The organism is Agrobacterium sp. 22-221-1, assembly GCF_053522445.1.
The window spans coordinates 271,327-327,684 of sequence record NZ_JBNWCL010000005.1; the positions used below are offsets into that span (position 1 = coordinate 271,327).

A 56,358-nucleotide genomic window follows, 5' to 3' on the forward strand; every position below is an offset into this window, starting at 1 on the left:
TGCTGCGCGTCGTGGTGCCTGATATTGCGGCCTATGACGCCTTCTACAAGCGCATGATCGCCAAGATCGAAATTCGCGACGTGTCCTCCGCCTTCGCGATGGAGCAGATCAAATATACGACCGAGCTGCCGCTCGATTACATGCTGCTGGACAATCCGAAATCCGGCGAGGAGTGATCCGCCGCCGGTCAGTTTTTCGACCAATGCCCTTTCCGGTTGCCGGGGAGGGCATTTTCATTTGCGGGTTGTTTTTCCCGTCGATCTGGCCCGTCAGGGGCTGATCCAGCCGGAAGGTCCATCCGGTAGCCCCCGCCGGGGCGCGACAATTCTATTCCGCCCATCGTGGCAAATTCGCACATTCAATTCTCCCGGCGCTGTCTCCGCGCAAACTGCGATTTTGATAAAATCTCTCGAATATCTACGCTTTTACTGTCGAAGGATGGAATAGCGAGGGATATCCATATGCTTACACGACGCGGAACATTGGGACTGATTGCAGGTGCGACCGGGGCGGTGTTTCTGCCGCATATCCGGCGGGCGAGTGCCGCAACCACCACATTGCGGATTGGCTGGCAGAAGAATGGCGTGATAGCGCTCGCGAAAAGCCAGGGCGCGCTCGAAGCGTTGCTGAAGGATCGCGGCATCGAGGTCAAATGGTCGGAATTTTCCTCCGGGCCGCCGCTTCTCGAAGCGTTGGGTGCCGGCGCGCTGGATATCGGCCCGACCGGCGATGTGCCGCCGCTTTTCGCGCAGGCCGCCGGTGGCAATCTGCGTTATGTGGGTACTTACAAAGCGGCGGCCGGCGGATCGGCCATCCTCGTGCAGAAGGATTCGCCGCTGAAGACGCTGGAAGACCTGAAAGGCAGGAAGGTCGCCTTCAAGCGCGGCTCCAGCGCGCATAATGTCACCGTCAAGGCGTTGCGAAAGGCAGGGTTGACGTTGAATGACATTACGCCGGTCGATCTTGCCCCACCGGATGCGGCCGCCGCCTTCCGCAGCGGCAGCATCGATGCCTGGTCGATCTGGGATCCTTATTTCGCCGTGGCGGAAAAGGAGCCGACGACGCGGGTTCTCTCGACCGCCGAAGGCATCGTCGATCCGTGGAGCTATTTCCTTGCCAATGGCGATTTCGTGGAGACCAATCCCGATCTCGTGCCGCTGATCCTCAAGGAGCTGGCGAATGTGGGTGCGAAAGCGCAGGCCAATATCGATGCAACGGCAAAGTCGCTGGCGTCGATCACCGGCGTTCCCGAAGATGTCACCAAGGTCTCGCTGACGCGCCCGGGCGCCGATCTCGGGCGGGTTTCGCTGGTTCCGGATGAGGCCATCGCCTATCAGCAGGCGCTTGCGGATGAGTTCTACGATCTGAAGATCGTGCCGAAGAAACTCAACGTGGCGGATATCGTCTGGCGGCCGAAGGCGAGCTGAGCGGGTCGGAAAAGGTGAGTCTCTTCAACCCGCTGGCGGGTGTTGCTGAGAGGTTGATTCAGCAATGTTCCTTAAACGTAGGGCGAGCATGTCCCGCTTGTTTCTTCTCCCCGGCGGGGAGAAGAAATCTGCCGCAATGTTAGGGCATCAGCCCTTGAGCTTGGCGATCACCAGATGGCCGGGCGTCGGATTGCCGTCCTGCATGCGCACGTTGATGTCGGTCACCTCAAGAACCTCGAAACCGGTCGCCGCCAGTCTTTCGCGGACATAGGTTTCCGCATGGGCGAAACGCTGGTGCGGGCCGACCATATAGGGGCGTCCGGCCAGGGTCGCTTCGGGCAGGGTTTCCGACGAGAAGATCAGCAGGCCGCCGGCATTGAGGTTTTCGGCGGCGCCGAAAAACAGCGGTTCCAGCGCGCCGAGATAGGGCAGCACATCGGTGGCGGTGATGATGTCAAAAGGTTCGTCGTCATTATCCTCGAGAAAATCCTCGGCTTCGGCGACGTAGAGCGTCTCGTAGAGATACTTCTCATGGGCGATTTCGACCATGTTTTCGGAAATATCGATGCCGGTGATATCGTCGGCCATGTCGCGCAGCGCTTCGCCGGTGAGACCGGTGCCGCAGCCGAGATCGAGCAGGCGCTTGAAGGGGCCGAGGTTCAGCGTCTGCAGCCGCTGGCGCACCATCATCGGTACGGCGTAACCGAGCTGTTCGACAAGAATATCTTCGAAAGCTTCGGCATGCTGGTCGAACAGGGTTTCGACATAGGCGTCGGGCGCCTTCGGCGGGGTTTCGCCCCGGCCCATGGCGGCGATGCGCACGGCCGCTCCGCCGTGATCGTCGGGATCGATGGCCAGAACCTCTTCATAGGCCTTCACCGCCGCGTCCACGTCGCCGGCTTTTTCAAGCGCGAGCGCGCGGTTATAGGCCTCGGCAAGCGCCTCTTCGTCGATTTTCTGGTTCTTCGTCATCGTGCCTTATCCGTCAGCATCTTCAGTTGAGGTTTGCTGTAAGCCGCATCGGGGACGGGCGCAATGTTTATGTGGCGCGACGGCTCAGTGGATGATGAACTCCCCCTTGAGCGCGCGCCATTCCTGCGCCGAGATTACCTGCCGGTGCACGTAGCGGACGGAGTGCAAAGGACCGTCGAGCTTTTCCTTCCAGAATTTGAGGAAGCCATGCATCTCAGGGAAGTCCGGGGCAAGATCGTAGTCCTGCCAGACATAGGTCTGGAGAACCAGCGGATGATCCGGCAGGCGATAAAATATCTGGGCGGTGGTGAGGCCGTAGCCTCTCAGCATCATTTCCATGTCCTTGTTCATGACGGCGGTTCCCGTTTCCATGATTGCCGATCACAGCGTTACCGCTGTATCGAATATGGGAACACGTCATGGTTAATCCAAGCTTGCCAAAGACATGGGTTGTCACAAAATATTTATATTTTTCAAAATGTTGGCAGCCTTCATTGATGAGTGCTGCCAACGTTGCGACTAGCGCTTGAGATGCCGGGTCAGGCGGGCTTCCAGCCATGCCCAGACATGCCGCAGCGTTTCGACGATCGTCAGGTAGAAGATCGCGGCCCAGAGATAGGCCTGATAGTCGAAGGTGCGGGAAAAGGCGTAGCGGGTCTGGCCCATCAGGTCGAAGACCGTGACGATGGAGACCACCGCCGAACCCTTGATCATCAGGATGATTTCGTTGCCATAGGGACGCAGCGCCACGATCAGCGCCTGGGGCAGGATGATCTTGCGGAAAGTGACGAGTTTCGACAGGCCGAGCGAGGCGGCGCCCTCATGCTGGCCGCGCGGCACGCTGCGGATCGCGCCGCGCAGGATTTCGGCCTGATAGGCGGCGGTGTTGAGGGTGAGCGACAACAGGCCGCAATACCAGGCCTCGCGGAAGAACCACCACAGGCCGACGGTTTCCAGCCCCTGGCGGAAACTGCCGAGGCCGTAATAGATCAGGAAAAGCTGCGCCAAAAGCGGCGTGCTGCGGAAGACGTAGACATAGGCATAGGCCAGCGCGCCGATGATGCGGTTTTCCGACATGCGGCCGAAGGCGATCGGCACGGAAAGAATGGCGCCGAGAATGATCGAGCTGCCGACGAGGGTGATGGTTGTGATGAGACCGTCGATATAGCGCGGCCCGTAACGCTGGAATTTGTCCCAGTCCCAGCCCTCGATCATGGCGAAGATCAGCCCGGCGGCGAGCAGCAGCCAGAGCGTGATGACGGCGATGCCGACGATGCGCGAAATATTGAGCGGCTTGTCCGCAACGGCCGGGGCGGGGCGGGGTGGAATGAGTTCCTGAATATGGCTCATCGGCTTACCTCCGACTTGCGCGACCAGCGATCGATGAAGCCGATGCCGATGGAGGAAAGCAGCGCGAGGATGAGGTAGAGCAGGCAGGCGATGCCATAGAAGAAGAAGGCTTCCTTGCTGACGCGGGCGGCGATGCCGGTCTGGCGAACGATATCGGCAAGGCCGATGATCGAGACGTAGGACGTGTCTTTGAGCAGGATGACCCAGAGATTGGTCATGCCGGGAAGGGCGATCCTGACCAGTTGCGGAATGATGATGAGTACCATGGTGCGGCCCCGCGAAAGCCCCAGTGCCGCACCCGCTTCATATTGCCCCTTCGGTATGGCCTTGAAGGCGGAGAGCAGCACTTCGGACGCATAAGACGAAAACACCACGGACAGCGCCACCATGCCCGCCACGAAGGCGTTGATCTCGACCGGACCGGTGATGCCGACATAACCGGCCACCGATTGCAGCAGCATCTGAATGCCGTAATAGACGATGAAGAGCGTCAGGAGTTCCGGCAGGCCGCGGAAGATGGTGGTGTAGATGCCGGTCGCCAGCCGCAGCGATTTTTCTTCCGATTGTGCGGCGAGCGCGATGAGAAAACCGATCAGCAGCCCGACGGGCAGGGTGGCGAGCGCCAGCGAGATGGTGACCTTGACGCCGAAGGCGATTTCATCGCCCCAGCCCGCATCGCCGCAGGCGACCAGGGTGCCGTTTCCGAAAAGCGAGAAGAGACCGACCGGCCCGCAGAAGGGATCGAGAAGTGTCGAGACATAGGTCCAGAACGCACCTATGGCGGAAAATGCTCCGCTCATGCCAATTTTCCCCTGCGGTCTTAAGCCGCCGTGATTGTTATCGTGACGTTTTCAAACAAAAATGGCGGAAGGGCAAGCCTTCCGCCACGAGATTTCAACAGATGGAACGGGCTTACTCGCCGTAAACGTCGAAATCGAAGTATTTTTTGTTGATCTCCTGATACTTGCCGCTGGCGCGAATGCCGGCGATGGCGGCGGTGAACTTGTCGGCAAGCGCCGTGTCACCCTTGCGGACGGCAACGCCCGCGCCATTGCCGTTGATCTCGACATCGACCGGAAGCGGCGTCAGGATCTTGCAGCAGGCGCCCGCATCCGTCTTCAGCCATTCCGACAGAACGACGATATCGTCGATGACGGCGTCGATACGGCCATTGGCGATGTCGAGCTTATATTCGTCGGCGGTCGGATACATCTTCACGTCGGCATCGGGGAAATGCTTTTCGGCATAGTTGGAGTGGGTGGTGGAACCCTGCGCGCCGAGCGACTTGCCTTTCAGATCGTCGACGGACTTGATCGGCGAATCCTTCGGCACGGCGATGGCCGGCGGGGTGTTGTAATATTTCTTGGAGAAGTCGACCTTCTCGAGACGCTCGGGCGTGATCGACATGGACGCGATGATGGCGTCGAACTTCTTGGCCTGAAGGGCGGGAATGATGCCGTCCCAGTCATTGGTGACGAAGGTGCACTCGGCCTTCATTTGTTCGCACAGCGCCTTGGCGATGTCGATGTCGAAGCCGGTCAGCGTGCCGTCGGCTTCGAGATTGTTGAAGGGCGGATAGGCGCCTTCGGTGCCGATGACGATCTTGTCCTGCGCGAGGGCTGCGCCGGAAAACAGCGAGATGGCGGCAATCGATACGGCTGCGAGCAGACGGGTGGAAATAGGCATTTCGATCCTCTCTTTTGGTCGTTCATCCGCGGTCTGTTGTTGTTGTCAGTGCGGACGCCATGGGCGCAGGGCGCAGCGGATGATGCCGCCTGTAGCCTTCAGCGCGGATGCGATTATTCATCCGGTTGGTCAAAAAATGCAACTGCAATATTAGTGACCGCGATTGTGCCGCAGAGCTTCCACGAAAACGCCTTGATCTGTTCATTTCCGGTACAGAAGGCTTTGTCCATCATGGGAACCGAAGTGTGTGCGAGGCGTTGACCAGCGCCTGCACGCGCAGCCGGAATCAAGATGTCGCAAGACTGGCGACCAATAATGGCAGATGAGGAAACACCGATGCTGAAGAAGAACACATTGCTGACGGGGGTGGTTTTCCCCCTCATGTCGCTGGCGATTGCGGTCGAGCCGGCCGCGGCCGGTTTTGCCGGTGCTGCGCGGGCGCAGACGCCCGTGTCGCAGGCGCTTCCCGGCGATGCTGCGACCGGCCGGATGATTCTGGCGCAGGCGCAGCCGGAAGAACCGAACCCGGAAGAGGAACTGCGCAAGCGTCGCAAGCAGGCCGAAGAGGCGCAGCCGCAGGCCGAGCCGCAACGACAGGAGCGTGCGCCGGAGCCGCAGCGTGAACCGGAGCCCAAGCGCGAAGCCGCGCCTGCCGAACCGCGCCCTGAGCCGCAGCGGGAACCGCAGCCCGAACCCCAGCGGGAACCGCAGCAGCGTGAGGCCCGCCCGGAGCCCGCGCCGGCCGAGCAGCCGCAGGAGCGTCCCCGCAAACCCGAACGCGCACAGGAGCCGCAGGGCGAGGGCGAACAGCGCCCCGCACGCCAGCGCGAGGCCGCGCCCGAAGCCGCGCCCGAAGCCGCACCGGCCGAAGAGCAGCCGAAGGAACGTCCGCGCAAGCCGGAACGGGCCGAGCAGCCCGCAGGTGAGGGCGAGCAGCGTCCCGAGCGTCCCCGCAAGGAGCGCGCGAAGGAACCTGCTGCCGAACAGGAGCCCGCAGCACGCCCTGAAAATGCCGGCGAGCCGGCCAAGCCCCGCGAACCGGCACCCGCCAAAAAGCCACCGGTAGAGGAAAAGGCCCCGGAACAGAAAGCCGAGCCGGCCGAAAAAGCCGTTCCGGAGAAAAAGCCGGCCGCCCCCGAGCCCGCCGCGAAGGAAGCACCGGTTCCGACCGAAGCGCCGACGCCCGCGCGTCCGCCGGCACCTGAAGCCCAGCCCGACCCCGCACCGGGCCGTCAGCCTTCGGAACAGCCGCCGGTAGAGGGTCAGGGCAGAACCGAACCCGCAGCCCCGCTGCCAGGCGCGCCGACGCCGCCGCCGAGCGGTACGACAACCGGACAGGCGCCGGCCGGCGAACCCGTTCCCAATCAGGTTGCTGTTCCGCAGACGGAAGCGCCGCCGATGACGAAGGAAGAGCTGGACAAGGCCAAGGCAATCGCCAAGGACCCGTCCAAGACCGCCGATACCGTCATTCTGCCGGTCGACAAGGGTGCCGCCGTTCTCGACAGTGACAAGGAAGTGGAACGTTCCGGCAACCGCCAGACCCGCGAGGAGCGCCGTCGTGAACGCGAACAGGCCGGTGACGTAAAGGTTCCGACCTCCGACGCCGAGGCGCAGCGCGCCGGCGCCGCCGAAGGCAAAGCCCCGCCGCCGCCCGTCAAGATGGAAGCCATCACCTCGCAGCAGGGCGAGCGTGTCGACCGCCGCCCGCAATATGAGCGGCCGGAAGGCGTGCGCGAATGGCAGCCGCGCGAAGGCCGCCCGCGTGACCGCGACCGCGATGCGCCGATCATCCTGCAATTCGGCGACCGTGTCGTGGTGCGCGGCGACGACAACCAGCGCTTCATTCGCGATGGCGGCGAGCCCTATTACGAGCGTCTGCCCGGCGGCCGTGTCCGCGAAACCGTGGAGCGTCGTGACGGAACGCAGGTGGTGACGATCCGCAACCGATATGGCGACGTGATCCAGCGCTCGCGCATCGACGATCGCGGCCGCGAATATGTGCTGTTCTATGCACCGGAGCTGATGGAAGATCCCGACCGCGATTACGTCTATCGCGATCCGGGCCTCGACCTGCCGCCGATGCGCCTGCGCATTCCCGTGACGGACTACATCATCGACACCTCGAGCGATCCGGACCGCGATTATTACCGCTTCCTGGAACAGCCGCCGGTCGAGCCGGTGGAGCGTGTCTATTCGCTGGACGAAGTGCGTTATTCGGCCCGTATCCGCGACAAGGTGCGCCGTATCGACCTCGATACCATCACTTTTGCCACCGGCAGCGCCGAAATCCCGATGACGCAGGCCCGTTCGCTGCGCAAGGTGGCGGATGCGATCAACAAGGCGCTGGACAAGAACCCGGGTGAAACCTTCCTGATCGAAGGCCATACCGACGCCGTCGGCTCGGATGAAAGCAACCTCGTGCTTTCCGACGAACGCGCCGCTTCCGTCGCCAACGTCTTGACCGATGTTTACGGCATTCCGCCGGAAAACCTCGCGACGCAAGGTTATGGTGAGCGTTACCTGAAGGTCCAGACGCTCGGCCCGGAACAGCAGAACCGCCGCGTCACCATCCGCCGCGTGACGCCGCTGGTGAAGCCGGTCGCCCAGAAGTGACTAGGTTCTGATGAAAAACAAAGGCCCGGAAAGCGCAGGCTCTCCGGGCCTTTTTGTTGCTTACGATGTCCCCAGCGCCGAGGCGTTTGGCAAAGCTTGATCATCCGCAATCCGTCACCCCGGACCAGATCCGGGGTCCAGCGTGATCAAGTCCTTGATCACGAAAGACTCTTTCACGGCGCAGACACGCCGTGGCTGGATGCCGGATCTAGTCCGGCATGACGGAGGAGAGGTTTTCGACCCCTGCCATCACCCGCAAACTTGAGGATGATCCCAAACCCGGCGGTTAGTTCAGCGCCACCGCGATTTCCGCAGCCAGCTGCGCATTGTTGCGCACCAGCGCGATATTGGTTTCCAGGCTGCGGCCATCCGTCAGGCGGAAGATGTCGCCAAGCAGGTAGGGGGTGACTTCCTTGCCGGTGATATCGTCGCGTTCGGCGTGGGAGATGGCGCGGTTGATGTAGATTTCCATCTCCTCGCGCGGAATTTCGTCCTCTTCCGGCACGGGATTGGCCACCAGCATACCGCCCTCGATACCCAACTGTTCGCGGGTTGTCTGGAAATTGGCGATTGCCGCCGGGCTGTTGAGCGAGAGCGGGCTTGGCAGGCCGGAGGAGCGCGACCAGAAAGCCGGGAATTCTTCCGAGCCGAAAGTGACGACCGGTACGCCATTGGTTTCGAGAACCTCAAGCGTCTTCGGAATATCGAGAATGGCCTTGGCGCCGGCGCAGACGACGATCACGCCGGTTTTCGCAAGCTCGGTCAGATCGGCGGAGATGTCGAAGGTCTCTTCCGCGCCCTTGTGCACGCCGCCGATGCCGCCGGTGGCGAAAACGCGGATGCCGGCGCGGGCGGCAGCGATCATGGTGGCGGCCACCGTGGTGGCGCCGGTGCGGCGCTCGGCGATCGCGAAGGCGATATCGGCGCGCGAGACCTTCATGGCGTCGGTGGTCTGGGCCAGCGCCTCGAGCTGGTCTTTCTCAAGACCGATATGCAGGGTGCCGTGAATGACCGCGATGGTGGCCGGAACCGCACCCTGATCGCGGATGATCTGTTCGACGCTTTCCGCCATCTCGATATTGCCGGGATAGGGCATGCCGTGGGTGATGATGGTCGATTCAAGCGCCACGATCGGCGCACCGCGCTGCTTGGCGGCGGCGACTTCCTGAGAATAGACGATGGGCAGGAGCGGGGAGATAGGGCGGGTCATTTCATCTGTTCCAGTTTTTAAAAGCGGGTTCATGCCAGCATTTCAGCCCGGGGAACAAGCCCCAACATGGCTTCGACACTGTCTTTTGATAGGTCCTGGGAGGTGGCGAAGGGCGATTGCACGGTGATGGCGGCTGCCGCCGCGCCTTGCCTCAACGCTTCCGCAATCGTCTTTCCCTCGGCGATGGCGGCGAGATAACCCGACGCCATGGCGTCGCCCGCGCCGGTCACGTCCTTCACCTCGCGGATGAGGGGCGGATGGAGGATCGCCGTTTCCGTCCTGCTGAAGGCCACCACCTCGCTTGCGCCGCGGGTAACGACGCCGCCGGCAAGCCCGGCCTTGCGTAGGATGTCGGGCCAGTCGCGGACATTGGCCGCCGTCTCGCCGGTCAGCGCGCGGGCTTCCGCCTCGTTCATGAAGAGGATGTCGATATCGCCGAGCGCCGCTTTCAGCTTCACCGCCTTGGCGGGGGATATGGCGATGGCCGCCAGCGGCTTTTCGCAGGCGCGGGCGACGAGGCCGAGCGCCGTCAGCGTGTCTTCCGGCAGATTGGCGTCGCAGAGCAGGATATCGCTCGCCGTGATCGCCTCGCGCACGGCGCGTATCTTGAGGCGGCGCGGGGTGAAGAGCTTGTAGAGGTCCATATCGGCAAGCGCGATGACGAGATTGCCGTCACGCTCCAGAATGGCGGTGTAGCTTGGCGTGCGGCGATCCAGGAAGGTGAAGGGCGTGTCTTCCACACCCGCCTGCCGTGCGGCCTCCGCCACCGCCTCACCGGTGACGTCGCCGCCGCGCGGGGCGATGATGCGGACCTGAAAACCGAGGCGGGAAAGATTGCGCGCGGCGTTGAAACCGCCGCCGCCGGCCTCTTCCATCCAGGAGCCGGGGTTGCTCGCGCCGGGCGCCGTCTCAGTCTCGATCATGCCGCGCCTGTCGATATGCGCGCCGCCCAGAACGAGTATTTTCTTCACGCTTGCGTTTCCCTCTTTGGCGGATGGAAAGACCGGACGATTCGGCCTAAACTGACGTCTTCCTGACCTCGCATCCGGTTTGCGGCCATAGGCCGGGCACGGAAAAACGAAAGCAGAACAAACGACTTATCGCTATTTGTTTTCAATATGCTGGCTCAGCCTTGCGAAATGAGAACAAATAGAGTACATACCGTTTCCATACTGCTTCATTGCCTGTGCGGCTTCAATAACCTAAAGGTGGTTCGGATGGCACAAAATTCTTTGCGTCTCGTAGAGGATAAATCGGTGGATAAAAGCAAGGCACTGGAAGCGGCGCTCTCCCAGATCGAACGGTCGTTCGGCAAGGGATCGATCATGAAGCTCGGTTCCAATGAAAATGTGGTTGAAGTGGAGACCGTTTCGACGGGTTCGCTCAGCCTGGATATCGCGCTCGGCATCGGCGGTCTGCCGAAGGGGCGCATCATTGAAATTTATGGCCCGGAAAGCTCGGGCAAGACGACGCTGGCATTGCAGACCATTGCCGAAGCCCAGAAGAAGGGCGGCATCTGCGCCTTCGTGGACGCCGAACATGCGCTCGATCCGGTCTATGCCCGCAAGCTCGGTGTGGATTTGCAGGGCCTTCTGATCTCGCAGCCCGATACGGGTGAACAGGCGCTGGAAATTACCGATACGCTGGTGCGTTCCGGCGCGGTTGACGTGCTGGTCGTCGACTCCGTTGCGGCGCTGACGCCGCGGGCGGAAATCGAAGGCGAAATGGGCGATAGCCTGCCGGGTCTTCAAGCGCGTTTGATGAGCCAGGCACTGCGCAAGCTGACCGCGTCGATCTCCAAGTCCAAGTGCATGGTGATCTTCATCAACCAGATCCGCATGAAGATCGGCGTCATGTTCGGTTCGCCGGAAACGACGACGGGCGGTAACGCGCTGAAGTTCTATGCGTCCGTTCGTCTCGACATCCGCCGTATCGGCGCCGTCAAGGAGCGCGAAGAGGTTGTCGGCAACCAGACGCGCGTCAAGGTCGTCAAGAACAAGATGGCGCCGCCCTTCAAGCAGGTGGAATTCGACATCATGTATGGTGAAGGCGTTTCCAAGACCGGTGAGCTTGTCGATCTCGGCGTGAAGGCCGGCATCGTCGAGAAGTCCGGTGCATGGTTCTCCTATAACAGCCAGCGTCTGGGGCAGGGGCGTGAAAACGCCAAGATATTCCTGCGTGACAATCCGGAAACGGCCAATGAGATCGAACTGGCGCTGCGCCAGAATGCGGGCCTGATCGCTGACCGCTTCCTGCAGAATGGCGGGCCGGACGCCGGCGAAGGCGACGACGGCTCCGACGAAGGCTGACACCTTCCGTGAAGGCTCGGGCATTGCCGCCCGCAGACTTTGCCGAACTGGTATAGATCAAAAAGGGTCGTGCGATTTTTCTTCGCGTGGCCCTTTTTATTTGCCTATATGTCTTGCTTCGCCTCCATGGCTGGACAGGGCAGGATGCGAACGATAAAAGCCAGTGATTTTGCAATAAAGCCATCGTTCCCGATGGCAATGATGGACTCCAGCTGTGAGCGGTGTGTGGGCATGAGCGGTGTGAATGAAATTCGGTCGACCTTTCTCGACTACTTCAAGAAGAACGGACACGAGATCGTGCCCTCCAGCCCGCTGGTGCCGCGCAACGATCCGACACTGATGTTCACCAATGCCGGCATGGTGCAGTTCAAGAACGTCTTCACCGGTCTTGAAAGCCGTCCCTATTCCACGGCCGCTTCGGCGCAGAAATGCGTGCGTGCCGGCGGCAAGCATAACGACCTCGACAATGTCGGTTATACCGCCCGTCACCACACGTTTTTCGAAATGCTCGGCAATTTCTCCTTCGGCGATTACTTCAAGGAAGAAGCGATCACCCATGCCTGGAACCTGATCACCAAGGAATTCGGCATCGACCGCAACCGTCTGCTGGTCACCGTCTACCACACCGACGACGAGGCCTTTAACCTTTGGAAGAAGATCGCCGGTTTCTCCGACGACCGTATCATCCGCATTCCGACCAGCGACAATTTCTGGGCGATGGGCGATACCGGCCCCTGCGGCCCCTGTTCTGAAATCTTCTACGATCATGGCGATCATATCTGGGGCGGCCCGCCCGGCTCGCCGGAAGAAGATGGCGACCGTTTCATCGAAATCTGGAACCTCGTCTTCATGCAATATGAGCAGCTGACGAAGGAAGAGCGCATCGACCTGCCGCGTCCGTCAATCGATACCGGCATGGGCCTTGAGCGTATTTCGGCGCTGCTGCAGGGCAAGCATGACAATTACGATACGGACCTGTTCCGCGCGTTGATTGCCGCTTCCGTGGAAGCGACCGGCGTTCCGGCCGAAGGTGAAAAGCGCGCCAGCCACCGCGTCATCGCCGACCATCTGCGCTCGTCCGCCTTCCTGATCGCCGATGGCGTCCTGCCGTCGAACGAAGGTCGCGGTTATGTCCTGCGCCGCATCATGCGCCGCGCCATGCGCCATGCCGAACTTCTCGGCGCGCGCGAGCCGCTGATCTACAAGCTGCTGCCGGCGCTGGTGCAGCAGATGGGCCGCGCCTATCCGGAGCTGGTGCGCGCCGAGGCGCTGATTTCCGAGACGCTGAAGCTTGAGGAAACCCGTTTCCGCAAGACGCTGGAACGCGGCCTGTCGCTGCTCTCCGACGCCACCTCGACGCTGCACAAGGGCGACATGCTGGATGGCGAAACCGCCTTCAAGCTTTACGACACCTATGGTTTCCCGCTGGACCTGACGCAGGATGCGCTGCGCGCCCGCGAAATCGGCGTCGATATTTCCGGCTTCACCGATGCGATGGAGCGCCAGAAGGCGGAAGCCCGCTCGCACTGGGCCGGTTCCGGCGACAAGGCGACCGAGACCGTCTGGTTCGAGCTCAAGGAAAAGCTCGGCGCGAGCGAATTCCTCGGTTACGACACCGAAACCGCCGAAGGCGTCATCCAGGCGATCGTCAAGGACGGCAAGGCCGTGGATAGCGCTGCCGATGGCGAGACGGTGCAGGTCGTCGTCAACCAGACGCCGTTTTATGGCGAGTCCGGCGGCCAGATGGGCGATACCGGCGTGATCTCCGGCGACAATGGCGCCTTTGCCGTTTCCGATACCCAGAAGAAGGGCGAAGGCCTCTTCGTGCATTTGGGCACGGTCTCCAAGGGCGGCCTCAAGGTGGGCGATGCCGTGCAGCTGACGGTCGATCATGACCGCCGCTCGCGCCTGCGCGCCAACCATTCCGCCACCCACCTGTTGCACGAGGCGCTGCGCGAAGTGCTCGGCACCCATGTTGCCCAGAAGGGTTCGCTGGTTGCGCCTGAGCGCCTGCGTTTCGACGTTTCGCATCCGAAGCCGATGTCGGCCGAGGAGCTGAAGGTCGTCGAAGAAATGGCGAACGAAATCGTGCTGCAGAACTCGCCGGTCGTGACGCGCCTGATGAGCGTCGACGACGCCATTGCCGAGGGCGCCATGGCGCTGTTCGGTGAAAAATACGGCGACGAAGTTCGCGTCGTCTCCATGGGCACCGGCCTGCATGGCGCAAAAGCCAACCGTCCCTATTCCGTCGAGCTTTGCGGTGGCACGCATGTGGCGGCCACCGGCCAGATCGGCCTCATCCGCATTCTCGGCGAAAGCGCCGTCGGTGCGGGCGTGCGCCGTCTCGAAGCCGTGACCGGGCAGGGGGCGCTTGCCTATCTGGCCGAACAGGATGAGCGGGTGAAGGCGCTTGCTTCTTCGCTGAAGGTTCAGCCGGGCGATGTACTGTCGCGTGTCGAAGGTCTGCTCGATGAGCGCAAGAAGCTGGAGCGCGAGCTTGCCGATGCCCGCCGGAAGCTTGCCATGGGCGGCGGTTCGGCGGATGCCGGCGCAAGCGATGTCAAGCAGGTTGCTGGCGTCAACTTCCTGGCAAAATCCATGTCCGGTATCGATGCCAAGGACCTCAAGGGTCTTGCCGATGAGGCCAAGGCCAATCTCGGCTCGGGCGTCGTGCTGCTGATCGCCGTTTCCGAAGACGGCAAGGCAAGCGCTGTCGCTGCCGTGACCGAAGATCTGACGGCCCGTTTCAGCGCTGTCGATATCGTCCGCACTGCTTCCGCCGCACTTGGCGGCAAGGGCGGCGGCGGCCGACCGGATATGGCGCAGGCCGGCGGCCCGGATGGCGCCAGGGCGCAGGATGCCATCGAAGCGGTGGCGGCGGCGTTGGCTGCCTGATCGGCGTGAATTGAAGAGGGTGGGGTTTTACCCCGCCTTTTTTGTTTCCGCCTTCAAAGGCAAGATGGTTGCGTGCCGAGGACGCGACGGGGGAAGCGATGCGCTTTGTAAATCCTATTCCTTTCGTGCGCGATGTCGGCCGTTCGAAGGCGTTTTATCGTGACAGGCTCGGCCTGAAGATTGTCGAGGATTTCGGAAACTTTGTCCTCTTTGAAAGCGGTTTTGCAATCCACGAGGGGCGGTCGCTCGCGGAGACGGTCTGGGGCACATCGTCGAGCGCGGAAGAACCCTATGGCAGACGGAATATGCTGCTTTATTTCGAACATGCGGATGTCGATGCGGCTTTTCGAAATATCGCGCCGCATGTGGAGCTTATCCATCCTCTCAAGCGACAGGCCTGGGGACAGAGGGTTTTTCGTTTTTACGATCCGGACGGGCACGCGATAGAGGTCGGGGAGCCGCTCGGCCAGTCCGGTACATAACCCGCCGCGATGATCGATCGGATATTCGATTTTCGGGCGGGCTATTGTTTATCGGTAGCGGCGTGGCTGACCGGTCTTATCCGGTTGCCTGCAAGTCCTTCGCCGCTTCCTCGTCGAGCTGGGCGGCCCGCTTGTAGGCCGGGCGGTCGGTGAGGTGCGCCATGTAGTCGAGAAAGGCCGGGCGTTTTTCGATGGTGCCGAAATGCAGGCCCCAGCCGATATGGGCGCCGACATAGACATCCGCCGCCGTGAAGAGATCGCCGGCGATGAAGCGATTTTCGCTGACGGCCCGCTCAAGCGTATTCATCACATCCGCATAGCTGCCGCAGCCGGCCATGCGCAGCTTCTCCTTGGGCACTTCGAAACCCATCGCCTTCATGCTCGCCGCCATTTCCAGCGGGCCTGCGGCGAAGAACATCCAGCGATAATAAAGCCCGCGCGCCTTGGGTGTGGGCGCAAGGTTCGCGCCGGGAAAGGCATCGGCGAGATAGGCGCAGATCGCCGCCGCCTCGGTGACGATGGTATCGCCGTGTTTGATGGCGGGCACCTTCGCCATCGGATTTATCAGCCGGTAGGCGGGCGATTTCATCGAGGTCTCGAAGCCCAGTATTTCCGTTCGGTATGGAACGCCCACTTCCTCAAGCATCCATCGCGCGATGCGTCCGCGCGACATGGGGTTGGTGTAGAAGATCAATTCACTCATGCTTTTGCCTCCCCAAGCAAAATCGTCGAAGCATCATGGGAAAACCGATGCGGATTTCGCGCCTGCGCTTCGCATTTTTAAAGTTCGCAACATCCTTCGCGTGTTTCCTAAGATCGCGCCGATGCTCCGATGAACGTTTGACTGTGCCGGGCAAGTTATGTGCAAGTAGATGCTGTTTAAGCTTTGTCTTATTGTTGTACTGGCCGCAGCACGCGGAATCGAAGTCTGCGCCTAGTACAACGGCTAATCAAGATACTGTGAACAAAAAAGAAAACCCGGCATCGCGCCGGGTCCGGGTTCGCTCCTATCGCCGCCCGTCAGCCATCAATCGCATTGGCGGCCGGTGCTTTGGAAAGAGAAGCTATTGCAGTTTAGTGGGTTGGTTTTCTTCCCGCATGCCTCGTTGCCGCGAGCAGCGCCAGAAAAAATGCGACCGTGGTGAGCACGGTGCGGAGAAGGTTGGAAAGTGCCCAGCGGTCCAGCAGTTCCTGCCAGTCGGTCGGCACGTCGGCGGTAACAGTCTTGAAAAACTCGTTGATCGGAACATTGACCATTCGCGTCTGAATGACGACGACGGTGTAGATGATCAAGGCCAATAACCATAGCAGCCTGTTGTTGCGATCAACGACCACGGCGGCGAGAAGGGCCGCCAGCGGTGCAAAGAAGGCGGTGAAGAAGACGCCGTTGCGGACGCTGATATTGATGCCGTTGAATGCCGGAATGAAGATATCGGCCTCCAGTTGCTGGAAAGCCATCATCACGGGGTTGCTGAAGGCGAAAAAGAATCCGGCCATCACGCCAAGGCTCAGCGGAGCAACGATGCGCAAGACCGATATTGCCGGTTCTCTTGCGATGGCGAGCGCGGGGAAATGCCTTGTTCTGATCTCGTGCAGAAATGAGCTGGACATCAAAACCTCCGTCAAATAACCGTACATATGCGTACGGAATATCCGTACGCATATGTACGGTTACTGTCAAGGAAGTGCGGATGCGAAATGAAAGCAGGGAATTGCGCCGGCGCGAGATTGTCGAACATGCCTTCGCCATGCTTGCCAGGGATGGATATGCCGCCTTTTCCATGCAGGCGCTGGCGAAGGTGAGCAGGTCCTCCAAGGAAACGCTCTATGGCTGGTTCGGCGGCAAGGCCGGGCTTTACGAAGCCATGGTCGAAGAAAATGCCGCAAGGCTGGTATTGCCGTCGGCGGAAGCGGCCGATGGCGTGAGGGAGCTTTCCCGTTTCGGGGCTGAACTATTGTCGATGCTTCTCGGGGAGCGGGCGGTGCTGCTCAATCGGGTTGCGGCGGCGGAAGCCGGCGGTGACGCCACGCTTGGAGCATTTCTGGCGGAAAAGGGTCGTGACCACGTCATGCCGAAGCTTGCGGCGTATTTTCAGGCGCTGGCAAAACAGGGCGTCACGGATATTGCGGCAGCGGAAGAGCCTGCGGAAATCTGGCTGTCGCTTCTGGCAGGGGATTTGCAAATAAGGCGTGCGACGGGAGCGATTGGCCTTCCGACGCAAGAGGAGATAGACGCTCGCTCGGCCCGCGCCGCTCAACTGACGTTTCAGCTCTACGGTACAAATAAAAAACCCGGCGCTGAGGCCGGGTTTTGAAGTCGCTGGGAAGGCTGGCTTAAGCCGCCATTGCCTTCTTGAGGTTTTCGTCGATCTTGTCGAGGAAGGCGGTGGTGGAGAGCCAGGGCTGGTCCGGTCCGATGAGGAGCGCCAGATCCTTGGTCATGTAGCCGCTTTCGACGGTGTCGACGCAGACGGTTTCGAGCGTTGCCGCAAACTTTGCCAGTTCCGCATTGTCGTCCAGCTTGGCGCGGTGGGCGAGGCCACGGGTCCAGGCGAAGATCGAGGCGATCGAGTTGGTCGAGGTTTCCTGACCCTTCTGGTGCTGGCGGTAGTGGCGCGTGACCGTACCGTGTGCGGCTTCGGCTTCGACCGTGCGGCCATCGGGAGACAGGAGAACGGAGGTCATCAGGCCGAGCGAGCCGAACCCTTGAGCAACCGTGTCGGACTGCACGTCGCCGTCGTAGTTCTTGCAGGCCCAGATGTAGCCGCCGGACCACTTCAGCGCGGAAGCGACCATGTCGTCGATCAGGCGGTGCTCATAGGTGATGCCGATTTCGTCGAACTGCTTCTTGAATTCGTTCTGGTAGACTTCTTCGAAGATATCCTTGAAGCGGCCGTCATAGGCCTTGAGGATGGTGTTCTTCGTGGAGAGGTAAACCGGCCACTTGCGCATCAGGCCATAGTTCATGGAGGCGCGGGCGAATTCGCGGATGGATTCGTCGAGGTTGTACATGGCAAGCGCCACGCCGGCGCTCGGGGCGTCGAAGACGTCCTTTTCGATGACCTGGCCGTCTTCACCGACGAACTTGATGGTCAGCTTGCCCTTGCCGGGGAACTTGAAATCGGTTGCCTTGTACTGGTCGCCGAAAGCGTGACGGCCGACGACGATCGGCTTGGTCCAGCCGGGAACGAGGCGCGGAACGTTCTTGCAGATGATCGGCTCGCGGAAGATGACGCCGCCCAGAATGTTGCGGATCGTGCCGTTCGGGCTCTTCCACATCTGCTTCAGGCCGAATTCCTCGACGCGGGCTTCATCCGGGGTGATGGTCGCGCACTTGATGCCTACGCCATGCTTCTTGATGGCGTGCGCCGCATCGACCGTGACCTGGTCGTTGGTGGCGTCGCGGTTTTCAACCGAGAGGTCGTAATATTCGATGTCGAGATCGAGGTATGGCAGGATCAGCTTGTCCTTGATGAGCTGCCAGATGATACGGGTCATTTCGTCGCCGTCGAGATCGACGACCGGATTGGCTACCTTGATCTTTGCCATGAATTCCTCACCTTCGAAGCTGTGGCGCCGGATGGCGCCGGTATCCGGAAAAATATCCGGTGCGGCTATAGCATCGCGCGCGCCTGAGGCAAAGCCATGGGGGGCGCTTTTTTGGCGCAGCGCAATAACGCTTTGCGCATTGCCAAACCATAATGCCGGAATACAGTCAGGCGAATCGCTTCGCCCGCCTGTCGGGCCTATCCCGGGATCACATCATGCGGAATATTCTGCTTCTGACTGCCGCCGTCCTCTTTTCGCATAGCGCGCTCGCCGCCGGGCCTGCCGATCCCGTTCAGAAGGTGATGGATATCACCGTCAAGAACTGGTCGGGCGAGGCGGAAAACTGGAAATACGTTTTCGACGAGGACATGCTGACCAGCCTGTTCAGCAAGGATTTCGTCGCGCAATATCGCGAAGCCTCCAAGAAGCCGGCTTACGAGGCCGAAAGCGGCGAAACCGGCGATCCCTTCGGTTACGATGTCGTGACGAACTCGCAGGATGGCTGCCCGCTGGCCGATGTTTCCGTGACGCCGGGCGCGGTGAAGGACGGCGTGACGGATGTGACGGCGAAATTCAAGCTCTGGGCCTGCATGGACGAGGCGGAGATGAAGGTGACGGTTGACGAAGTGCATTTCGACGTCGTCGAGGAAGACGGCCGCCCGGTCATCAGCGATATTCACCGGGTCGGCGATGAGGGCAGGGATTCGTTGCGTGAAGAAATGGCGACGATCATCAAGGGAGAGCAATAAGGGGCGTCTTGCCAGCGGGGTGGAGCCAGGCTTTCTCCGCGCCGGCTTTGATTTTGGCGCCGATCTGTGCCAGTGAAGCGCGCTTTAGCGCGTCGGGCTGAAAATCGATGCGACGCTTCAACACACGGACAAAAGACGATGGCAGGCACAAACAGCGATCTCGAACTTGTGGCGGAAGGCCCGGCGATCATTCTCGTCGAACCGCAGCTCGGCGAAAATATCGGCATGGTGGCGCGGGCCATGGCCAATTTCGGCCTGGCCGAATTGCGTCTGGTCAATCCGCGTGACGGCTGGCCGAGCGAGAAGGCGCGCGCCGCGGCCTCCAAGGCCGATCACGTCATTGACGCCACGAAGGTATTCGAGACGCTGGAAGAGGCGATCAAGGACCTTAATTTCGTTTATGCCACGACCGCGCGCGAGCGTTACGGTTTCAAGCCGGTGCGTGCGCCCGTCACCGCCGCCGATACGCTCAGGGCAAAATTCAAGGCTGGCGAAAAGACCGGTATCCTCTTCGGCCGCGAGCGCTGGGGGCTGACCAATGAGGAAGTGGCGCTGGCCGACGAGATCGTGACATTTCCGGTCAATCCCGCTTTTGCCTCGCTCAATATCGCACAGGCCGTGCTTCTGATGTCCTATGAATGGATGAAATCCGGCATGGACGATCTGGGAGAGACGCTTTTCCAGTCCGTCGAGCAGCGTCCTTCGACCAAGGAACAGGTTTTCGGCCTGTTCGAACATATCGAGGAAGCGCTGGATGCGCGGGGTTATTTTCATCCCGCTGAAAAAAAGCCGAAAATGGTCGACAATCTGCGCGCCGTGCTGTCGCGACGCGGGTTTTCCGAGCAGGAAATCAGCGTTTTCCGTGGCGTGATCAATTCGCTCGACCGCTTTCCACGGCAGTGGCCGAAGCAGGCGGGAAGGGCAGCGGGGCCGTCGGCCGAGGGAGCAGGGGAGAATGCTGAAGACGAGTGAGGCCGCGGCCGATGTTCTGAAACCGGTGCTGGTGTTCGATTCCGGCATTGGCGGGCTGACCGTGCTGCGCGAGGCGCGGGTGCTGATGCCCGAGCGCGGCTTCATCTATGTCGCCGACGATGCGGGTTTTCCCTATGGCGGCTGGGAGGAGGAAGCGCTGAAGGCGCGCATTCTCTCGCTCTTCGACAAGCTGCTGGACGACTATAGCCCGGAAGTCTGCATCATCGCCTGCAACACCGCCTTCACGCTCGCTGGCGCAGATCTTCGCGCCCGATTTCCGGATATGACCTTCGTTGGCACTGTGCCCGCCATCAAGCCGGCGGCGGAGCGCACCCGCTCGGGCCTCGTTTCCGTGCTGGCGACACCGGGCACCGTCAAGCGCGCCTATACGCGCGATCTCATCCAGTCCTTCGCCAGCCAATGTCATGTCCGCCTCGTCGGTTCGGAAAACCTGGCGCGCATGGCGGAAAGCTGGATCAGGGGCGAGCCGGTTTCGGATGAGGCTGTGCTTGCCGAAATCGAACCCTGTTTCATCGACAGCGAGGGAAAACGCACGGATATCGTCGTTCTTGCCTGCACCCATTACCCCTTCATGGCAAATCTGTTTCGCAGGCTGGCGCCATGGCCGGTGGATTGGCTCGACCCCGCCGAGGCGATTGCGCGGCGCGCGCGCCACCTCGTGCCGCTGCCGCAGGATGCGGAGCATCCGGATGGTTTCGATTTTGCCGTCTTCACCTCCGGCAAGCCGGATTTCGCCACCCGGCGGCTGATGCAGGGTTTCGGTCTCAGCGTTTCGGCGGCCTGAGCGCCTGTTGTATTTTTGCATCTGTTTTATCCGTCTTTTGCAATTCGAGATTGCGACCACTTGTCGCGCCGGATTTCTTGTGTAAGATGCATCTTGTCTGTAACCGCTATAAATGGAGGCGTGGAATGACCAATGACATCAATATGCGCCTTAACGGCATGTCAGGCCTTTCCGGCATGATTATCGGCGGTTATGTGACCCGAGGCATCTCCCTCCGATAAGGCTTATGGCCTGATTTCCTTGCCGTTTGGCATTTTCACTTCGTCCGACATGTGACTTGCGCGTTTGCGTGGCATGAGTGCTGCGCGCACCGTTTCGGCATGTCGTTTTCCATCGATAAAGGACCTGGCCGCTTTGCCGCGCCGGGATGGATTTCCCATGCAGAAAAATCAACCATTGGTAGCATATCCGCTGCCGGATGCGGTCGATCGCTTGTTCGTCACATTCGGTGTCTGGAAAACCCTGAAGGCGGTTCTCGTTGCCGCGGTGGTGCCGCGTGCACCGCCGACTGATCCTGCCGATCTGCCAGAGCGCCTTCTGGTCGATATCGGCCTTGAGCCGTCGCGGGTGAAGCGGCGGCGGGATTGGGAGGTTCCTTACTGGGCGCCCCGGTTTTGATTGGCAAAGGCCTCTCCGGCAAAGAAATGTCGGGGAGGCTTCGTCGTCGAGTTACGCCCGTTGACAAACCACGAAATGCAGGCGGCCGCGGCGCGATCTGCGAAAAATCCGGCTTGATGCGGAGCGTTTTCCGTGGCTTGCTCGAGACTAGGCACAAAGGAGACCTATCATGCCGCTGGAGAACTGGCTGGCCTTCGTGGCCGCATCCGCCATCATGCTCGCCATTCCGGGACCGACGATCCTGCTGGTGATTTCTTATGCGCTGGGCCATGGCCGCAAGGCCAGCACGGCGACGGTGACGGGTGTGGCGCTTGGTGATTTTACCGCAATGACCGCTTCCATGCTCGGTCTCGGCGCGCTGCTTGCCACATCGGCGGCGCTTTTCACTGGGCTTAAATGGATCGGTGCGGCTTACCTCATCTATCTCGGCATCAAGCTGTGGCGTTCGCCGGTCGGCGGCGAGGGTGCGGAAGGAACGGGCGTGACCGGCCGCGAAAGGCCGCTCAAAATCTTCCTGCATGCCTATATCGTCACCGCGCTGAACCCGAAGAGCATCGTGTTCTTCGTGGCCTTCCTGCCGCAGTTTCTGGTGCCGACATTGCCCTTCTGGCCGCAGGTGCTGATTTTTGAAGTCACATTCCTGGTGCTTGCCACGGTGAATGCGGCGCTTTATGGACTTCTGGCAAGTGCCGCCCGCAATACGATCCGCAAGCCGAAGGTTCAGCGCATCGTCAACCGCACGGGCGGCGGTCTCCTGATCGGCGCCGGTCTCGTTGCCTTCGGCTGGAAGAGGGCGGTTTCGGCGTAAAGCCCCTCAAACATCAGAGGTGTCGGTCGCCTGAAATTCGGACATAACAAAATGGCATTGCCGCATATTCTTCTCGCCCTGATCACCGTGTTTTTGTGGGGCTTCAACTTCGTTGCCATCAAGATCGGGGTCGCGGACATGCCGCCCCTGTTTCTGACGGCGCTGCGTTATCTCTGTGCGGCCCTGCCTCTGGTATTCTTCCTGCCGAAACCGAATGTGCCGTGGCGGCACATGATCGTTTACGGCATGGCCATGGGTTTCGTGCAGTTCGGCCTGCTTTATCCGGCCATCAAGCTCGGTCTGCCCGCCGGGCTTGCGTCGCTGGTCATGCAGTCTCAGGCCTTTTTCACGCTGGCGCTTGCCGTGCTGTTTCTCGGCGAGCGGCCTTTGCCTTCGCAGGTCGTCGGCGCGATCATCGCTTTCAGCGGGCTTGCGGTGATCGGCGTGGAGCGCATGACGGCTGCGGCTCTCGTGCCGCTTCTGATGGGCATCGGTTCGGCGATTGCCTGGGCTTGCGGCAATATCGTCAACAGGCGTATCGGCCAGGTGAACGCCGTTTCCTTTGTTGCCTGGACTAGCTTGGTGCCGGTCCTGCCGCTGGCGGCGCTTTCGCTGGTGGTGGAAGGGCCGGGTGCGATTGCCGATGGCCTTGCCAACGCAACGGCAATGACGGCTTTCGTGGTGGTCTATATGGCCTATGGCGCTACCATTGTGGGCGCGGGCATCTGGAGTTATTTGCTTCTGCGTTATCCGGCGGGAACCGTTGCGCCCTTTTCGCTGCTGGTGCCGGTGGTCGGTTTCGTCAGCGCCTATTTCGCTTTTGCGGAGCACATCACCGTCTTCGAGGTGGTGGGCGCGGCGCTGGTCATTCTGGGGTTGATGCTCAACGTCTTCGGGCGGCGTATCGCCTTTTCCTGGTTTCGGGGTCGGCCCGCATAGGCGGAATATTGAATTGCCTGTGCATTATCGGGATGCGGCAGACGCAACCGGCGATTTTTTGGTAAAGAGCATGTTCGGCCGCCGCCACGGGAATCGGCCGGATGACATGCAGCACGAGGAATGGAACATTGCAGGTCGGCATCGACATGGGAACCCTATCGGGCGGGCAGCAGGCCAAGCTCGATATCGAGGAATTGCTTGCGACGCGTTTGCTGGTGCAGGGCAATTCCGGTTCCGGCAAGTCGCATCTGCTGCGCCGGCTGCTGGAGCAATCGGCGCAATGGGTGCAGCAGGTCATCATCGATCCCGAGGGTGATTTCGTCACGCTTTCCGACAAGTTCGGTCATGTGGTGGTGGATGGCGAGCGTACCGAAGCGGAGCTTGCCGGCATTGCCAACCGTATTCGCCAGCACCGCGTCTCCTGCGTGCTGACGCTGGAAGGCCTCGATATCGAACAGCAGATGCGGGCCGCCGCCGCGTTCCTCAACGGCATGTTCGATGCGGATCGTGAATTCTGGTATCCGGTGCTTGTCGTGGTGGATGAGGCGCAGATGTTTGCGCCCTCCGTCGGCGGCGAGGTGACCGAGGATGCCCGCAAGGCCTCGCTCGGCGCCATGACCAATCTGATGTGCCGTGGGCGTAAGCGCGGGCTGGCCGGCGTCATCGCCACGCAACGTCTTGCGAAGCTTGCCAAGAATGTCGCGGCGGAAGCCTCGAACTTCCTGATGGGCCGCACCTTCCTCGATATCGACATGGCGCGCGCGGCCGACCTGCTCGGCATGGACCGGCGGCAGGCGGAAATGTTCCGCGATTTGCAGCGCGGCAATTTCGTGGCGCTCGGCCCGGCGCTGTCGCGCCGGCCGCTGCCCATCGTCATCGGCCCGGTGGAAACCTCGGCGCGTTCCTCTTCGCCGAAGCTGATGCCGCTGCCGGATGCCCTGCCAGATGTCGAAGACCTGATTTTCACGCCGGATCCGGAAGAGTTTACCCGGCCTGCCGTGCGCCGCACACCGCCAGCACCACGCCCGACCACGGATATTCTGGCCGAACTCTCCCGTTCCACGCCTGCTGCCGTCGGTCCTTCACCCGAGCAGCCGCGAAGCGGCCAGGCGGAGATGACGCCGGAGGAGCGTGAGGAGAAAATCGCTACGGTTCTCGTCGAAATTCTCGACGATCCGCAATCGGCCTATCGGACCGATGCCGTGCTTTATCAGGATTTTCTGGTGCGCGCTCGCATGCGCCGTATTCCCGGCACGCCGATGACGCTGCCGGAATTCCGCCGACAGGTGGCGATTGCCCGCTCCGGCGTGGATGCGGCGATGGCGGCCAGCGAAGGCTGGGAAAAGGCGCTGGAACTGTCGACGTCGGTTTCCGATGACCTTCAGGGCGTTTTCCTGCTGCTGGTCAAGGCCGCTCTTGGGGAGGAGCCTTGTCCGTCGGATGCCCGCATCGCCCGCGCCTACGGCACCCATTCCGCCCGCCGCGCCCGGCGGCTCCTCGGTTATTTCGAGGAGAAGGAGCTTGTGGTGGTGCATGCCGATTTCTCCGGCAAGCGCATCGTGGCTTTCCCTGATCTCGACGCGAAAACCGCACCCGGCGATGCGGATGCGGCGGAGGATGATACAAGGCTGGCGGCCGAATGAGGTTGGCAGGCTGCTTGTTTGACATACCTCCCGTCATGCCGGACTTGATCCGGCATCCAGCCACGGCGCGTCTGCGCCGTGAGACGAGTCTATTGCGATCAAGGACTTGATCGCACTGGACCCCGGATCGGGTCCGGGGTGACGGTGTGTATATTATGTTGCGGTGGCAACCTCATTCGTCAGCGGAATTCTGAGAGAGGCTGAGGAGGCGTTTCCGCCTCCTCGATAAAGGCCTTATTCGATGGCCTTTGCTTCCTTGCGCGTCGCGATCAGCGAACCGATGATGCCGGTTGCGAGGATGGCGACGGTGACGCCGAGAGAGACGGCGGGCGGGATCTTGGCGATGCCGAGCATGTCGGCGACGAAAATCTTCGAACCGACGAAGACCAGAACCGCAGCCAGCGCATATTTCAGATAAGCGAAGCGGTGGATCAGGGCGGCGAGCGCAAAGTAAAGGGCGCGCAGGCCGAGGATCGCGAAGATGTTCGAGGTGTAGACGATAAACGGATCGGTGGTGATCGCGAAGATTGCCGGGATCGAATCGACTGCGAAGATCAGGTCGGCGATTTCGACCATGATGAGCGCCAGGAAGAGCGGCGTCACGAAGGTCTTGAGTTTGCCGGTGGTCTCATCGGTTTCCTTGACGAAGAATTTCTCGCCATGCAGCCTGTTTGTCACCGGAAGGTGACTGCGCAGGAACTTCAGGATGCGGTTATTGCCGATATCCGATTCATCATGGTCGGACGAGAACAGCATCTTGAGGCCGGTGAAGACGAGGAAGGCCGCGAAGAGATAAAGCACCCAGTGGAAGTTTTCGACGATGGCCGCGCCACCGGCGATCATGATGCCGCGCAGGACGATGACGCCGAGGATACCCCAGAGCAGCACGCGGTGCTGATATTGGCGGGGAATGGCGAAATAGGAGAAGATCATGGCGATGATGAAGATATTATCCATCGCCAGGCTTTTTTCGACCACGAAGCCGGTGACATATTCCATCGCCGACTGTTCGCCGGACTGGTACCAGATCCAGCCGCCGAAGGCCAAGCCGATGGCGATATAAAAGCCCGACATCAGCAGGCTTTCACGAACGCCGATTTCCTTGGAGTTCTTGTGCAGCACGCCGAGATCGAGCGCGAGCAGGCCGAGGACGAGAGAAATGAAGACAGCCCACATCCATGTGGGGGTGCCGAGAAAATCCGTCAGGAGAAATTCCATCAGTCAACCTTTAGCCGGACGAGGTTGGCTTTGCGGATGGGGAACGTGCGTGAAGAATATACGTGGGCCCCAACCTAAAGAAACTCGACATCACGTGTTGTCCGGTAACACGCCAGAGGGGCCCGAGTTCTGATCACGATGGAGAGATGGGTGGGCGCTCAGGCTTTTCAAGGGCAGGATCGAGAAAAAAAGCGGCAGGCGTTGTTTGACAAATTTGTAAAACGTGTTTAGAAGCCGCCCCAACGCCGGGCAGTGATGTCCGGTGTGTTTTGTTGACTGCCTTGCAGTGTAATAGCTGACGTTCGGCGGTCAATATCACCGACATGTCCCGTGGTTTCTCCATTTGCATGTGAGAAGCCTGTCAGAGGCCCTGAAACGGGCTTCAGAGGAGGGCGTGTTTCCTTGAACCGGTTTGGTAACAAACCGGCATAACCTTTTGAGAAGGAAATACGATGAGCAAGCGCGAATCGGCTAAGTATAAAATTGACCGCCGCATGGGCGAAAACATCTGGGGCCGTCCGAAGTCCCCGGTTAACCGCCGCGAATACGGCCCGGGCCAGCACGGCCAGCGCCGCAAGGGCAAGATGAGCGACTTCGGCACGCAGCTGCGCGCCAAGCAGAAGCTCAAGGGCTACTACGGCGAACTGCGTGAAAAGCAGTTCCGCGCCACCTTCGACGAAGCAAACCGTCGCAAGGGTGACACCTCCGAAAACCTGATCGGCCTGCTCGAGTCGCGTCTGGACGCCATCGTCTACCGCGCCAAGTTCGTTCCGACCGTTTTCGCATCGCGCCAGTTCATCAACCATGGCCACGTCACGGTTAACGGCGTTCGCGTCAACATCGGTTCTTACCGCTGCAAGCCGGGCGACGTTATCGAAGTTCGCCAGAAGTCCAAGCAGCTCGTAACCGTTCTGGAAGCCGTTCAGCTCGCTGAGCGCGACGTTCCGGACTACATCGAAGTTGACCACAACAAGATGGTTGCGACCTACGCCCGCGTTCCGGCTCTCTCCGACGTTCCGTACCCGGTCGTCATGGAACCGCATCTGGTCGTCGAATTCTACTCGCGTTAATCGACGCGTTTCAGTATTCAGGAAGCCGCCCTTCGGGGCGGCTTTTTTGTTTGCGGGGAAGGCTTTGCATGCAGGACATTCAGGCGATCGTCGATTCCATTTACGACAGCATGGCGCCGAGGCTCGGCGAGGGGAAGGTCGCGGATTACATTCCCGAACTTGCCAAGGTCGATCCCAACCAGTTCGGCATCGCCATCACCACTGTCGATGGAACCACCTATACGGCCGGCAATGCGCTCACGCCGTTTTCGATCCAGAGCATCTCCAAGGTCTTCATGCTGACGCTGGCGCTCGGCAAGGCCGGCGAAACGGTGTGGAACCGGGTAGGGCGCGAGCCTTCAGGCTCTTCCTTCAACTCCATCGTCCAGCTGGAGCATGAGCACGGAATCCCGCGCAATCCCTTCGTCAATGCCGGCGCCATCGTGGTCACCGATATCGTTCTTTCCGGCCACCAGCCGCGTGAGGCAATCGGTGAACTTCTGCGCTTCGTGCGTTACCTCGCCGATGACGATACGATCAGCATTGATGACACGGTGGCGAAATCCGAGCAGGCGACGGGGTTCCGCAATTTCGCGCTTGCCAATTTCATGCGCTCCTTCGGTAATCTGCACCATCCCGTGGAATATACGCTCGGCGTTTATTTCCACCAGTGCGCGCTTTCCATGACCTGCGCGCAGCTTTCCCGCGCTGGCCTTTTCCTCGCCAATCGCGGCCGTAACCCGCTGACGGGGCATACGGTTGTGTCGGACCGACGGGCGCGGCGTATCAATGCGCTGATGCTGACCTGCGGCCATTATGACGGATCGGGCGATTTCGCCTATCATGTCGGTCTGCCGGGCAAGAGCGGCGTTGGCGGCGGCATCATGGCGGTGGCGCCGGGTAACGCGTCGATTGCGGTCTGGTCGCCGGGGCTCAACAAGGTCGGCAACTCGGCGCTCGGGTCACAGGCGCTGGAAATGCTGGCGACGAAAACCGGCTGGTCGGTATTCGGGGCTTGATATTGCCGGCGGATGGGGGCATTGCCTGCACTAAGAACGGCAGTGGTGCCGGAGCGAGCGGATGATGAACATTCTCACCAAGATCGATGACTTTGTAGATCAGGCTGGGGCCGACCAGATCGGGGCGGATCAGGACGCGTCCGAGGAAAACGGCAGCTCGCATCCCCTGTTCGACAATGCGCCGCGGTCGGTGTCGTTCAACAAGCTGCGCAAACGGCTGCTGCGCAATGTGCGCCAGGCCTTTGAAGATTTCGGCATGCTGAATGGCCAGAAGCGCTGGCTGGTTGGCCTTTCCGGCGGCAAGGACAGTTACGGTCTTCTGGCGCTGCTGCTCGATCTGAAGTGGCGCGGCCTTTTGCCGGTCGAACTTGTTGCCTGCAATCTGGATCAGGGCCAGCCGAATTTTCCCAAACACGTGCTGCCGGAGTATCTGGCGAAGATCGGTGTGCCCCATCGCATCGAATATCGCGATACCTATTCCGTGGTGAAGGAAAAGGTGCCCTCCGGCGGCACTTACTGTTCGCTCTGTTCGCGGCTTCGGCGCGGCAATCTCTACCGCATCGCCCGGGAGGAGGGCTGTGACGCGCTGCTGCTCGGCCACCACCGCGAGGATATTCTTGAGACCTTCTTCATGAACTTCTTCCACGGCGGCCGGCTGGCCGGTATGCCGGCGAAGCTTTTGAACGATGAGGGCGACCTGATGGTGATGCGCCCGCTTGCCTATTGCGCCGAAGAGGATATGGCGAAATTTGCGGCGGCGATGGAATTCCCGATCATTCCCTGCGACCTCTGCGGCTCGCAGGACGGGCTTCAGCGCAATGCCATGAAGGAGATGCTGGCCGACATCGAACGGCGTATGCCGGGCCGCAAGGACGTGATGCTGAGGGCGCTTGCCCATGTCAATCCGTCGCATCTGCTCGATCCGAAGCTTTTTGATTTTTCGGCGCTTTCTGTCACCGGGGCGTCACCTGAAGAGCGTAGGGAGGCCAATTCCCCCTTATGAAGAAGTGCCCCGCCCGATGACCCTTTCCGACAAAGATATCGACTTCCTCGTTTCCACCGTTGCCGCTGCCGGCGCGAATGAAATTCTTCCCCGCTTCCGAAACCTGAGCGCCGGTGCGATCTCCGAAAAGACCTCGGCCGTCGATCTGGTCACCGAGGCCGATGTTCTGGCGGAAAAGGCGATCACCGCTGCTCTCCTTCAGCGATTTCCGAAGGCCCATATCGTCGGCGAAGAGGCCTATGAGGCGGACCAATCCGTCATTCCCGCACTTGCCGATGCGCCGCTTGCTTTCGTGATCGACCCCATCGACGGCACTTTCAATTATGCTTCCGGTTTTCCCGCTTTCGGCACGCTGCTTGCGGTCACCGTCAGGGGCGAGACGGTGGCGGGCATCATCCACGATCCGGTGATGGGCGATACCATCGTTGCCCTGAAAGGCGAGGGCGCGTTTCTCAACCGCAGGAACGGTTCGCAGGCGAAGCTCAGGGTTGCCGATCCCGCGCCATTGTCCGATATGGTCGGCATCTTTTCCTGGGGCCACAGCCATCAGGATCGTCGGCCGGTGATTGCCGCCAATATGGCCAAGATCAAGATGGCGCTGTCGCTCAATTGCTCGGCACATGAATATTGGCTCGCCTCGGCCGGCAAGCTGCATTTCATCGGCCATGAAAAGCTGATGCCGTGGGATCATCTCGCCGGCGTGCTCATTCATCAGGAGGCGGGCGGTTACACGGCTCGTTTCGACAATACGCCCTATCGGCCGGGGCAGACGGAGGGCGGCATCCTGTCCGCTCCCGACAAGGAAAGCTGGAAGATGCTGCGACGGGAAATCGTCGCCTTATAACATCGCGCTCAAATAGAAGGATATCGCCCATGGCTCTCGAACTCGACATCGCCTCTCTTGCCAATGCGCTTCAGGAGGCGGCGGCAGTGGAAATCCTGCCGCGGTTCCGCAATCTGGGCGAAGGCGATGTGCGGATCAAGAGCGAGGCGATCGATCTCGTCACCGAGGCTGACGAGGCCGCTGAGCGGTTGATCCGCGCCCGCGTGCAGGAAATCATGCCGCAGGCGCTGTTCATCGGCGAAGAGGCGGTGGCGGCGGATGCCTCGCTGCTTGGCAAGCTTGCCGATGCCGATCTCGCCGTGGTGGTCGATCCCATCGACGGCACCTATAATTTCGCTTCCGGCCTGCCGCTTTTCGGCGTGATGATGAGCGTCATCTCCAAGGGCGAGACCGTTGCCGGCCTGATCTTCGATCCGATGGGCAATGACTGGGCGATTGCCGAAAAGGGTTCCGGCGCGTGGCTTTGCAGCGCCGACGGTTCGCAGACCGAGATGTCGGTCGTGCCGGCCCCGGAATTGTCGCAGATGGTCGGTATCGCCAATACCGGCTATTTCGACGTGGAGACACGGCGCAAGATCCTGACGAACCTCGCCGATGTGCGGCTCTTCACCAGCTATCGCTGCGCGGCGCATGAATACCGCCTGTTCTGCGGCGGCCACATGCATTTCCTGATGTATAACAAGCTGATGCCCTGGGACCATCTGGCCGGCACGCTGCTTTCGCAAGAGGCGGGCGCCTATGCGGCGCGTCTCGACGGCTCGCCCTATCTGCCGAGCCATTTGGATGGCGGGCTGCTGCTCGCGCCGGATCAGGAGACGTGGGAACTGCTGCGGGAGAAGATTTTTACGGTTTGAGGTGCGCTCACGCGAATTTCAGCTTCTTGCCTTCACAAGCCTGCCTGCCACGTCCTCAAATCTCTCCTTCGTCATGCTCGGGCCTGTCCCGAGCATCTGCAACATCCCGATTTTGTTGACGTGATTAGATCCTTGGGACAAGCCCAAGGATGACGTTGAGTGTGAAAGCAGACTTGTCATAACATTAAGGGCGCGGAACAGAATTCCGCGCCCTTTTATTTTTCTATCGCCCTTCAGCGGGTCGGCTTGTTATGTGCCTGAAACAGCACGCCCTTTTCACCGATCAGCACGAAGATGAGGCCGACGATGGAGACGGCGAAGAAGCCCGCCACCATGGGCAGCGCCGTTCCGTCGAAAGACTGGCCGATGGCCGCGCCGATCAGCGAGCCGCCGACGGTTCCCATGAAGCCCATGACGGAGGATGCGGTGCCGGCGACGTGGCCGAGCGGCTCCATGGCGAGCGAGTTGAAGTTCGAACCGATCCAGCCGAACTGGAACATGGCGAGCGCAAAGAACACGATGAAGATGGCGAAGGGCATCGGTTCCGGCCCCAGCACCTGCACCAGCAGCCAGACGAAGGTGATGGCGATGAAGCCGAGCAGTGAGCCGTGTGACAGCTTGCGCATGCCGAACCGGCCGACCAGCCTTGCATTGACGAAGGACGAGAAGGCCATGAACAGCGCCACGCCCGCAAAGGCCGCCGCAAACCATGCGCCGAGCCCGTAAATGCCCTTATAGACCTGTTCGACCGAGTTGATGAAGCCGAACAGCGCCCCGAAGATGAAGGTGCTGGAGAGCGTATAGCAGAGCGCGATACGGTTGGTGAGCACGATCTTGAAACCGCCGAGGATGGAGCTTACGGTCAAGGGGCGGACATCGTCCGGATGCAGGGTTTCCGGCAGGCGGAAATACATCCAGGCCGTCACCACGGCGGCAATGGCGGCCATGAAAGCGAAGATCAGGTGCCAGTCACCGAAAAACAGCACGATCTGGCCGGTGCCGGGCGCAATGACCGGTACGACCATGAAGACCATCATGATCAGCGACATGACTTCCGCCATCTGCCGTCCACCATAGATGTCACGCACGATGGAGACCGTGATGACACGCGTTGCCGCCGAACCGATGCCCTGAATGAAGCGCAGCATCAGCAGCCCTGAGAAGGACGGTACGAAGACCACGGCGATGGCTGAAACGATGTAGATGGCAAGCCCGACGAACATCGGCTTGCGGCGTCCGAAACGGTCCGAAATCGGTCCGTACAGAAGCTGGGCGATGCCGAAGCCGAGAAGATAGGCGGAAATCACATATTGGCGGTGGTTTTCGTTCTCGACGCCGAGCGAGGCACCGATTTCCTGAAGACCGGGCAGCATGATGTCGATGGCGAGCGCGTTCAGCGCCATCAGCATCGCGGCAAGCGCGATGAATTCCGTGCGCCCCATCGAGCCTGCGCGCGAAGCGGTGGATTGTGAAAGATTTGTCACAGGATTGCCCCAAAAAGAACGGCAAAGGCGTTGCATGAAGCAACGCCTGGCATAAATTTCTGACAATCAGGGTGGGCCGGATGAACCGGCCGAAATCAGGCCGCGCCGCGGACGCTGATACCCTGTTCTTGGAAGTGGTTTTGAAGTTCGCCGGACTGGAACATCTCTCTTACGATGTCACAGCCGCCGACGAATTCGCCCTTGACGTAGAGCTGCGGGATGGTCGGCCAGTTGGAGTAGTCCTTGATGCCCTGGCGGATATCTGCATCGGCAAGCACGTTGATGCCCTTGTAGTCGACGCCGAGATAATCGAGGATCTGTACCACCTGGCCGGAAAAACCGCACTGCGGAAATTGCGGGGTGCCCTTCATGAAAAGAACGATGTCGTTGCTCTTCACTTCGCTGTCGATCATGTCGTGAATGCCGCTCATAGGCCTATTCCTTTCACATGCGGTTCAAGGCCGCTGCTTTCTGTTTGTTCCTAGATAACATGTCGTGGCGCGATTTCCACCCGGAAAGCGTAAAAAACTGCGGGTGTGGCATCGCTGATTGCGGGTCGAAACTCCGGCTACCAGCGCGTCGTTCTCTTCGGGTAAGAAAAGTCGAGAACTATTTTTCCTATCCGCTCCCACCGTCTGAAGACTGATTGTATCAATACACCTGTTTCGCCTTCCCAAATATCGAATTCGCGAGTGTTATCGAACGTTATGGCTCGCATGCCGCTCGGCAACGAGCAATCGTCCTCACAGTCAATCTCCATTTCGCTATAGAAACTGTTCACTTCAATATCGAGAATTAACTTTGGACTTTTCTGGTCTACCAGGCGGCAGGTGTTGCCGGTTTTGCAGAAGGCTGTGCCGGATATCCGATCAGCACCATCAAGCTCCACGACGAAGCCGATCTTGATCTCTTTTCTGCTCTTAACCTCTGCGGCACCTTGTAACGGCCCCGAAATCGCCAGTAGTAAAAAGGCGGGAAGCAGGGGGAGGCGATACATCATCGATATCGTTGTCTGCTGCGGGCGGCGGCTGTGCGCCTTTTGCTCACCTGCTTCTTGGCTGGCTTGGGTTTGACGGCGGCGTTGAGTGCGGCTTCGAGGACGGATCCGACAATGCCGCCGGCAAGCGAGCCGGTGCTTTTCGTCCGGCGCGCGCGGCGGGTCTTGCGGATACCGGTCTTGGTGAGGATTTCAGACAGTGCGCCCTTGACGACGCCGTTGAGTACTTGATCGACGATGCCAGACAAATTTCCCTCACCGATAAATAAATCACATTTCCGTCGCGATTTTTACTATACGTGCATCGCCCGCTGTATCAAGCGATCCTTTCGGGTGTCTCTAGCGCGGTTTTGCTTTTCTCCGAAACGCAAAAGCGCACTATCTCTTTGTTTTTACGCATTGTCCTGACGTAAAAGCGATTGCGCTTTTACTGGAAATGCTCCGGCCGAAGGTTCATGCATGCCAGCCGTCAAGTCACGACTTGTTCTTTATTTCCCCGGTTTCGATCCGCTCGATGCGGCCGCCCATCATCTGCGTTACCAGCGGGCGGCGGCGCTGGCCGGCAAGACATGGGATGTCGATTATGCCGTGGGACCGCTGGAGAATGCGCCCGGGGGCGAAACATTCACGGTGGAGGCCTCGGCGGGCGACTGGCGGACGCGCTCCGACATTTTCGTTTACGACCATAATGCGGTGATATCGCAATTGCGGGATGCGCCCGTCTGGCGGCAGATCTGGCTCGGTTTCAAGGCCGGAGCCGGCATCATCGCCGAGGGCGGTGCGGCGCGTTATTTCCGCCACGCCTGGCGTTTTGGCCTGTTCTTCATCTTTCCGTTCCTGCTGATGCTTGTCGGCGGTGCGCTTGCGGCGGCTATTGCCCTGTCGCCCTTAATTTTCGCCTTACCTCTCTGGCTCTTGGCGATCAGCCTTCCCGTCGCCGCCCTGTTTTTCGTGAAGGCTTTCCTGCCGTTTGCGGAGCGGTTTCACACCCTGCATCTTTATGCGGACTGGCGGTTCGCGCTCGCAGTCGGCCGCGATGAGCCGATTGCCCGCGACTGGATCGAGGAGAGGGCAGCACTTGTTCTGACGGCGCTGGAGCAGCCTTCGGACGAGGTTTTGGTGGTTTCCCACAGCATGGGCGCCAGCCTTGCGCTCGCCGTGATCGGCCGAGTGCTGGAGCTGAAGCCGGATGCGCTGGATGGCCGGAAACTGTCCTTTGCGACCTTGGGCGGGGCGGCGCTGCAATGTGCGTTCCTGTCGAGCGCCGACCGGCTTCGTGAGAGCGTCGGTTCGATTGCGCGTCACCCAGAGGTGACATGGTTCGATATCCAGTGCCTGACCGATCCGATTCATCTCTACCGGTGCAATACCGTGGGCCTGACCGGTCACAGGGATGCGCCGCAGCCGAAGATCGTACCGATCCGCTTCAAGCATTCACTTTCACCGGATCGTTATAAGAAGAACAAGCGCAACTTCCTGCGCATGCACCGGCAATATGTGCTGGGGCCGGATCGCAGATCCGGTTACGATTTTACCCTGCTGACGGCGGGGCCTTTGCCTGCCGCCTCCTTCGCCGCTCTGGATTCGCAGACGCCGCCCGCCTTGTAAGCGGCGACGACCCATTCGGCCGGACATGAAAAGGCCCGCGTGAGAGTATCACGCGGGCCTTGATTTATTCCGCAGGTTTCACGCTCTGCCGCAGGCGGGACAGAGACGGTCTGTTGCTGGAACCGCTTTCACGGGCGCAATCATTCGGGAGCCGAGGTCTGCAGGGCAAGGGCATGCAGAACGCCGCCCATATTGCCCTTCAGCGCGTCATAGACCATCTGGTGCTGCTGCACACGGGTCTTGCCCTTGAATGCTTCCGCAACGACTTCCGCCGCGTAATGATCGCCATCACCGGCCAGATCGCGGATCGTGACCTTTGCCCCGGGAATCCCCGCCTTAATCATGTCTTCAATGTCGCCGGGTTTCATGGGCATGATGTTTCTCCTTAATTCATTCTGCGGCGAGCAAAGTTTCGCCGTCCATGAATTGAGGGAACCACGATTCATAGGCCAAGTGCAATTCTTTAATCTCGACAGCCCGCGCCGTGCCCAGCTTTACGGTGGAACCGCCGGTAACGCCGATGACCGGGCAGGAAACGCCCGCCGCCTTCGCCGCTGTCTGCACCTCGTCGAGATCGGCCTTTTTGACCGTCAGAAGGTAACGGCCCTGATCTTCGCCATAGAAGGTGAGGACCGGGTTGTGGCCTTCGACCGCGTCGATGGTCGCGCCGATGCCCGACGAAATCGCCATTTCGGCGACTGCAAGTGCCAGACCGCCCGAGGAGCAATCGTGAACGGCGGTGGCAAGACCGTCGGTGATGAGGCTGCGGACGAAATCGCCGTTGTTCTTTTCAGCGGCCAGATCGACATGCGGCGCCGGGCCATCGATGCGGCCATGAATGTCACGCATGTAAACCGACTGGGCGATATGCGTGCCGAGGCCGGCAGGGGCGCCGACGAGCAGCACCACTTCGTCAGCGGCGGCGAAACGGATGCGCGCCATGCGGCCCCAGTCCTTCAAGAGGCCGACGCCGCCGATGGTGGGGGTGGGCAGGATCGCCTGACCGTTGGTCTCGTTATAGAGCGAGACGTTGCCGGAAACGATGGGGAATTCCAGCACGCGGCAGGCTTCGCCTATGCCCTTGATGGCATGGACGAGCTGGCTCATGATTTCAGGCTTTTCCGGGTTGCCGAAATTGAGGTTGTCGGTTGCCGCCAGCGGCAAAGCGCCGGTTGCGGTGATGTTGCGCCAGCATTCGGCCACGGCCTGCTTGCCGCCTTCGAAGGCATCGGCCTCGACATAACGCGGTGTGACGTCGGAGGAGAAGGCGAGCGCCTTCTTGTCATGGCCTTCGACGCGAACCACGCCGGCATCGCCGCCGGGAAGCTGCAGCGAATTGCCCTGGATCAGCGTGTCATACTGTTCGTAGACCCAGCGGCGCGAGGAATTGTTGGCCGAACCGACCAGCGACACCAGCGCATCGGCGATATCGGCGGCGGGCACGTCGTTTTCCGCCAGCGGCGCGGGCACCTTGGCGGGCGTCCACGGGCGGTCATATTCGGGAGCCTGATCGCCCAGTTCCTTGATCGGCAGGTTGGCGACTTCCTCGCCATTGTGCAGCACGCGGAAGCGCAGATCATCGGTGGTCTTGCCGACGATGGCGAAGTCCAGACCCCACTTGACGAAGATCGCCTTGGCGACTTCTTCCTTGGAAGGCTCTAGAACCATAAGCATGCGCTCCTGGCTTTCCGACAGCATCATTTCGTAAGCCGTCATGCGCTCTTCGCGCACCGGCACGGCGTTCAAGTCAAGCTCGATGCCGAGATCGCCCTTGGCGCCCATTTCAACGGCCGAGCAGGTGAGGCCGGCCGCACCCATGTCCTGAATGGCGATGACCGCACCGGTCTTCATCAGCTCAAGGCAGGCTTCCAGCAGGCACTTTTCGGTGAAGGGGTCGCCGACCTGAACGGTCGGGCGCTTTTCTTCGATGGATTCGTCGAATTCGGCGGATGCCATGGTCGCACCGCCGACGCCGTCGCGGCCGGTCTTCGCACCGAGATAAACGACCGGCAGGCCGACGCCCTTGGCTTCCGAAAGGAAGATCGCGTTGGACTTGGCAAGACCGGCGGCAAAGGCGTTGACGAGGATGTTGCCGTTATAACGCGGATCGAATTCCACTTCGCCGCCGACGGTCGGCACGCCGAAGGAATTGCCGTAACCGCCGACACCGGCGACGACGCCGGCCACCAGGTGGCGGGTCTTCGGGTGGTCAGGCGCGCCGAAACGCAGGGCATTCATGGCGGCGATCGGGCGGGCGCCCATGGTGAAGACGTCACGCAGGATGCCGCCGACGCCGGTCGCCGCGCCCTGATAGGGCTCGATATAGGACGGGTGGTTGTGGCTCTCCATCTTGAAGACGACGCAGTCGCCATCGTCGATATCGACCACGCCGGCGTTCTCGCCGGGGCCCTGAATGACGCGCGGACCCTTGGTCGGCAGGGTCTTCAGCCACTTCTTGGAGGACTTGTAGGAGCAGTGCTCGTTCCACATGGCCGAGAAGATGCCAAGCTCGGTAAAGCTCGGCTCCCGTCCGATCAGGTCGAGGATACGCTGGTATTCGTCGGGCTTCAGCCCGTGGGATGCAACGAGTTCCGGGGTGATCTTGATGGAGTTTGGAATCGACATAGGTCTCACGCGGTTCGAGCCGAGGAAAGTTTCCGGTTCTTTAGCGCAAGAGGCTCCATGGCGCGACAGGAAAATGCGCCGCTTTGCCGGCTAATTGGCGGTTTATGCGGTTATTCACCCGTTGCGGGCGGTGCCCGCAACGCTGCGACCCGTATCACGCCACGCTTTCATAGCCGGCCGAGCCGTTATCCAGCAGGTGGCGGAGGATGCCGAAGGCATGGGTCAGTTCCTCGCGGGTGGAAGGCCCGGAAAAGCTGATGCGGACGCGGTGGAAAACCTTGTCCGTCCGGCCGGCCTTGAACTCGTCCTCGTCGTCGATCAGCACGCCTTCCTTCATCGCCGCGTTGCGGAAGGTGCCGGAAAGCCATGGTTCGGGCAGTCTCAGCCACAGGAAGGCGATATCGGGCAGCGAATTGAAGTCCAGCCCGGTAAAGACGCGCCGGGCAATCGCCTCGCGCTCATTCAGTTCGGCGATGCAATCCTTGCGGATATCGTGGGCGTCACCGCTATTGACGAGGCGCGCATTCAGTTCGGCCAGCATGAAGGGCAGGCCGCCCGTCATCATCGAGTGGGAAATACGGATGCGCGAGGAATATTGCGCGGGACAGGCGACCCAGCCGCCGCGCACGCCGGCGGCGACGGATTTCGACAGACCGCCGACGACGAAGGTAATGTCGGGCGCAAATTCGGCGATCAGCGGGATCGCATCGCGCGTCATCGCGCCATAAAGATTGTCCTCGACGATCCACACGCCGTAGCGGCGGGCGATATCGGCAATCGCGCGGCGGCGCTCTTCCGGCAGGGTGGCGCAGGTCGGGTTCTGGCCGGCCGACATCAGGAAGATCATCTTGGGATGCTGCTGGGCGCAGACGCGTTCGAAATCGTCAGGGACAATGCCGTTCTCATCCGCTTCCACCAGCGTCACCCGCCGGCCGGCAAGGGCGGCGCTGCGGCTGATGTGGGAATAGGTGACGGGTTCGAAGACGATGCGGTCGCCCGGCGCGGTCATCGCGGACATCACGCTCATCACCGCCGCATGGGCGCCAAGCGTCGAAACGATGTTTTCCGGCTTCGGCGACCAGCCGTTCTGGGAAAGCCAGCGAACGCCCGCCATGCACCAGTTGTCGGGAAAAGAGCGGGCATAATTGGTAATGTCCTGCGGATGCTCTCTGGTCACCGCCTCGATGTGCTTGGCGATCAGTACGCTCTGGCCGACATCCGGCGCAGCGGTGGTGTTCAACCGGAATTCGGCGCTGGTATCGACGGCATGGCGCGTGCTGCCGAAGGCGGCGGTTGTCGACTCCATGGGCAATGACGGGGCAGGGGTCTTGCGCTCATTGACATAGGTGCCGCGTCCGACCTCACCGCTGACGAGGCCGCGCTCATGGATGAGCGCATAGGCCCGGCTGATTGTGCCGATTGTCACACCGAGATCGTAAGCAAGATTGCGCTGCGGCGGCAATTTCGAGCCGGCCTGCAGGATGCCGTCGGAAATCGCGCCTTCGATACTGTCGGCAAGGCGGAGGTAAATCGGGCCGTCGCCCTCGGTAATGTCGGGAAGCCAATTTGTCATGGTGACAATTTATGCATTGTATCTATCCCTAAGTCAATTGTATTTATTGTCTGCATTGAATGAGGCTAAACGCACGGAGACAATAGGTGCAATATGCGCAAGATGGATCAATACCTTTCGACAGCGGATACACTCTATCCTGATGGCTACGAACGGGAACGCGTGTTCCGCGATGCCGGCGACATGGTCGCACCGGCGCCCTTTCCGGCCAAGATCGCCCGCACGCTTATTGGTCGCCTGATTGCGGGCGTATCCTCATGGCAGCGGAAACGTCAGGGGCGCTTCGCCCTGCGGGAACTTTCGGACGATCTGCTGGACGATATCGGCGTTACGCGGGATGAAGCCTTGAAGGAGGCGGCAAAATCCCGGCTGTTTTCCTGGCCGCCGCGGCCGCTTTGATTTTTTGTCGGAGAGCGGCGCCATCTTTCCCCGGCGCCAAGCAGCCATTCGGCAAACCGCCACGCCAATCCCAACCGGCGCTGGCGGGTTTTTTTATGTCGACCGCGTTCTCACGGGTGCCGGTGCCTGTCGATCAGCAGCCCTTGCCGCCATTCGCCCAGCGCTTGACGTCGGTTGCGATGCGGCCGGAAAGGGCTTCGTTCATCACGGGGCCGAAAGCATCGAGCTTTGCCGGGTTGCCTTCTGCCTGAACCACCAGCATGGGGCGCGATTCCGGGCTGTTGCGCGGCACGAGCAGGATGCGCGGGCGGCCGGAGAAGGAGTTGAGTTCCGGCGCCAGGCGATAGGCCTTGAACGCCACGTCGCCCGATTTGAACCAGCAGGCATTCGCGCCAAGCGCGATCCGTTCCATGGTCGGCAGGGCCGCGCGGGAGAAGGAGGAGGAAGGCTGCGGTTTCGGCTGGCAGGCGGCAAGCGCCGCTGCCGCGAGGATCAGTCCGGCGGCCTTGTAGGCATTGTGTCGAAGAAGACGGGGCATCAGGTCATCCAGAAGAGAGGCCGAAACGGCGCCGAAACCGGCATCAAAAAAGGCGGGCTCGAGGCCCGCCCGGTCTATCAGGCTGCGACGACACCGAGTGCCGAAGCGAAGAGGCCACGACCGTCATTGCCGCCATGGGCGGCTTCGATCAGGTTTTCCGGATGCGGCATCATGCCGAGGACATTGCCCCTGGCGTTGATGACGCCGGCGATGTCGTTCAGCGACCCGTTGGGGTTGGTGCCGTCGGCATAACGGAACACCACCTGGCCGTTGTCTTCCATCGCCTTCAGTTCGTCGGCTTCGACGAAGTAGTTGCCGTCGTGATGGGCGACGGGGCAGCGCAGAATCTGGCCCTTGTCGTAAGCGCGGGTGAAGTCCGTGTCGTTGTTGGCGACTTCGAGCTTCACTTCACGGCAGACGAATTTCAGCGAGGCGTTGCGCATCAGCGCGCCCGGCAGCATGCCCGCCTCGACCAGAATCTGGAAGCCGTTGCAGACGCCGAGAACCTTGACGCCCTTTTCGGCCTTTTCGCGAATGGCCTGCATGACCGGCATGCGGGCGGCGATGGCGCCGCAACGCAGATAGTCACCATAGGAAAAGCCGCCCGGGATGACGATCAGGTCGACGTCGGGAATATCCGTTTCCGTCTGCCAGATGGTGACGGGCGCGCTTCCGGAGATTTTCGTCAGCGCCGCGATCATGTCGCGGTCGCGGTTGAGGCCGGGAAGTTGGACGACAGCGGATTTCATCGGAGCGGCTCCTGGGCTTCAGAGGATGGCGATGGCGTAGTTTTCGATGACCGTATTGGCCAGAAGCTTTTCGCACATTGCCTTCAGGTCGGTCTCGGCCTTGGCCTTGTCGGCGCCTTCCAGCTCCAGGTCGAAGACCTTGCCCTGACGGACATGGCCGACGCCACCGAAACCGAGGCTGCCGAGCGCGCCTTCGATTGCCTTGCCCTGCGGATCGAGAACGCCGTTCTTCAGCGTAACAGTCACCCGTGCCTTGATCACCTGATCTTCTCCTGATTTTACCTTGTTAGGCCAATATTACTTCACGAGGCCGATATTACTTTACCAGGACTGGACCGGTGCCGCGGATCGGTTCGTTTTCATTGATGATGCCGAGACGGCGCGCGACTTCGGAATAGGCTTCGAGAAGCCCGCCCATGTCGCGGCGGAACAGGTCCTTGTCCATCTTTTTCTGGGTCTCGATGTCCCACAGGCGGCAGCTATCGGGCGAAATCTCGTCAGCGAGGATGATGCGCATCATGTCGCCTTCGAAAAGGCGGCCGCATTCGATCTTGAAATCGACGAGCTGGATGCCGACGCCGAGGAACAGGCCGGAGAGGAAGTCGTTGACGCGGATGGCGAGCGCCATGATGTCGTCGAGCTCGGCGGGGTTGGCCCAGCCGAAAGCCGTGATGTGCTCTTCGGAGACCATCGGGTCTTCGAGTTCGTCGGACTTGTAATAGAACTCGATGATGGAGCGCGGCAGAACCACGCCTTCCTCGATGCCGAGGCGCTTCGACAGCGAGCCGGCAGCGACATTGCGCACGACGACTTCGAGCGGGATCATCTCCACTTCCTTGATCAACTGCTCACGCATGTTGAGGCGGCGGATGAAGTGCGTGGGAATGCCGATCTTGTTCAGATGCGTGAAGACGTATTCGCAGATACGGTTGTTCAGCACGCCCTTGCCGTCAATGACTTCATGCTTCTTCTTGTTGAAGGCGGTCGCATCGTCCTTGAAGAACTGGATAAGCGTGCCTGGCTCCGGACCCTCGTAGAGGATCTTGGCCTTGCCTTCGTAAATACGGCGGCGACGGTTCATAATTGCAGGTCTCTTGGTTGACGCCGATTCTGGTGGCGTTGCGTTTGGTCTTTGAAGCGGTCCCATAAAGGAAAAGAGTGCATTCTACAATGCGGCTCGCATATTTCCCTTCAATTCTTGTGACAGGCCGGGAAAACCGCTGCGCCCTAAAATTAGGCTTCCGGGGCTGATCGAAGGGGAGGCGGTCCGCAGCGCCGACGCCGTCAGGGCTCGACAGCCTTCAGCCGGCTCAAAAACTGCGCGAAGACCATACCGCCTTCCGGCCACGGACCATGGCCGGACTCGGTGTTGATATGGCCGGACATGCCGGCGTCGATCAAAAGCGAACCCCAGGCGGCGGCGATGTCATCGGCATGTTCGTAGGAGCCGAAAGGATCGTTGCGGCTGGCGATGGTGATCGCCGGGAAAGGCAGCGGGTCGCGCGGGTAAGGCCCGAAGGTCATCAGGTGCTTCGGCCGGATATCGGGATTGGCGACATCGGGCGGCGCGACGAACAGCGCGCCGGACACTTTCTTGCCGATTTCCGGCAAGGCATGGATGACGGTCGGCACACCGAGGGAATGGGCGACGAGGACGATGGGCCTGGTGGAGGCATTGACCTCTTCCACCAGCCGGGCGACCCAGTCTTCCTTCACGGGTTTGGACCATTCGGCCTGCTCGACGCGGCGGGCGGTGGAGAGCTTGCGCTCCCAGCGGCTCTGCCAGTGGTCGGGGCCGGAATTGGTATAACCGGGGACGATCAGGATATCTGCTTCTGAAACTTTCATGCGCCCATATCTGTGTTGTGATGCCGCCGCGATCAAGGTCGCGGCGGCATTAACTTCAAGGTCTCAAACTCAGCTCAAGTCTCAGGCGTTGCCGAAGACGCGGGTGAAGATCGTGTCGACATGCTTGGTGTGGTAGCCAAGGTCGAACTTTTCGCGGATCACCTCTTCGGGAAGTGCGGCGCGCACTTCCTCGTCGCCCAGCAGTTCCTCAAGGAAATCGGCGCCCTGTTCCCAGACCTTCATGGCGTTGCGCTGTACCAGACGGTAGGCGTCTTCACGCGATACGCCGGCCTGCGTCAGCGCCAGGAGAACGCGCTGCGAATGCACGAGGCCGCGGAACTTGTTCATGTTCTTCAGCATGTTGTCCGGATAGATCACCAGCTTTTCGATGACACCGGCCAAACGGTTCAGCGCGAAATCGAGAGTGACAGTGGTATCGGGGCCGATGGCGCGCTCGACGGAGGAGTGGCTGATGTCGCGCTCGTGCCACAGCGCTACGTTTTCCATGGCCGGAACGACGGACATGCGCACCAGACGGGCAAGGCCGGTCAGGTTTTCGGTCAGAACCGGGTTGCGCTTGTGCGGCATGGCGGACGAGCCCTTCTGGCCCGGCGAGAAGAATTCTTCCGCTTCAAGAACCTCGGTGCGCTGCATGTGGCGGATTTCGATGGCGACGTTTTCGATCGACGAAGCGATGACGCCGAGCGTCGCGAAGAACATGGCGTGGCGGTCACGCGGGATGACCTGCGTGGAGACCGGCTCGGGGATGAGGCCGAGCTTGGCACAGACATGTTCTTCGACGCGCGGGTCGATATTGGCGAAGGTGCCGACGGCGCCGGAGATCGCGCCCGTGGCGATTTCCGCACGGGCATTGACGAGGCGCTCGCGGTTGCGGTGCATCTCGGCATAGAAGCGGGCGAAGGTCAGGCCCATGGTGGTCGGCTCGGCATGAATGCCGTGGCTGCGGCCGATGCGCACCGTGTTCTTGTGTTCGAAGGCGCGGGTTTTCAGCGCGGCGAGCACCCGGTCCATATCGGCGAGCAGCAGATCGGCGGCGCGTACGAGCTGGATGTTGAGCGTGGTATCGAGCACGTCCGACGAGGTCATGCCCTGATGCACGAAACGGCTGTCGGGACCGACAAATTCGGCAAGATGGGTGAGGAAGGCGATGACGTCATGCTTGGTGACGGCTTCGATCTCGTCGATGCGGGCGACGTCGAAGGTGGCGCTGCCGCCCTTTTCCCAGATGGTCTGGGCAGCGGACTTCGGGATAACGCCGAGTTCGGCAAGCGCGTCACAGGCATATGCCTCGATCTCGAACCAGATGCGGAACTTTGTTTCCGGCGACCAGATGGCGACCATTTCCGGCCGGGAGTAACGAGGGATCATGGCAATGACTTTCTTTGTGGAGGAATTTTGCTGCCCGTTTAGCAAAGTGTTCCGGTAATCTCAATCTATCAAGCTACATGCCTCTGTTGCTCGTTGCGCACGTCGGCAGAGGATTGCGCCCGCAGGCAGGAGCGGAACGATGGCAAAGGGAAAATATAAGCCAAGGCCGAGAATGCAGAACTGGTAAATCGCGCCGAGCGATGTGAAGAGCTGCTGGAAAAACCAGATGCGGGAGAATGCCGGCGCGTGCCATTGCGCATAAAAAATACGGTACTCGAAAGCGAAAAACGCCGCCGCAACTGTCAGCGTGAAAAAAGCGATGGCAAGACAGGCCGCCGCAAGACGCAGCGGCAGGGCGGTGGAAGCAGGGAGGAAGTGCAGCGCCGCCATGGCCAGCAGCCAGCCGAAGAGGCCGCCCGCGAAGAAAAGCATGATGATGTCGACGGCATGGTCGGTTTCCAGCCGGTTCCTGACATAGAGCCCGATAGCGGCGGCGGCACTCGAACAGACGGCCCAGACAAGCGCGCCGAGCAGCGGAAACATCGCTGCCGAAGCCGTGTCACGGAAACCCCGCCTGTCGCTTTCCATGCCGATCCCCCAACGCCTTGCCGTGCCCCCTTCGGCGGCGGTTATGTCCGTGCGGCTTCCGCTGCGTGGCGCAGTTGCGCGACCGTCTTGCGGTAGTCGGCAACGCCGTCGCCCTTGAAGATGGCCGAGCCGGCCACCAGCGCATTCGCACCGGCGGCAACGATCGCGCCTGCGGTTTCCGCCGTCACGCCGCCATCCACTTCGAGTTCGATCGGCCGGTCGCCGATCATGGCCTTTGCCGCGCGGATCTTGTCCAGCATGGCCGGAATGAACTTCTGCCCGCCGAAACCGGGATTGACGCTCATGATCAGGACCAGATCGACGTCATCAAGCACGTTTTCGATGACCGAAAGCGGTGTTGCGGGGTTAAGCGTCACGCCGGCCTTTCTGCCGAGCCCGCGGATCGTCTGCAGCGAGCGGTGCAGGTGAGGCCCGGCTTCGGCATGCACGGTAATGCTGTCACAGCCCGCCTTGGCGAAGGCTTCGAGATAGGGATCGACGGGTGCGATCATCAGATGGCAGTCGAAGAAGGCCATGCTGTGCGGCCGCAGCGCCTTGATGACATCCGGCCCGAAGGAAATGTTGGGGACGAAATGGCCATCCATCACATCGAGATGAATCCAGTCCGCGCCCGCTTCCGTGACATCGGCGACTTCCTGTCCGAGCTTGGCGAAATCGGCAGCCAGAATGGACGGGGCTATGCGGATGGGCAGGGACATGGGGCAAACTCCTCTCGACGCGTTGCGTAAGCTGCCTTTAACACCAAGTATCGGGGTTTGAAACGGCCGGTCGCGCGGTTGACGGCGGTTTTCAGCTGCGTTTCCTCGAATTTTCGGCGGTGCGGGTTTCGCCTATTGTCTTTCAGCCTTGTCCGCCGGTTCGAAGCGCTGGCCGTTCCATCGCTGCAGGCGATAGGGATTGTCAGAAAGGTCATGCGACGGGCTGAAGCCGAGATCGCCGAGCACGGTTTTGAAAAGGGTGCCGCCCGCCAGTATCTCCGGCGCGGGTTTCGACTGCGCCTGCGTGGCTTCCGCAAGGGCGGCGGTGAGTTCCGCCGCCGCATAGGCCGGTAGGACGTAACCTTCCGGCTCGATGCCGGCGCCGCGCAGTTCGCCGGCGACCGCCTGGGCCGATGGCAGGGTATCATAGGCCGGGCGGGTGACCGCCAGCACATTCGCGGCCAAGGGGACCGGATTGTTGGCCGCATTCATGGCATCGCCGCCCATGACGGTGAGGGGAATGTTCTCCGACCCGGCATCTCTGGCAATGATGGCGACGTCATTGCGCTCCGCGCCGACGAAAACATGGGAAATGCCGGTGCGCGCCAGCCGGCGCACCAGCGCTACCTGCTGTTCCTGGTTGGGACGCATCGTATCGGCAAGGGTGGGCTTCAGGCCGTTTTCCTCGAGCGACGAGCGGATGCGGTCGACCAGCTCGCGGCTGTAGATCGTGCCGTCATCCACAAGTCCGATGGAATGTCCCTTCCAGTCGCGCAGGATGATCTCCGCAATCCTGTCCGATTCGGCCCTGTCGGACGGGGCGAGGCGAAAGAGCGGCCAGCCGTATTTCAGGGCGTCTTCCATCAGGATCGGCGCGCGGCTGGAAAGCGTGATGGCGGGAATGGCGGCCGCTTTCAGCGGCGGCAGAACATCCTGAAGCGTTTCGGTGCACAAGAAACCGATTGCGGCGCTGACCTTGGCGGCCACGAGGCCATCGGCTATCGCGCCGCCGCTGCCATCTTCGCAGCTTTCATGGATTTCGACCACATCCAGCCCGAGCTTTGCCGCCGCCGCCTTCGCACCCTGCCGTACCTGCTGCCCCAGAAGTTCGTAAGGGCCGCTCTGGGGTGCAACGATGCCAATCGATGCCGCGCTTGCTGAGCCCGCAAGGGCAAAACCGGCGATGATCGTTAGCAGGCGAAGTGAAAGCATGACGTGATAGAAATCCTGTTGTCCCGGCTTGATGTTTATCGGCAACAACCGGTTTTCCAAAGGAAAAATCGCCGATGCTCCATCATATTCGCATATCGCCATCCGCGGGACGGCGGATTTGCTCTGAAGTTGTCCGATTCGAGAGGGCGGGTCGTCGTCGCAGCTTGTAGTTGTTGCTGTCCGATATAATTGCGCACTATGTTTTTATTGAAGGATTATTTTTGCCGACGAGCAATTCGCTCCCGCGCCGGATGGGTGGGGAAGTATTTCACATCATTGTCGCGGCGGGCGTTACTTCATAAATCCATTACATGTGGCGCGTATAAGCACAGTTTAGAAAAAGCCGGTCCGCGATTCTGCTTTTTAAAGTGCAGCACAAAAAGATGCACATTTTATTTTCATATTTGTAATTTATTGATATATAACGTAAATATATAAACCTTCCCATCATTCACCTCTTTTCCGCCATGTTTTTTTCGCATTTGCGAGAAGATTTGCTTGACGGAAAGTAAATGATTAGCTTAGATGTAACTGTTTCAGGGGACGACTGAAATTGGCTGTAACAGGCCTCGGAAAGTGTTCCGGTTATAAGCACTGCCAGACTATATTGCATTTCATATTCTATTTTTTTCATTACGTATAAACCGCTTCGGGAAACTGGGGCGGTTTTTTACATGAAGCTAATTTAAGCAATTTAAAATTGAATTAGAAAAGCCCTGCGCAAAGACGTTCTTTCATTTTCGAATTTATGGAAATGATATCGCGCGGAGGGGGCGAAGCCGGCTCCGATGTACACATCAACATAACTGCTTGAAAATGCCCGTTGATGGCCATTGTCGCCCGCGAGCGAGTTCGGTCGGCCGCTTGTGCGGCTTTATTTAAGGGCGGCCAGAGCGTCCCTGGCAAAGGCGGAGATGGGTTCGGGAAGTTTATCCGGATCGAACCAGCCGATGGCGGAAAGCTTGTCGGGTTCGGTCAGTGCCGGCTCACCCTGCGCATCGCGGGTGACGAAGATCAGCGAAACCCAGTGGTGACGATCTTCCGTATCGATGAATTCGCTATGGCAGAGGAATTCGACGGTGCCGATCTCGAGCCCGGTTTCTTCTTCGGCCTCGCGGCGTGCCGCGGCGAGGGAAGTTTCAAGGTGATCGACCTTGCCGCCTGGAATGCTCCAGTATCCGGCTTCCGGCGCCTTCAAGCGCCGGCATAAAAGCACGCGGCCATCACGCATGATGGCGAGGCCGACGCCGACACCCGGAAAATCGAGACCTGGCCTGGCGGTCGGCGTCATGCTGTCCATTCCCGCGGTCAGGCCTTGGCGTTGGCCACGATCAGCATGAAAGCGGGGATGTCGTCGCCGAAACCAACCGGTGTCGGGCCATCGTCATGGTCGCGATAATGGCGGCGGCGGTCGCGGTTGTCGTCATTGGCATGCAGCGGATTGCGGCTGTTGCGGTCGGAATTGCGCGGGGTCTTTTCCTGCTTGCGTTCTGCTTTCACCTTGTCGTCTCCATGAGCCGCGATGTCCGTATCCGCAGCGGATTGTGCACCCTGATTGATGTTTTCGACCGGCGCTGCGTCGCGACGGTTGCGGCCCCTGCCGCCCCGTTCCTTGCCCCGGCGGCCGGAATTGCTTTCAAAGCTTTCCATCGGCGCGGGAAGGGTGGAGAGGTCACCGTTCTGCCACTCGATCTTTTCGCCGATCAGCTTTTCGATCGCGTCGAGATACTTCGTGTCGCTTCTGGTGACGATGGTGAAGGCCTTGCCCGAGCGGCCGGCACGACCGGTACGGCCGATGCGGTGGACATAGTCTTCCGAATGAATGGGAATATCGAAGTTGAAGACGTGGCTGACATCGGGGATGTCCAGGCCGCGTGCGGCAACGTCGGAGGCGACGAGCAGCTTCAGATTGCCGTCCTTGAAGTTCTGCAGCATCGTGGTGCGCGAACGCTGGTCCATGTCGCCATGCAGCGCGCCGACGGAAAAACCGTGACGGTCGAGCGAGCGGAACAGGTCGGCCACATCCTTCTTGCGGTTGCAGAAGATGATGGCGTTCTTCAGTTCGGCTTCTTCGGCGCGGACGAGATCGCGCAGCACGGCGCGCTTTTCATAGTCCTTGTTGTGTGCGGCGACGATGCGCTGGGCAACGGTCTTTGCCGTGGAGGAGGGCTTGGCGACCTCGACGCGGACGGGGTTCTGCAGGAACCGGTCGGCCAGCTTCTGGATTTCCGGCGGCATGGTGGCCGAGAAGAACAGCGTCTGCCGGGTAAAGGGGATCATCTTGGCGATGCGCTCGATATCGGGAATGAAGCCCATATCCAGCATACGGTCGGCTTCGTCGATGACGAGGATTTCCACGCCGGTCATCAAAAGCTTGCCGCGCTCGCAATGGTCGAGAAGGCGGCCGGGGGTGCAGATCAACACATCGGCGCCGCGCTCAAGCTTGCGGTCCTGGTCTTCGAAGGAAACACCGCCGATGAGGAGCGCGACGTTCAGCTTGTGATTCTTGCCGTATTTCTCGAAGTTCTCCGCCACCTGCGCTGCCAGCTCACGGGTCGGCTCAAGGATCAGCGTGCGCGGCATTCTGGCGCGCGCACGGCCCTTTTCGAGCAGGGTGAGCATCGGCAGAACGAAGGACGCGGTTTTGCCCGTGCCGGTCTGTGCGATACCGCAGATATCACGCTTTTCCAGCGCCGGCGGAATGGCGCCAGCCTGAATGGGTGTCGGCGTCGTGTAGCCGGCATCTGCAATAGCGGAAAGAACTTTTTGGCTCAGGCCAAGATCAGAGAATGTTGTCAAAGGAAGAACTTTTTCCGTTCTGGTTCGGTAAGAACACCTGCGTGCCGCGACAGCACTTGCAAAGACTTGGCGCGGGGATATGCCCAAATTGCCGGAAAGTCAAGGAAACAACGGGAAAAGCGCGCGAAACAGCGGGGTTCGGGCGGGGCTTCTGGGCCTTTGGTGCAGATTTCAGCGATTTATCGTAAAAAGCGCAAAAAAAGCATTAAAATCGGGCTGCTATTTTAAATAGGTTTTGAGTTCCGTTCCGGCGATCAGGAACCGCATCGGATCGACCGGCGTATCGTTGCGGCGCACCTCGTAATGCACATGCGGACCGGTGGAGCGGCCGGTGCTGCCGGCGCGGCCGATGACGTCGCCGGCCTCGACCCTGTCGCCGGCTTTCACCAGAATGGCGGAGAGATGGCCGAATCGCGTCGACACGCCCTGGCCGTGATCGATCTCGACCATATTGCCGTAGCCGCCGGAATTTTCCGCGACCGTCACCTTGCCCGCGCCGGTGGATTTGACGTCAGCCCCGGTTTCGGCGCGAAAATCGATGCCGGTATGAAGGGCCGGGCGGCCGAGAAACGGATCCATCCGGTTGCCGAATCGGCTGGTGATAGCCCGGCCGGGGGCCGGGTTGCCGAAGGGCAGGTTGGTCGCGGTTTCCTTGACGATATCGAGCCGGTTCAGCGCATTGTCTAGATTGGTGAGCGACAGGTTGAAAGGATCGGTGTCACCGCGCTCGGGGTCGGCATAGGGGCCGCCTATGTCGTCATTGCCGTTCTCTTCGATTTTCAGGCCCGCCTGCCGGATGATGTCCTGCATCGCATTCGCCTTGTCCTCGGCGTCGCTGGTCAGTCTGGCGATGCGCGATATCTGCTGGCGTTCGATATCCTTCAAAGACAGTGTCACCTTGGAAAATACCCGGTCGGCCCGGTCGGATGGCGTTTCGCCGGCTTCGGGTACATAGGCGGCGCGTCTGTCCGATGTGGCGGGCTTTTCCGCCTGCGGCTTGCGTGGCGTCATCAGCTTTTCAATGGCCGAAAGGCCGCCGGAGAGGTCGGCGCGTTTTTCCGGTGCCATGGCGTTCGAAAGAGACGAGGGCGCGGCCGGGGAGGCGGCGATGCCGGAGTTCTCGGCGCGCTCCAGCAATTCGCTCATGCGGCCGTGCCGCGAGGTCAGCGCCGCCTGCTGTTCCAGCAGCTTTTCCACTTTCTTTTCAACGACCTGCTGATCGAGCAATTGCCGTGAAGTGACCCGGTCCACCTGGGCTCTCAGCGCTGCGATGCGGTCTTCATAGTCGTTCTGCATGCGGGTCTGGCGGGCCATGGTCGCGCCGATCAGGTCGTCACGCAAAATGAGATAGCCTGTGGCGCCGAGATAACCGAGCGAGAAAAGGCCGATCGTGCAGCCGGCAAGCGCCGCCATCCACGGACGGATGGTCATGTGCCGCACCCTGTCGCCGCGCGCGAGAATGAGCACGTGCGGCTCACGCTTTTTGCCGAATACCCGGTTTTCCGCCGTATCAGTCACAATCTCTCTCCGGACTGGCCGATTTCTCAAGGGAAATCATAATTCGTTAAGGTTAACGAAGTTTTGCCGGAGAGGCCTTTCGGCGATGTCGGCTATTGGCTGACGGATGTGAGCGAGCGGTAAAAGGAAGGCGTCAGGCCGGCTTCGGCGCGGGCAATGTCGTTGAAGGGCGGTTTCAAAGGGCCGCGGAAATTGGCGCGCACCAGTTGCCTGAAGGTTGCGACCGGGTCCTTCTTTTCACGCGCGCACAGGAACCGGAACCATTTCGCGCCGATGGCGACATGGCCCTTTTCGTCATTATAGATGACATCGAGAACGGCAGCGCTTTCAAGATCGCCTGTCTCGCGCATCTTCGCCTGCAGGGAAGGGGTGACGTCCAGCCCGCGCGCTTCCAGGATGAGCGGCACGACGGCGAGCCGTGCGGTGAGATCGTTGCGGGTGGAATGCGCGGCCTGCCAGAGCCCGTCATGGGCCGGCAGATCGCCATAGTCGGCGCCGAGGCTTCTCAGCCTGTCCCGCACCAGCCGGAAATGTTTCGCCTCCTCGAAGGCGACCTGCATCCAGCCGTCGAAAAAGGAATGCGGCACCGGCTCGCTGGCATAACGGGCGACGATATCGAGCGCGAGATCGACGGCGTTGAGTTCGATATGGGCGATGGCGTGCAGCAGCGCGATGCGGCCCTTGATGCTGTGGAGGGAACGGCGTTCCACGGCGGTCGGCGGCACGAGTTCCGGCTTCTCGGGCCTGCCCGGCCGCTCAGGCAGCGGCGGGTCGAGAGGGGAGCGCAGCGACAGGCGGCGCTCGAACCAGCGTGTCGCCGTTTCCTGCGCGAGCGCGGTCTTTCTGTCGAGATCGGCACTCACGATGGCATCCGTCGCGCCGCCTCGCAGCGAGATGATTTTGAACGGGGGCGTCACGACGGGTTGGTCCCTCAGAGCTTCTTCACAGCCTCGAGAACGGCCTGGGCGTGGCCCGCGACCTTCACCTTGTTCCAGATTTCCGCGATTTTTCCATCCGGGGCAACGAGGACGGTCGTGCGTTCGACACCCATGTATTTTTTCCCATACATGCTTTTTTCCTTCCAGACGCCATAGGCTTCCAGAACCTTCCTCTCCTCGTCGGAAGCGAGCATGACGGAAAGGGAATGTTTTGCCGCAAACTTGTCGTGGCTTTTAACGCTGTCGGGCGAAATGCCGATGACGACGGCGTTGGCTGCCTCGAATTCGCCGCCCAGCGCGCTGAAGTCGATGGCCTCTGCCGTGCAGCCGGAAGTATCGTCCTTCGGGTAGAAATAGAGGATGACGGCCTTGCCTTGCAGTTTGGACAATGTCACCGTCCCTTCACCGTTGCGGGGCAAAGTAAAATCGGGAGCCGGGCCGCCAATCGTCAAGTCTGTCATAATCTACCTTTCTTTCGCCGGGATGTTGAGGGAAAGTCGCCACATTCGATATATAGCGAAACCGCGCGTCGTCCAGATCACTATTTAGATTTCAGGTCGAAACGATCTTAAATCTCAATCGTTATCTGGGCTAAAGAATTAAAGCGGGATTCCGGACGAAAACCGCTTACACTTTTCGCCATCCCGCTTCGGTGTTGCGGCGAAACAAAGCTATTCAAGGGCAAACACGGGCGTATGGCTGAAGTAAGGGGTGAAAAGGTCAAGTTCGGCAGACGCGATATCATTGCGCTGCACGATCTTCCTTCGGCGCAGGCCGAAGATCCCATCATCGTGCATTGCCCGGCGCCGCGTTCCATGGTGCGCGCCTTCATCAAGATTTTCGCAGCGCTTTTCGTGCTGGCCTTCCTGTCAATTGGCGGCATCATTCTTTCCGTCGAGACGGGATCGATCGATGCGACGCTTTCCAGCCAGGCGCAGCAGGCGCTGGAAAGGGCGCTCGGCCCCCATTACAGCGCGCGGATCGGTTCTTCGGCGATCAGGTTTTCCACCGGGCTGCGCCTTGCGCTGGTGGCGGAGGACGTGGATATCATCGAGAAGGAATCCGGCCAGCATATGAGCCGGGCCCGGGCAATCGGCATGGCGCTCGATCCGCTTGCGCTTCTTACCGGCCGTGTCTCGGTGGAGAGCCTCGAGGCCGACGGGATGGAGCTCGATACGGCGCTTTTGCCCAAGGGTAACGGGTTCGATCTCGCCAGCGTCAAGCTCGACGCCGTGCCGCAGCAATTGCAGGAGGCCTTCGGGCAGCTCGACAAGCTCGCTCAGGCTTTTCTGAGCAGCGGAACCGAGGAAATCGATATTTCCAGCGTTTCGGTTCACCTGCCGCCCGGAGAGTTGGGCAAGCCGCGCACCGTCGAAGTGCGCGAATTGTCGCTGACGCCCGATCAGCAGGGCGGATATTCGCTCGATGGAGAAACGCTGTTTAACGGTGAAATTGCCAGCGTGTCGCTGCAGACTTCGGGATCGGGTGGCCGGATAGATGGTTTTGAAGCCCGCATCGACGGTTTCGATATCGGCCCGTTTCTAGAGAAATACGATCCCGACGGGAATCTCCACGAAGGCCTGAACGTCAAGACGGGTATCAATATTGTCGCGCGGCGCGCCATGGAAGGGCAGGAGCCACGGCTGGAGATCTCGCTCGGCCTCGGCAATGGAACGCTGATGATCGGCGGTGAGTCCCAGACCTTTACGGCTGGCAATGTCCATGCGCGTTATGACTTTGCCAAGAGCACCCTTGTCATCGACAATTCGCGGCTGGAGCTCGGGCGCACAATTCTTCCGGTCGCCGGTGAAATCAGCGATACGGAAGACGGTTTCGGCCTTTCGCTGCGGATCGACAACGCCGTTGCTTCGTCCGAGGCTTCGGGCGAAGCCCCGGTTCCTTTCAGCCTGAAGGCGGACGGGCATTTTACGGCGGCGACGAAGCAGCTCGACGTTTCCTCGCTTTATGTGACAGGCCCGCTCGGAGACATGGCGGGATCGCTGAAAATCCGCTTCGGCCAGGGGTCGCCGGAAATCAGCTTCGGCGGGCAGATTCCGAAGATGGAGGCCACGGCGGTCAAGCAGCTCTGGCCGTTCTGGATGGCGCACAAGCCGCGTGACTGGGTGGTGTCCAATCTCTACGGCGGCACCGTCACCAATGGTTCAATCGCGATCTTCATTCCGCAGGGACGGATGTGCGGCCCCGGCTGCCCGCTGGTGCTCGGCGAAAGCGAAATGCAGATCCGTTTCGATATCGACGATACGCGTCTCAATACCACCGGCGACATTCCGCCGTTGCGCGATGTCGATGCGCATTTCGATCTCGTCGGCGGCAAGATGGCCGTCGATATCAAGCGGGGGACATCCTATTTCCCGTCGAACCGGTCGCTCGCGCTGGAAAACAGCCGTTTTCTCATTTCCGCTGTTTACGACAAGCCGCTGCTTGGAAATCTCGAACTGAACGTTTCGGGCTCGGCCGATGCCGTGGCCGAGCTTGCGGCGCTCAAACCCATCAATGCGCTCAAGGATACGCAGTTCAAGCCTGAGGATTTCACCGGCGATGTCAAAGCCCATGCCAACCTGACCGTTGGCCTGCTTTCCAGCCATAACCCGCCTCCGCCGGTGTGGACGGCCGATCTCGATCTGAAGAACCTGTCGCTGACCAAGCCCTTTGCTGGCCACAAGGTGACTGCGCTCGACGGTTTCATGACGCTGGACGACCGCCAGCTCAAACTGGAGGGCAGGGGCCGCGTGGACGACGTGCCGATGGATATCGTGATGACGGAGCCGGTGCGCAAGAACAGCGATATCGCGCCGACGCTGTCGCTGAAGGCAAGCCTGAACGAAACCCAGGTTGCCAAGCTCGCTCCGGAACTCTCCACGGTTCTCGGCGGCACGACGGCGATTGAAATCGACGGCGCCGACCCGAAACGCCAGGATATCCGGCTCGATCTGACCAAGGCGTCGATCATTCTGCCAGGGCTCGGCTGGAGCAAGGGCATCGGCATTCCCGCCAGCGCCACCTTCACCATGGAAATGGGAGACGGGCGCACGACGATCAGCGACTTTTCGCTCGACGGTGACGGCTTCGGCGCTGCCGGCGATATCGCCTTCAGCAAGAACGGGCTGATTTCAGCCGATCTCAGCCGCGTGCAGCTTTCGCCCTCCGACAATTACGCCGTTTCGGTCGCTGCTTCGAAGAACGGCTATATCATCAATGCATCGGGGAAATCCGCCGATGTCAGGCCTTTCCTCTCGAAGCTTCGCAGCTCTTCCGGCAGCGGCGACGGGACGTCGCGTTCGCAGCCATCCCTTGCCATCAAGACGCAATTCGACAAGGTCTATGGGTTCAACGATGAAATCCTTGCCAATGTCAGTTCCGATGTCAGCGTGCGGGACGGCAAGGTCCGCTCCATCGATTTCCGTGGCGTTACCGGCAACGGCCAGGCGGTGGTGGCGCAGACCGTCAATCGCGGGGCGACGGGAACCGTGACGCTGACCAGCAGCGATGCGGGGTCGCTTGCCCGTTTCGCCAATATCTACAGCCGTATTCGCGGCGGCCTTCTCAACCTTGCGCTGACGACCTCCAATGGCAGCGACTGGAGCGGATCGCTCGACCTGCGCAATTTTGCCGTCGTCAACGAAGCCAAGCTTCAGGATATCGTCGCCACGCCGACGGGTGAGGACGGCAGGAGCCTCAACAATGCGGTGCGCCGCAATATCGATGTCAGCTCGGAAAAATTCCAGCGCGGCTTTGCCCGGCTGGTTTATGTCAATGGTTCGGTGGCGGTGGAAAACGGCGTCGTGCGCGGCGAGCAGATCGGCGCGACCTTCCAGGGGCTGCTGAAGGACCAGAGCGGCCGCATGGACATGACCGGCACCTTCATGCCCGCCTATGGCCTGAACCGGCTGTTCGGCGAGCTGCCCTTCATCGGCATTTTCCTCGGCAATGGCCGCGACCGGGGGTTGCTCGGCATCACCTTCAAGCTCTCCGGCCAGACGGACCAGCCGAAGCTGACGATCAATCCGTTGTCGCTGATCGCGCCGGGCGTCTTTCGGCAGATTTTCGAATTTCAGTGAATGGAGCGTCGCAAAGCTTGGCGCAAGCAGCTGTTTGGCGAGAACGGGTGCACCCGCACTTCGTCACCCCGGACCTGATCCGGGGTCCAGTGCGATCAAGTCCTTGATCGCACGAGAGCCCTTTCACGGCGCAGACGCGCCGTGGCTGGATGCCGGATCTAGTCCGGCATGACGGAAGTGGGGGTATCGGCGCATCGAGGACCGCTTTCGCAGTCCTCGACACGATGTTTTTGTAAGTCTTACGCCGGGCGAACCAGAACGTGCTTCTTCTTGCCGACCGA

55 protein-coding genes (2 of these 55 cut by a window edge) are annotated in these 56,358 nt (G+C 60.5%); 22 read left to right on the plus strand and 33 right to left on the minus strand.

The genetic code is table 11. From position 1 onward, the window contains the following. Positions 1-176: the 3' portion of an Lrp/AsnC family transcriptional regulator gene (locus tag ACQZ5N_RS10450; RefSeq protein ID WP_003507846.1), read on the plus strand. 313 nt of this gene lie to the left of the window's left edge; 176 of the gene's 489 nt are visible here — the last part of the coding sequence; the start codon falls outside the window, past its left edge; the stop codon is at positions 174-176. A gap of 285 nt (positions 177-461) precedes the next feature. Then, entirely contained in the window at positions 462-1,427 is a 966-nt protein-coding gene (locus ACQZ5N_RS10455) for an aliphatic sulfonate ABC transporter substrate-binding protein (RefSeq protein WP_269827506.1), read from the plus strand. A 147-nt stretch (positions 1,428-1,574) separates the two neighbouring features. Here the strand turns inward: ACQZ5N_RS10455 and ACQZ5N_RS10460 are convergent, their stop codons facing one another. From ACQZ5N_RS10460 to ACQZ5N_RS10480, 5 genes are all read right to left on the minus strand, one after another. Beyond that, on the minus strand, positions 1,575-2,399 hold the full coding sequence (locus tag ACQZ5N_RS10460; RefSeq protein ID WP_448732833.1) for a methyltransferase domain-containing protein: 825 nt from the start codon (positions 2,397-2,399) through the stop codon (positions 1,575-1,577). Positions 2,400-2,483: 84 nt separating this feature from the next. Next, positions 2,484-2,750 (minus strand): usg protein, encoded by a 267-nt coding sequence (locus ACQZ5N_RS10465; RefSeq protein WP_003522173.1) that lies wholly within the window; start codon positions 2,748-2,750, stop codon positions 2,484-2,486. A gap of 168 nt (positions 2,751-2,918) precedes the next feature. After that, the gene (locus ACQZ5N_RS10470) at positions 2,919-3,749 is read right to left on the minus strand and encodes an ABC transporter permease (RefSeq protein ID WP_125146936.1); all 831 of its coding nucleotides are present in this window, start codon (positions 3,747-3,749) and stop codon (positions 2,919-2,921) included. Next, positions 3,746-4,549, minus strand: coding sequence for an ABC transporter permease (locus ACQZ5N_RS10475; RefSeq protein ID WP_003525133.1), 804 nt, complete (start codon positions 4,547-4,549; stop codon positions 3,746-3,748). The genes ACQZ5N_RS10470 and ACQZ5N_RS10475 overlap by 4 nt, the downstream gene beginning before the upstream one ends. Positions 4,550-4,661: 112 nt before the next feature. Then, on the minus strand, positions 4,662-5,435 hold the full coding sequence (locus ACQZ5N_RS10480; protein WP_003525132.1) for an ABC transporter substrate-binding protein: 774 nt from the start codon (positions 5,433-5,435) through the stop codon (positions 4,662-4,664). A gap of 336 nt (positions 5,436-5,771) precedes the next feature. On the opposite strand from ACQZ5N_RS10480, the gene ACQZ5N_RS10485 reads away from it, so the two are divergent. Next, positions 5,772-8,048 (plus strand): OmpA family protein, encoded by a 2,277-nt coding sequence (locus tag ACQZ5N_RS10485; RefSeq protein ID WP_448732834.1) that lies wholly within the window; start codon positions 5,772-5,774, stop codon positions 8,046-8,048. Positions 8,049-8,334: 286 nt separating this feature from the next. On the opposite strand, the gene ACQZ5N_RS10490 is transcribed toward ACQZ5N_RS10485, so the two are convergent. Both ACQZ5N_RS10490 and ACQZ5N_RS10495 read right to left on the minus strand, forming a co-directional pair. Then, a complete protein-coding gene (locus ACQZ5N_RS10490; RefSeq protein WP_003525163.1) occupies positions 8,335-9,258 on the minus strand; it encodes a pseudouridine-5'-phosphate glycosidase in 924 nt (307 codons plus the stop codon). Positions 9,259-9,287: 29 nt separating this feature from the next. Beyond that, positions 9,288-10,229, minus strand: coding sequence for a carbohydrate kinase family protein (locus ACQZ5N_RS10495; RefSeq protein ID WP_448732835.1), 942 nt, complete (start codon positions 10,227-10,229; stop codon positions 9,288-9,290). Positions 10,230-10,475: 246 nt separating this feature from the next. Between ACQZ5N_RS10495 and recA the strand changes: the two genes are divergently transcribed. From recA to ACQZ5N_RS10510, 3 genes are all read left to right on the plus strand, one after another. Further along, the gene (recA, locus tag ACQZ5N_RS10500) at positions 10,476-11,567 is read left to right on the plus strand and encodes a recombinase RecA (RefSeq protein ID WP_059760399.1); all 1,092 of its coding nucleotides are present in this window, start codon (positions 10,476-10,478) and stop codon (positions 11,565-11,567) included. 231 nt (positions 11,568-11,798) lie between these two features. Continuing rightward, positions 11,799-14,462 carry an alanine--tRNA ligase gene (gene alaS / locus ACQZ5N_RS10505; protein ID WP_448732836.1) on the plus strand — a complete coding sequence of 888 codons (2,664 nt, stop codon included), beginning with the start codon at positions 11,799-11,801 and terminating at the stop codon, positions 14,460-14,462. 98 nt (positions 14,463-14,560) lie between these two features. Next, on the plus strand, positions 14,561-14,944 hold the full coding sequence (locus ACQZ5N_RS10510; protein ID WP_448732837.1) for a VOC family protein: 384 nt from the start codon (positions 14,561-14,563) through the stop codon (positions 14,942-14,944). 76 nt (positions 14,945-15,020) lie between these two features. On the opposite strand, the gene ACQZ5N_RS10515 is transcribed toward ACQZ5N_RS10510, so the two are convergent. Both ACQZ5N_RS10515 and ACQZ5N_RS10520 read right to left on the minus strand, forming a co-directional pair. Then, positions 15,021-15,647, minus strand: coding sequence for a glutathione S-transferase family protein (locus tag ACQZ5N_RS10515; RefSeq protein WP_059760392.1), 627 nt, complete (start codon positions 15,645-15,647; stop codon positions 15,021-15,023). A gap of 371 nt (positions 15,648-16,018) precedes the next feature. Further along, positions 16,019-16,555, minus strand: coding sequence for an anthrone oxygenase family protein (locus tag ACQZ5N_RS10520; RefSeq protein WP_448732838.1), 537 nt, complete (start codon positions 16,553-16,555; stop codon positions 16,019-16,021). Between the two features lie 80 nt (positions 16,556-16,635). Between ACQZ5N_RS10520 and ACQZ5N_RS10525 the strand changes: the two genes are divergently transcribed. Beyond that, entirely contained in the window at positions 16,636-17,259 is a 624-nt protein-coding gene (locus tag ACQZ5N_RS10525) for a TetR/AcrR family transcriptional regulator (protein WP_448732839.1), read from the plus strand. A gap of 19 nt (positions 17,260-17,278) precedes the next feature. On the opposite strand, the gene ACQZ5N_RS10530 is transcribed toward ACQZ5N_RS10525, so the two are convergent. Then, positions 17,279-18,493 (minus strand): NADP-dependent isocitrate dehydrogenase, encoded by a 1,215-nt coding sequence (locus tag ACQZ5N_RS10530; protein ID WP_003520411.1) that lies wholly within the window; start codon positions 18,491-18,493, stop codon positions 17,279-17,281. Between the two features lie 215 nt (positions 18,494-18,708). Between ACQZ5N_RS10530 and ACQZ5N_RS10535 the strand changes: the two genes are divergently transcribed. From ACQZ5N_RS10535 to ACQZ5N_RS10565, 7 genes are all read left to right on the plus strand, one after another. Then, the gene (locus ACQZ5N_RS10535) at positions 18,709-19,242 is read left to right on the plus strand and encodes a hypothetical protein (RefSeq protein ID WP_448732840.1); all 534 of its coding nucleotides are present in this window, start codon (positions 18,709-18,711) and stop codon (positions 19,240-19,242) included. 138 nt (positions 19,243-19,380) lie between these two features. Beyond that, a complete protein-coding gene (locus tag ACQZ5N_RS10540) occupies positions 19,381-20,214 on the plus strand; it encodes an RNA methyltransferase (RefSeq protein ID WP_003520414.1) in 834 nt (277 codons plus the stop codon). Next, a complete protein-coding gene (gene murI, locus ACQZ5N_RS10545) occupies positions 20,198-21,019 on the plus strand; it encodes a glutamate racemase (protein ID WP_059760388.1) in 822 nt (273 codons plus the stop codon). The genes ACQZ5N_RS10540 and murI overlap by 17 nt, the downstream gene beginning before the upstream one ends. A gap of 378 nt (positions 21,020-21,397) precedes the next feature. Continuing rightward, positions 21,398-21,637 carry a hypothetical protein gene (locus tag ACQZ5N_RS10550; RefSeq protein ID WP_448732841.1) on the plus strand — a complete coding sequence of 80 codons (240 nt, stop codon included), beginning with the start codon at positions 21,398-21,400 and terminating at the stop codon, positions 21,635-21,637. A 169-nt stretch (positions 21,638-21,806) separates the two neighbouring features. Then, a complete protein-coding gene (locus tag ACQZ5N_RS10555) occupies positions 21,807-22,445 on the plus strand; it encodes a LysE family translocator (RefSeq protein ID WP_020810457.1) in 639 nt (212 codons plus the stop codon). A gap of 51 nt (positions 22,446-22,496) precedes the next feature. Further along, complete coding sequence (locus tag ACQZ5N_RS10560) at positions 22,497-23,384, plus strand: EamA family transporter (protein ID WP_448732842.1); 888 nt, start codon at positions 22,497-22,499, stop codon at positions 23,382-23,384. A gap of 128 nt (positions 23,385-23,512) precedes the next feature. Continuing rightward, positions 23,513-25,027, plus strand: a complete 1,515-nt coding sequence (locus ACQZ5N_RS10565) for a helicase HerA domain-containing protein (RefSeq protein WP_448732872.1) — start codon at positions 23,513-23,515, stop codon at positions 25,025-25,027. 234 nt (positions 25,028-25,261) lie between these two features. On the opposite strand, the gene ACQZ5N_RS10570 is transcribed toward ACQZ5N_RS10565, so the two are convergent. Beyond that, positions 25,262-26,245: a TerC family protein gene (locus tag ACQZ5N_RS10570; RefSeq protein ID WP_269827521.1), complete on the minus strand. Its 984-nt coding sequence runs from the start codon at positions 26,243-26,245 to the stop codon at positions 25,262-25,264. 452 nt (positions 26,246-26,697) lie between these two features. Between ACQZ5N_RS10570 and rpsD the strand changes: the two genes are divergently transcribed. From rpsD to ACQZ5N_RS10595, 5 genes are all read left to right on the plus strand, one after another. Continuing rightward, positions 26,698-27,315, plus strand: a complete 618-nt coding sequence (gene rpsD, locus ACQZ5N_RS10575; protein ID WP_003520423.1) for a 30S ribosomal protein S4 — start codon at positions 26,698-26,700, stop codon at positions 27,313-27,315. Positions 27,316-27,383: 68 nt separating this feature from the next. Next, positions 27,384-28,313 (plus strand): glutaminase, encoded by a 930-nt coding sequence (locus ACQZ5N_RS10580; protein WP_448732843.1) that lies wholly within the window; start codon positions 27,384-27,386, stop codon positions 28,311-28,313. 61 nt (positions 28,314-28,374) lie between these two features. Further along, positions 28,375-29,316 (plus strand): tRNA 2-thiocytidine(32) synthetase TtcA, encoded by a 942-nt coding sequence (ttcA, locus tag ACQZ5N_RS10585; protein ID WP_161987873.1) that lies wholly within the window; start codon positions 28,375-28,377, stop codon positions 29,314-29,316. A gap of 16 nt (positions 29,317-29,332) precedes the next feature. Continuing rightward, a complete protein-coding gene (locus ACQZ5N_RS10590) occupies positions 29,333-30,160 on the plus strand; it encodes an inositol monophosphatase family protein (RefSeq protein WP_059760371.1) in 828 nt (275 codons plus the stop codon). A gap of 29 nt (positions 30,161-30,189) precedes the next feature. Then, positions 30,190-31,014, plus strand: a complete 825-nt coding sequence (locus ACQZ5N_RS10595) for an inositol monophosphatase family protein (RefSeq protein WP_448732844.1) — start codon at positions 30,190-30,192, stop codon at positions 31,012-31,014. A gap of 233 nt (positions 31,015-31,247) precedes the next feature. Here the strand turns inward: ACQZ5N_RS10595 and ACQZ5N_RS10600 are convergent, their stop codons facing one another. The 4 genes from ACQZ5N_RS10600 to ACQZ5N_RS10615 all read right to left on the minus strand — a co-directional run bounded on the left by ACQZ5N_RS10600 (position 31,248) and on the right by ACQZ5N_RS10615 (position 33,743). Then, positions 31,248-32,456: a multidrug effflux MFS transporter gene (locus ACQZ5N_RS10600; protein ID WP_059760367.1), complete on the minus strand. Its 1,209-nt coding sequence runs from the start codon at positions 32,454-32,456 to the stop codon at positions 31,248-31,250. A gap of 137 nt (positions 32,457-32,593) precedes the next feature. After that, positions 32,594-32,929: a Grx4 family monothiol glutaredoxin gene (gene grxD, locus ACQZ5N_RS10605; protein WP_003520429.1), complete on the minus strand. Its 336-nt coding sequence runs from the start codon at positions 32,927-32,929 to the stop codon at positions 32,594-32,596. Between the two features lie 137 nt (positions 32,930-33,066). Then, a complete protein-coding gene (locus tag ACQZ5N_RS10610) occupies positions 33,067-33,498 on the minus strand; it encodes a hypothetical protein (RefSeq protein ID WP_448732845.1) in 432 nt (143 codons plus the stop codon). After that, positions 33,495-33,743 (minus strand): hypothetical protein, encoded by a 249-nt coding sequence (locus ACQZ5N_RS10615; RefSeq protein WP_059760363.1) that lies wholly within the window; start codon positions 33,741-33,743, stop codon positions 33,495-33,497. Before ACQZ5N_RS10615 ends, ACQZ5N_RS10610 begins: the two co-directional genes overlap by 4 nt. Positions 33,744-33,954: 211 nt before the next feature. Here ACQZ5N_RS10615 and ACQZ5N_RS10620 point away from each other — a divergent pair, with 211 nt between their 5' ends. Further along, positions 33,955-35,103, plus strand: coding sequence for a hypothetical protein (locus ACQZ5N_RS10620; RefSeq protein ID WP_425647171.1), 1,149 nt, complete (start codon positions 33,955-33,957; stop codon positions 35,101-35,103). 140 nt (positions 35,104-35,243) lie between these two features. On the opposite strand, the gene ACQZ5N_RS10625 is transcribed toward ACQZ5N_RS10620, so the two are convergent. The 3 genes from ACQZ5N_RS10625 to ACQZ5N_RS10635 all read right to left on the minus strand — a co-directional run bounded on the left by ACQZ5N_RS10625 (position 35,244) and on the right by ACQZ5N_RS10635 (position 39,301). Further along, a complete protein-coding gene (locus ACQZ5N_RS10625; RefSeq protein WP_003507909.1) occupies positions 35,244-35,477 on the minus strand; it encodes a BolA/IbaG family iron-sulfur metabolism protein in 234 nt (77 codons plus the stop codon). 16 nt (positions 35,478-35,493) lie between these two features. After that, a complete protein-coding gene (gene purL, locus ACQZ5N_RS10630) occupies positions 35,494-37,728 on the minus strand; it encodes a phosphoribosylformylglycinamidine synthase subunit PurL (RefSeq protein ID WP_448732846.1) in 2,235 nt (744 codons plus the stop codon). Positions 37,729-37,882: 154 nt separating this feature from the next. Further along, positions 37,883-39,301, minus strand: a complete 1,419-nt coding sequence (locus ACQZ5N_RS10635; RefSeq protein ID WP_448732847.1) for an aminotransferase-like domain-containing protein — start codon at positions 39,299-39,301, stop codon at positions 37,883-37,885. 93 nt (positions 39,302-39,394) lie between these two features. On the opposite strand from ACQZ5N_RS10635, the gene ACQZ5N_RS10640 reads away from it, so the two are divergent. After that, positions 39,395-39,700, plus strand: a complete 306-nt coding sequence (locus ACQZ5N_RS10640) for a DUF1127 domain-containing protein (protein WP_020810369.1) — start codon at positions 39,395-39,397, stop codon at positions 39,698-39,700. Positions 39,701-39,833: 133 nt separating this feature from the next. Here the strand turns inward: ACQZ5N_RS10640 and ACQZ5N_RS10645 are convergent, their stop codons facing one another. The 14 genes from ACQZ5N_RS10645 to ACQZ5N_RS10710 all read right to left on the minus strand — a co-directional run bounded on the left by ACQZ5N_RS10645 (position 39,834) and on the right by ACQZ5N_RS10710 (position 52,459). Beyond that, positions 39,834-40,238, minus strand: coding sequence for a hypothetical protein (locus ACQZ5N_RS10645; RefSeq protein WP_448732848.1), 405 nt, complete (start codon positions 40,236-40,238; stop codon positions 39,834-39,836). Positions 40,239-40,315: 77 nt separating this feature from the next. Further along, positions 40,316-40,987, minus strand: a complete 672-nt coding sequence (gene purQ / locus ACQZ5N_RS10650) for a phosphoribosylformylglycinamidine synthase subunit PurQ (RefSeq protein WP_003520438.1) — start codon at positions 40,985-40,987, stop codon at positions 40,316-40,318. Between the two features lie 18 nt (positions 40,988-41,005). Next, positions 41,006-41,248, minus strand: a complete 243-nt coding sequence (gene purS, locus ACQZ5N_RS10655; protein WP_003507918.1) for a phosphoribosylformylglycinamidine synthase subunit PurS — start codon at positions 41,246-41,248, stop codon at positions 41,006-41,008. Positions 41,249-41,303: 55 nt separating this feature from the next. Beyond that, positions 41,304-42,068, minus strand: coding sequence for a phosphoribosylaminoimidazolesuccinocarboxamide synthase (gene purC / locus ACQZ5N_RS10660; RefSeq protein WP_003520440.1), 765 nt, complete (start codon positions 42,066-42,068; stop codon positions 41,304-41,306). Between the two features lie 203 nt (positions 42,069-42,271). Further along, positions 42,272-42,835: an alpha/beta hydrolase gene (locus tag ACQZ5N_RS10665; protein WP_003520442.1), complete on the minus strand. Its 564-nt coding sequence runs from the start codon at positions 42,833-42,835 to the stop codon at positions 42,272-42,274. Positions 42,836-42,916: 81 nt separating this feature from the next. After that, complete coding sequence (gene purB, locus ACQZ5N_RS10670) at positions 42,917-44,224, minus strand: adenylosuccinate lyase (protein WP_020810926.1); 1,308 nt, start codon at positions 44,222-44,224, stop codon at positions 42,917-42,919. Positions 44,225-44,284: 60 nt separating this feature from the next. Further along, entirely contained in the window at positions 44,285-44,812 is a 528-nt protein-coding gene (locus ACQZ5N_RS10675) for a hypothetical protein (RefSeq protein ID WP_448732849.1), read from the minus strand. Between the two features lie 41 nt (positions 44,813-44,853). Beyond that, positions 44,854-45,531 (minus strand): ribulose-phosphate 3-epimerase, encoded by a 678-nt coding sequence (rpe, locus tag ACQZ5N_RS10680; protein WP_003520447.1) that lies wholly within the window; start codon positions 45,529-45,531, stop codon positions 44,854-44,856. 132 nt (positions 45,532-45,663) lie between these two features. Continuing rightward, complete coding sequence (locus ACQZ5N_RS10685; protein ID WP_448732850.1) at positions 45,664-46,845, minus strand: ABC transporter substrate-binding protein; 1,182 nt, start codon at positions 46,843-46,845, stop codon at positions 45,664-45,666. A gap of 772 nt (positions 46,846-47,617) precedes the next feature. Next, positions 47,618-48,043 (minus strand): NUDIX domain-containing protein, encoded by a 426-nt coding sequence (locus ACQZ5N_RS10690; RefSeq protein WP_448732851.1) that lies wholly within the window; start codon positions 48,041-48,043, stop codon positions 47,618-47,620. Positions 48,044-48,051: 8 nt separating this feature from the next. Then, positions 48,052-49,542, minus strand: a complete 1,491-nt coding sequence (locus ACQZ5N_RS10695; RefSeq protein WP_448732852.1) for a DEAD/DEAH box helicase — start codon at positions 49,540-49,542, stop codon at positions 48,052-48,054. Between the two features lie 219 nt (positions 49,543-49,761). Further along, on the minus strand, positions 49,762-51,060 hold the full coding sequence (locus ACQZ5N_RS10700) for a peptidoglycan DD-metalloendopeptidase family protein (protein ID WP_196378673.1): 1,299 nt from the start codon (positions 51,058-51,060) through the stop codon (positions 49,762-49,764). Positions 51,061-51,152: 92 nt separating this feature from the next. Continuing rightward, the gene (locus tag ACQZ5N_RS10705) at positions 51,153-51,977 is read right to left on the minus strand and encodes a ferritin-like domain-containing protein (RefSeq protein WP_448732853.1); all 825 of its coding nucleotides are present in this window, start codon (positions 51,975-51,977) and stop codon (positions 51,153-51,155) included. Positions 51,978-51,991: 14 nt separating this feature from the next. Then, positions 51,992-52,459, minus strand: coding sequence for a peroxiredoxin (locus tag ACQZ5N_RS10710; protein ID WP_020810868.1), 468 nt, complete (start codon positions 52,457-52,459; stop codon positions 51,992-51,994). 234 nt (positions 52,460-52,693) lie between these two features. Between ACQZ5N_RS10710 and ACQZ5N_RS10715 the strand changes: the two genes are divergently transcribed. Then, a complete protein-coding gene (locus ACQZ5N_RS10715; protein WP_448732854.1) occupies positions 52,694-56,077 on the plus strand; it encodes a hypothetical protein in 3,384 nt (1,127 codons plus the stop codon). Positions 56,078-56,316: 239 nt separating this feature from the next. Here ACQZ5N_RS10715 and tyrS read toward each other — a convergent pair whose 3' ends face one another. Then, positions 56,317-56,358: the 3' portion of a tyrosine--tRNA ligase gene (gene tyrS / locus ACQZ5N_RS10720; RefSeq protein WP_059760342.1), read on the minus strand. Its footprint extends 1,212 nt past the window's final position; only the last 42 of its 1,254 coding nucleotides appear in the window; the start codon falls outside the window, past its right edge; its stop codon occupies positions 56,317-56,319.

Coding starts and splice junctions, on each gene's coding strand:
- recA (WP_059760399.1), top strand. CDS start 10,476: ATGGCACAAAATTCTTTGCGTCTCGTAGAGGATAAATCGGTGGATAAA.
- ACQZ5N_RS10470 (WP_125146936.1), bottom strand. CDS start 3,749: ATGAGCCATATTCAGGAACTCATTCCACCCCGCCCCGCCCCGGCCGTT.
- ACQZ5N_RS10580 (WP_448732843.1), top strand. CDS start 27,384: ATGCAGGACATTCAGGCGATCGTCGATTCCATTTACGACAGCATGGCG.
- ACQZ5N_RS10715 (WP_448732854.1), top strand. CDS start 52,694: ATGGCTGAAGTAAGGGGTGAAAAGGTCAAGTTCGGCAGACGCGATATC.
- ACQZ5N_RS10540 (WP_003520414.1), top strand. CDS start 19,381: ATGGCAGGCACAAACAGCGATCTCGAACTTGTGGCGGAAGGCCCGGCG.
- rpe (WP_003520447.1), bottom strand. CDS start 45,531: ATGTCCCTGCCCATCCGCATAGCCCCGTCCATTCTGGCTGCCGATTTC.
- ACQZ5N_RS10600 (WP_059760367.1), bottom strand. CDS start 32,456: ATGGGGCGCACGGAATTCATCGCGCTTGCCGCGATGCTGATGGCGCTG.
- ACQZ5N_RS10490 (WP_003525163.1), bottom strand. CDS start 9,258: ATGACCCGCCCTATCTCCCCGCTCCTGCCCATCGTCTATTCTCAGGAA.
- purL (WP_448732846.1), bottom strand. CDS start 37,728: ATGTCGATTCCAAACTCCATCAAGATCACCCCGGAACTCGTTGCATCC.
- ACQZ5N_RS10640 (WP_020810369.1), top strand. CDS start 39,395: ATGCGCAAGATGGATCAATACCTTTCGACAGCGGATACACTCTATCCT.
- ACQZ5N_RS10535 (WP_448732840.1), top strand. CDS start 18,709: ATGCGGAATATTCTGCTTCTGACTGCCGCCGTCCTCTTTTCGCATAGC.
- ACQZ5N_RS10530 (WP_003520411.1), bottom strand. CDS start 18,493: ATGGCAAAGATCAAGGTAGCCAATCCGGTCGTCGATCTCGACGGCGAC.
- ACQZ5N_RS10590 (WP_059760371.1), top strand. CDS start 29,333: ATGACCCTTTCCGACAAAGATATCGACTTCCTCGTTTCCACCGTTGCC.
- ACQZ5N_RS10645 (WP_448732848.1), bottom strand. CDS start 40,238: ATGCCCCGTCTTCTTCGACACAATGCCTACAAGGCCGCCGGACTGATC.
- ACQZ5N_RS10460 (WP_448732833.1), bottom strand. CDS start 2,399: ATGACGAAGAACCAGAAAATCGACGAAGAGGCGCTTGCCGAGGCCTAT.
- ACQZ5N_RS10710 (WP_020810868.1), bottom strand. CDS start 52,459: ATGACAGACTTGACGATTGGCGGCCCGGCTCCCGATTTTACTTTGCCC.
- grxD (WP_003520429.1), bottom strand. CDS start 32,929: ATGAGCGGCATTCACGACATGATCGACAGCGAAGTGAAGAGCAACGAC.
- ACQZ5N_RS10625 (WP_003507909.1), bottom strand. CDS start 35,477: ATGCCCATGAAACCCGGCGACATTGAAGACATGATTAAGGCGGGGATT.
- alaS (WP_448732836.1), top strand. CDS start 11,799: ATGAGCGGTGTGAATGAAATTCGGTCGACCTTTCTCGACTACTTCAAG.
- ACQZ5N_RS10555 (WP_020810457.1), top strand. CDS start 21,807: ATGCCGCTGGAGAACTGGCTGGCCTTCGTGGCCGCATCCGCCATCATG.
- ACQZ5N_RS10525 (WP_448732839.1), top strand. CDS start 16,636: ATGCGAAATGAAAGCAGGGAATTGCGCCGGCGCGAGATTGTCGAACAT.
- ACQZ5N_RS10570 (WP_269827521.1), bottom strand. CDS start 26,245: ATGGAATTTCTCCTGACGGATTTTCTCGGCACCCCCACATGGATGTGG.
- ACQZ5N_RS10480 (WP_003525132.1), bottom strand. CDS start 5,435: ATGCCTATTTCCACCCGTCTGCTCGCAGCCGTATCGATTGCCGCCATC.
- ACQZ5N_RS10610 (WP_448732845.1), bottom strand. CDS start 33,498: ATGATGTATCGCCTCCCCCTGCTTCCCGCCTTTTTACTACTGGCGATT.
- ACQZ5N_RS10635 (WP_448732847.1), bottom strand. CDS start 39,301: ATGACAAATTGGCTTCCCGACATTACCGAGGGCGACGGCCCGATTTAC.
- ACQZ5N_RS10595 (WP_448732844.1), top strand. CDS start 30,190: ATGGCTCTCGAACTCGACATCGCCTCTCTTGCCAATGCGCTTCAGGAG.
- ACQZ5N_RS10560 (WP_448732842.1), top strand. CDS start 22,497: ATGGCATTGCCGCATATTCTTCTCGCCCTGATCACCGTGTTTTTGTGG.
- ACQZ5N_RS10465 (WP_003522173.1), bottom strand. CDS start 2,750: ATGAACAAGGACATGGAAATGATGCTGAGAGGCTACGGCCTCACCACC.
- ACQZ5N_RS10455 (WP_269827506.1), top strand. CDS start 462: ATGCTTACACGACGCGGAACATTGGGACTGATTGCAGGTGCGACCGGG.
- ACQZ5N_RS10675 (WP_448732849.1), bottom strand. CDS start 44,812: ATGGAAAGCGACAGGCGGGGTTTCCGTGACACGGCTTCGGCAGCGATG.
- ttcA (WP_161987873.1), top strand. CDS start 28,375: ATGATGAACATTCTCACCAAGATCGATGACTTTGTAGATCAGGCTGGG.
- ACQZ5N_RS10550 (WP_448732841.1), top strand. CDS start 21,398: ATGCAGAAAAATCAACCATTGGTAGCATATCCGCTGCCGGATGCGGTC.
- ACQZ5N_RS10475 (WP_003525133.1), bottom strand. CDS start 4,549: ATGAGCGGAGCATTTTCCGCCATAGGTGCGTTCTGGACCTATGTCTCG.
- ACQZ5N_RS10515 (WP_059760392.1), bottom strand. CDS start 15,647: ATGAGTGAATTGATCTTCTACACCAACCCCATGTCGCGCGGACGCATC.
- murI (WP_059760388.1), top strand. CDS start 20,198: ATGCTGAAGACGAGTGAGGCCGCGGCCGATGTTCTGAAACCGGTGCTG.
- purB (WP_020810926.1), bottom strand. CDS start 44,224: ATGATCCCTCGTTACTCCCGGCCGGAAATGGTCGCCATCTGGTCGCCG.
- rpsD (WP_003520423.1), top strand. CDS start 26,698: ATGAGCAAGCGCGAATCGGCTAAGTATAAAATTGACCGCCGCATGGGC.
- ACQZ5N_RS10620 (WP_425647171.1), top strand. CDS start 33,955: ATGCCAGCCGTCAAGTCACGACTTGTTCTTTATTTCCCCGGTTTCGAT.
- purC (WP_003520440.1), bottom strand. CDS start 42,068: ATGAACCGTCGCCGCCGTATTTACGAAGGCAAGGCCAAGATCCTCTAC.
- ACQZ5N_RS10510 (WP_448732837.1), top strand. CDS start 14,561: ATGCGCTTTGTAAATCCTATTCCTTTCGTGCGCGATGTCGGCCGTTCG.
- ACQZ5N_RS10665 (WP_003520442.1), bottom strand. CDS start 42,835: ATGAAAGTTTCAGAAGCAGATATCCTGATCGTCCCCGGTTATACCAAT.
- ACQZ5N_RS10690 (WP_448732851.1), bottom strand. CDS start 48,043: ATGGACAGCATGACGCCGACCGCCAGGCCAGGTCTCGATTTTCCGGGT.
- purQ (WP_003520438.1), bottom strand. CDS start 40,987: ATGAAATCCGCTGTCGTCCAACTTCCCGGCCTCAACCGCGACCGCGAC.
- ACQZ5N_RS10520 (WP_448732838.1), bottom strand. CDS start 16,555: ATGTCCAGCTCATTTCTGCACGAGATCAGAACAAGGCATTTCCCCGCG.
- ACQZ5N_RS10485 (WP_448732834.1), top strand. CDS start 5,772: ATGCTGAAGAAGAACACATTGCTGACGGGGGTGGTTTTCCCCCTCATG.
- ACQZ5N_RS10685 (WP_448732850.1), bottom strand. CDS start 46,845: ATGGCGATATGCGAATATGATGGAGCATCGGCGATTTTTCCTTTGGAA.